The 57,671-nt window shown below is 48.4% G+C and carries 43 protein-coding genes (1 of these 43 running past the window's edge); 12 read left to right on the top strand and 31 right to left on the bottom strand.

Annotated elements, in window-relative coordinates; all coding sequences use genetic code 11:
* From menD to H8S65_RS16445, 8 genes are all read left to right on the top strand, one after another.
* Window positions 1-1,044, top strand: partial view of a 2-succinyl-5-enolpyruvyl-6-hydroxy-3-cyclohexene-1-carboxylic-acid synthase gene (gene menD / locus H8S65_RS16475; RefSeq protein ID WP_186930955.1) — the 3' portion only. It extends 621 nt beyond the left edge of the window; the window shows 1,044 of its 1,665 coding nt (coding positions 622-1,665); the start codon falls outside the window, past its left edge; it ends in the stop codon at window positions 1,042-1,044.
* Window positions 1,045-1,081: 37 nt separating this feature from the next.
* Window positions 1,082-1,906 carry a 1,4-dihydroxy-2-naphthoyl-CoA synthase gene (gene menB / locus H8S65_RS16470; RefSeq protein WP_186930954.1) on the top strand — a complete coding sequence of 275 codons (825 nt, stop codon included), beginning with the start codon at window positions 1,082-1,084 and terminating at the stop codon, window positions 1,904-1,906.
* 16 nt (window positions 1,907-1,922) lie between these two features.
* Complete coding sequence (locus tag H8S65_RS16465) at window positions 1,923-2,948, top strand: o-succinylbenzoate synthase (RefSeq protein WP_186930953.1); 1,026 nt, start codon at window positions 1,923-1,925, stop codon at window positions 2,946-2,948.
* Between the two features lie 19 nt (window positions 2,949-2,967).
* Window positions 2,968-4,041 (top strand): AMP-binding protein, encoded by a 1,074-nt coding sequence (locus H8S65_RS16460; RefSeq protein WP_186930952.1) that lies wholly within the window; start codon window positions 2,968-2,970, stop codon window positions 4,039-4,041.
* Window positions 4,042-4,092: 51 nt separating this feature from the next.
* A complete protein-coding gene (locus H8S65_RS16455) occupies window positions 4,093-6,060 on the top strand; it encodes a DUF3857 domain-containing transglutaminase family protein (RefSeq protein ID WP_186930951.1) in 1,968 nt (655 codons plus the stop codon).
* A 135-nt stretch (window positions 6,061-6,195) separates the two neighbouring features.
* Entirely contained in the window at window positions 6,196-7,893 is a 1,698-nt protein-coding gene (locus H8S65_RS16450; RefSeq protein ID WP_186930950.1) for a DUF3857 domain-containing protein, read from the top strand.
* Window positions 7,894-8,109: 216 nt separating this feature from the next.
* A complete protein-coding gene (locus H8S65_RS21140) occupies window positions 8,110-8,238 on the top strand; it encodes a hypothetical protein (protein WP_255489292.1) in 129 nt (42 codons plus the stop codon).
* 76 nt (window positions 8,239-8,314) lie between these two features.
* Window positions 8,315-10,816: a beta-N-acetylglucosaminidase domain-containing protein gene (locus H8S65_RS16445; RefSeq protein WP_186930949.1), complete on the top strand. Its 2,502-nt coding sequence runs from the start codon at window positions 8,315-8,317 to the stop codon at window positions 10,814-10,816.
* A gap of 152 nt (window positions 10,817-10,968) precedes the next feature.
* Here H8S65_RS16445 and H8S65_RS16440 read toward each other — a convergent pair whose 3' ends face one another.
* The 12 genes from H8S65_RS16440 to H8S65_RS16385 form a co-directional block, all read right to left on the bottom strand.
* On the bottom strand, window positions 10,969-11,949 hold the full coding sequence (locus tag H8S65_RS16440) for a Gfo/Idh/MocA family protein (protein ID WP_186930948.1): 981 nt from the start codon (window positions 11,947-11,949) through the stop codon (window positions 10,969-10,971).
* 828 nt (window positions 11,950-12,777) lie between these two features.
* On the bottom strand, window positions 12,778-14,016 hold the full coding sequence (locus H8S65_RS16435) for a DUF4934 domain-containing protein (RefSeq protein WP_186930947.1): 1,239 nt from the start codon (window positions 14,014-14,016) through the stop codon (window positions 12,778-12,780).
* A gap of 11 nt (window positions 14,017-14,027) precedes the next feature.
* Complete coding sequence (locus H8S65_RS16430; protein WP_186930946.1) at window positions 14,028-15,605, bottom strand: M56 family metallopeptidase; 1,578 nt, start codon at window positions 15,603-15,605, stop codon at window positions 14,028-14,030.
* A 48-nt stretch (window positions 15,606-15,653) separates the two neighbouring features.
* Complete coding sequence (locus H8S65_RS16425; protein WP_186930945.1) at window positions 15,654-16,028, bottom strand: BlaI/MecI/CopY family transcriptional regulator; 375 nt, start codon at window positions 16,026-16,028, stop codon at window positions 15,654-15,656.
* Between the two features lie 246 nt (window positions 16,029-16,274).
* Window positions 16,275-18,713, bottom strand: coding sequence for a S9 family peptidase (locus H8S65_RS16420; RefSeq protein WP_186930944.1), 2,439 nt, complete (start codon window positions 18,711-18,713; stop codon window positions 16,275-16,277).
* 153 nt (window positions 18,714-18,866) lie between these two features.
* The gene (locus H8S65_RS16415; RefSeq protein WP_005638767.1) at window positions 18,867-19,319 is read right to left on the bottom strand and encodes an ATP synthase subunit C-like protein; all 453 of its coding nucleotides are present in this window, start codon (window positions 19,317-19,319) and stop codon (window positions 18,867-18,869) included.
* Window positions 19,320-19,395: 76 nt separating this feature from the next.
* Window positions 19,396-21,216, bottom strand: coding sequence for a V-type ATP synthase subunit I (locus H8S65_RS16410; protein WP_186930943.1), 1,821 nt, complete (start codon window positions 21,214-21,216; stop codon window positions 19,396-19,398).
* Window positions 21,213-21,833, bottom strand: coding sequence for a V-type ATP synthase subunit D (locus H8S65_RS16405; RefSeq protein ID WP_186930942.1), 621 nt, complete (start codon window positions 21,831-21,833; stop codon window positions 21,213-21,215). The genes H8S65_RS16410 and H8S65_RS16405 overlap by 4 nt, the downstream gene beginning before the upstream one ends.
* 99 nt (window positions 21,834-21,932) lie before the next feature.
* Entirely contained in the window at window positions 21,933-23,264 is a 1,332-nt protein-coding gene (locus H8S65_RS16400) for a V-type ATP synthase subunit B (RefSeq protein WP_186930941.1), read from the bottom strand.
* 8 nt (window positions 23,265-23,272) lie between these two features.
* Complete coding sequence (locus tag H8S65_RS16395) at window positions 23,273-25,030, bottom strand: V-type ATP synthase subunit A (RefSeq protein WP_186930940.1); 1,758 nt, start codon at window positions 25,028-25,030, stop codon at window positions 23,273-23,275.
* Window positions 25,031-25,146: 116 nt separating this feature from the next.
* Window positions 25,147-26,019 carry a DUF2764 domain-containing protein gene (locus H8S65_RS16390; protein ID WP_186930939.1) on the bottom strand — a complete coding sequence of 291 codons (873 nt, stop codon included), beginning with the start codon at window positions 26,017-26,019 and terminating at the stop codon, window positions 25,147-25,149.
* A 1-nt stretch (window position 26,020) separates the two neighbouring features.
* Complete coding sequence (locus H8S65_RS16385; protein WP_186930938.1) at window positions 26,021-26,611, bottom strand: hypothetical protein; 591 nt, start codon at window positions 26,609-26,611, stop codon at window positions 26,021-26,023.
* 593 nt (window positions 26,612-27,204) lie between these two features.
* Here H8S65_RS16385 and H8S65_RS16380 point away from each other — a divergent pair.
* Window positions 27,205-27,708 carry a GNAT family N-acetyltransferase gene (locus tag H8S65_RS16380; protein WP_186930937.1) on the top strand — a complete coding sequence of 168 codons (504 nt, stop codon included), beginning with the start codon at window positions 27,205-27,207 and terminating at the stop codon, window positions 27,706-27,708.
* On the top strand, window positions 27,705-29,216 hold the full coding sequence (locus H8S65_RS16375; protein WP_186930936.1) for a cobyric acid synthase: 1,512 nt from the start codon (window positions 27,705-27,707) through the stop codon (window positions 29,214-29,216). The genes H8S65_RS16380 and H8S65_RS16375 overlap by 4 nt, the downstream gene beginning before the upstream one ends.
* Here the strand turns inward: H8S65_RS16375 and H8S65_RS16370 are convergent.
* Window positions 29,208-29,750, bottom strand: coding sequence for a UpxY family transcription antiterminator (locus tag H8S65_RS16370; protein ID WP_186930935.1), 543 nt, complete (start codon window positions 29,748-29,750; stop codon window positions 29,208-29,210). The genes H8S65_RS16375 and H8S65_RS16370 overlap by 9 nt on opposite strands.
* Before the next feature lie 135 nt (window positions 29,751-29,885).
* Between H8S65_RS16370 and H8S65_RS16365 the strand changes: the two genes are divergently transcribed.
* Window positions 29,886-31,634 (top strand): GAF domain-containing sensor histidine kinase, encoded by a 1,749-nt coding sequence (locus H8S65_RS16365; protein WP_186930934.1) that lies wholly within the window; start codon window positions 29,886-29,888, stop codon window positions 31,632-31,634.
* Between the two features lie 59 nt (window positions 31,635-31,693).
* On the opposite strand, the gene H8S65_RS16360 is transcribed toward H8S65_RS16365, so the two are convergent.
* From H8S65_RS16360 to H8S65_RS16280, 17 genes are all read right to left on the bottom strand, one after another.
* On the bottom strand, window positions 31,694-33,919 hold the full coding sequence (locus H8S65_RS16360) for a GH92 family glycosyl hydrolase (RefSeq protein ID WP_374046282.1): 2,226 nt from the start codon (window positions 33,917-33,919) through the stop codon (window positions 31,694-31,696).
* Between the two features lie 66 nt (window positions 33,920-33,985).
* The gene (locus tag H8S65_RS16355) at window positions 33,986-36,295 is read right to left on the bottom strand and encodes a GH92 family glycosyl hydrolase (protein WP_186930932.1); all 2,310 of its coding nucleotides are present in this window, start codon (window positions 36,293-36,295) and stop codon (window positions 33,986-33,988) included.
* 172 nt (window positions 36,296-36,467) lie between these two features.
* Window positions 36,468-38,054 carry a RagB/SusD family nutrient uptake outer membrane protein gene (locus H8S65_RS16350; protein ID WP_222616306.1) on the bottom strand — a complete coding sequence of 529 codons (1,587 nt, stop codon included), beginning with the start codon at window positions 38,052-38,054 and terminating at the stop codon, window positions 36,468-36,470.
* Between the two features lie 21 nt (window positions 38,055-38,075).
* On the bottom strand, window positions 38,076-41,372 hold the full coding sequence (locus H8S65_RS16345; RefSeq protein WP_436277884.1) for a TonB-dependent receptor: 3,297 nt from the start codon (window positions 41,370-41,372) through the stop codon (window positions 38,076-38,078).
* A gap of 199 nt (window positions 41,373-41,571) precedes the next feature.
* Window positions 41,572-42,549 carry a FecR family protein gene (locus H8S65_RS16340; RefSeq protein WP_186930929.1) on the bottom strand — a complete coding sequence of 326 codons (978 nt, stop codon included), beginning with the start codon at window positions 42,547-42,549 and terminating at the stop codon, window positions 41,572-41,574.
* Between the two features lie 69 nt (window positions 42,550-42,618).
* On the bottom strand, window positions 42,619-43,176 hold the full coding sequence (locus tag H8S65_RS16335; RefSeq protein ID WP_186930928.1) for an RNA polymerase sigma-70 factor: 558 nt from the start codon (window positions 43,174-43,176) through the stop codon (window positions 42,619-42,621).
* 238 nt (window positions 43,177-43,414) lie between these two features.
* Window positions 43,415-44,677: a porin family protein gene (locus tag H8S65_RS16330; RefSeq protein ID WP_186930927.1), complete on the bottom strand. Its 1,263-nt coding sequence runs from the start codon at window positions 44,675-44,677 to the stop codon at window positions 43,415-43,417.
* A 6-nt stretch (window positions 44,678-44,683) separates the two neighbouring features.
* Window positions 44,684-45,229 carry an RNA polymerase sigma factor gene (locus H8S65_RS16325; protein WP_186930957.1) on the bottom strand — a complete coding sequence of 182 codons (546 nt, stop codon included), beginning with the start codon at window positions 45,227-45,229 and terminating at the stop codon, window positions 44,684-44,686.
* Window positions 45,230-45,433: 204 nt separating this feature from the next.
* The gene (locus H8S65_RS16320) at window positions 45,434-46,615 is read right to left on the bottom strand and encodes a TolC family protein (protein ID WP_186930926.1); all 1,182 of its coding nucleotides are present in this window, start codon (window positions 46,613-46,615) and stop codon (window positions 45,434-45,436) included.
* The gene (locus H8S65_RS16315) at window positions 46,612-49,749 is read right to left on the bottom strand and encodes an efflux RND transporter permease subunit (protein WP_186930925.1); all 3,138 of its coding nucleotides are present in this window, start codon (window positions 49,747-49,749) and stop codon (window positions 46,612-46,614) included. Before H8S65_RS16315 ends, H8S65_RS16320 begins: the two co-directional genes overlap by 4 nt.
* Before the next feature lie 76 nt (window positions 49,750-49,825).
* A complete protein-coding gene (locus tag H8S65_RS16310; RefSeq protein WP_186930924.1) occupies window positions 49,826-51,064 on the bottom strand; it encodes an efflux RND transporter periplasmic adaptor subunit in 1,239 nt (412 codons plus the stop codon).
* Between the two features lie 104 nt (window positions 51,065-51,168).
* Entirely contained in the window at window positions 51,169-51,573 is a 405-nt protein-coding gene (locus H8S65_RS16305; protein ID WP_186930923.1) for a DUF6769 family protein, read from the bottom strand.
* Window positions 51,574-51,864: 291 nt separating this feature from the next.
* Entirely contained in the window at window positions 51,865-52,635 is a 771-nt protein-coding gene (locus H8S65_RS16300) for a sulfide-dependent adenosine diphosphate thiazole synthase (RefSeq protein ID WP_005644098.1), read from the bottom strand.
* Between the two features lie 172 nt (window positions 52,636-52,807).
* Window positions 52,808-53,449, bottom strand: coding sequence for a cytidylate kinase-like family protein (locus H8S65_RS16295; protein ID WP_186930922.1), 642 nt, complete (start codon window positions 53,447-53,449; stop codon window positions 52,808-52,810).
* A 23-nt stretch (window positions 53,450-53,472) separates the two neighbouring features.
* On the bottom strand, window positions 53,473-53,862 hold the full coding sequence (locus tag H8S65_RS16290; protein WP_186930921.1) for a HepT-like ribonuclease domain-containing protein: 390 nt from the start codon (window positions 53,860-53,862) through the stop codon (window positions 53,473-53,475).
* On the bottom strand, window positions 53,855-54,148 hold the full coding sequence (locus tag H8S65_RS16285; protein ID WP_186930920.1) for a nucleotidyltransferase family protein: 294 nt from the start codon (window positions 54,146-54,148) through the stop codon (window positions 53,855-53,857). Before H8S65_RS16285 ends, H8S65_RS16290 begins: the two co-directional genes overlap by 8 nt.
* A 41-nt stretch (window positions 54,149-54,189) precedes the next feature.
* Entirely contained in the window at window positions 54,190-55,536 is a 1,347-nt protein-coding gene (locus tag H8S65_RS16280; RefSeq protein WP_186930919.1) for an MATE family efflux transporter, read from the bottom strand.
* Between the two features lie 63 nt (window positions 55,537-55,599).
* Between H8S65_RS16280 and H8S65_RS16275 the strand changes: the two genes are divergently transcribed.
* Window positions 55,600-56,073: a GAF domain-containing protein gene (locus tag H8S65_RS16275; RefSeq protein ID WP_186930918.1), complete on the top strand. Its 474-nt coding sequence runs from the start codon at window positions 55,600-55,602 to the stop codon at window positions 56,071-56,073.
* Window positions 56,074-56,138: 65 nt separating this feature from the next.
* Here H8S65_RS16275 and H8S65_RS16270 read toward each other — a convergent pair whose 3' ends face one another.
* Window positions 56,139-56,936: a DUF6261 family protein gene (locus H8S65_RS16270; protein WP_186930917.1), complete on the bottom strand. Its 798-nt coding sequence runs from the start codon at window positions 56,934-56,936 to the stop codon at window positions 56,139-56,141.
* Between the last annotated feature and the right edge of the window lie 735 nt (window positions 56,937-57,671).

Raw genomic sequence — 57,671 nt, 5'->3', positions numbered from 1 at the left:
CTAAACAACTACAACCGTCGGATGGTCGTTGCCGGACAGATGAGTCTGATCTATCTTTTTGAAAAGAAATATTCCAAACTGCTATACAAACATTTCGTTTGGCTTACCGAGCATACGGGAAACAAGACCGTTCCCGGCATACCGGTAAAGAATTTCGATGCCGCCCTCTACGCCCTGCCGGAAGAGAAGTTAGAAAAGATGGCTCCCGACCTGCTGATCACGTACGGCGGACATATCGTGTCGAAACGCCTCAAACAATTCCTCCGCAAGCATCCGCCCCGCGAGCACTGGCATGTTTCGCTCGACGGAGAAGTAACGGACCTTTACGGCTCCCTGACAACCGTTATCGAGATGGACCCGTTCGAATTTCTCGAAAAGATCGCTTACCTGCTGGAAAACCGGACAACGGAGTTCCCACGCGTATGGGAGAACAATACCCGTGACTTGCCGCAACCGGAATTTGCCTATTCGGAAATGGCTGCCATCGGAGCATTGATCAAATCGCTTCCAACACCTGCGGCCTTGCATTTAGGCAACAGTTCGACCGTACGGTACGCCCAGTTATACACGCTTCCCGAAGAGGTCGAAGTCTGCTGCAACCGGGGGACGAGCGGGATAGAAGGATCGCTTTCGACCGCTATCGGTTACTCGGTTTGTTCGGACAAACTGAACTTCGTGGTGATCGGAGACCTGAGTTTCTTTTATGACATGAACGCACTTTGGAACACCAACTTCGGCTGTAACCTGCGCATCCTGCTGCTCAATAACGGAGGCGGGGAAATATTCCAGGCGCTCCCCGGTCTGAAAATGGAAGATAAGACGCATCGTTTCGTGACTGCGACACACAAAACTTCCGCCAAAGGATGGGCCGAAGAACGGGGATTCTCCTACCTTCCCGTCCATAACGACGGGGAACTGACGGATGCGATGGCAGTTTTCACCCAGTCCGCACCCCACAACCAGCCGATGCTGATGGAAGTATTCACGGATGCGGCTGAAGATGTACGGCTACTCAAAGAATATTACCACCAACTAAAGAAATAAGAACATAACTCATAATTTATAATTCTAAATTCATCTTATGGATACAAAAAGAGAATGGACAACCATCAAAGAATATGAAGAAATCCTGTTCGATTTCTACAACGGGATTGCCCGCATCACCATCAACCGCGAACGCTATCGCAACGCTTTCACTCCGACAACGACGACGGAGATGAGCGATGCACTCTATATCTGCCGCGAACGGCCTGATATCAATGTCGTCGTGCTGACCGGAGCCGGAGACACGGCCTTTTGTGCCGGAGGCGACATGCATGTGAAAGGACACGGCGGCTACATCGGTAAAGATGGCGTGGCACGGCTGAATGTGCTCGATGTGCAAAAACAGATCCGCTCGATTCCGAAGCCGGTGATCGCTGCCGTAAACGGTTTTGCGATCGGTGGCGGGCATGTGTTGCATGTGGTCTGCGACCTGACGATTGCTTCTGAAAACGCGATATTCGGACAGACGGGTCCTCGCGTGGGAAGTTTCGACGCCGGGTTCGGTTCATCCTATTTAGCCCGCATCGTCGGCCAGAAGAAAGCGCGTGAGATTTGGTTCCTTTGCCGTAAATACAATGCACAAGAGGCACTCGACATGGGCCTCGTGAACAAGGTTGTTCCTCTGGATAAGCTCGAAGACGAATATGTCGGATGGGCCGAGGAAATGATGTTGCTCAGTCCGCTCGCCCTCCGCATGATCAAGGCCGGCCTCAACGCCGAACTGGACGGCCAGGCCGGAATCCAGGAGTTGGCAGGCGATGCCACCATGCTCTACTATATGACCGACGAAGCCCAGGAAGGCGGCAAGGCTTTCCTCGAAAAACGCCGTCCTCGTTTCGAAGATTATCCGAAATTCCCTTAAATAAAACACATAATTTATGCACTACAAAATCGAAGTTTATCCCAGAGATCTGCATTTCAAGAAACCGGCAGGCACTTCACGCGGGACGTATACAGAACGGAAAAGCTGGTTTCTGGTTCTTTCTTCAAAAGATGATCCCGATCGCTGGGGAGTCGGCGAATGCGCTCCACTGCCAAATCTGAGTTGCGACGACGTTCCCGGATATGAGGAGATGCTGGCTAAGGCTTGCCAAAACTTCACCAACACAGGCAAGATCGATATAGACGGGCTGCGTGACTATCCTTCTATCCTGTTCGGCTTGGAGACTGCCCTCTTGCATTTCGAGGCCAATAGTTTTAATATGTGGGATACGCCTTTCTCGCGTGGCGAAGCTGGCATCCCGATCAACGGGCTGATCTGGATGGGCAGTTATGAGGATATGTCGAGACAGGTGGCAGACAAGATCGAGTCAGGCTTTCGTTGCATCAAGCTAAAGATCGGGGCGATTGACTTCGATAAAGAATTGGAAATCCTTCGCTTGATCCGCGAACAATTTTCCTCCGAAGAAATCGAACTGCGTGTCGATGCCAACGGCGCTTTCTCACCGAACGAAGCCATGACGAAGCTGAACCGCCTGGCAGAACTGGACCTGCACTCGATCGAACAGCCGATCCGCGCCGGACAATGGGAAGATATGGCCCTGTTAGCAGCTTCCTCCCCGGTTCCCATCGCCCTCGACGAAGAACTGATCGGTTGCAACACGCCGGAGAAGAAGAAAGAATTGCTTTCTTTCATCAATCCGCAATATATCATCCTGAAACCGTCCCTTCACGGAGGTCTGTACGGCTGTAGCGAATGGATCAAGGAAGCCCAGGAACGGCAGATCGGCTGGTGGATCACTTCAGCTTTAGAATCGAATGTCGGCCTGAACGCCATCGCCCAATGGTGCGCGACTTTCGACAATCCGCTTCCGCAAGGGTTGGGAACAGGAGGCCTTTTCACCAACAACATCGACATACCGTTGGTAGTAAAGGGGGATCGCCTTTGGTCGAACCCGAAATAGTTTACAGATTCTTAGATTTATGGCAATATCAAAGATATCAGAAGATTTACAAGCTTTCTTAGACGACTGGAAGTCTGCCTCTCCTTACTTGGAAGTGCAGACTTCCGGTTCGACCGGTACACCCAAACGAATCACGGTCCGCAAGGAGCAGATGGTAAACAGCGCCCGTCTCACCTGCGATTATTTAGGGTTGCAGCAAAGGGATAAAGCCCTCCTTTGCATGCCGCTCCGGTATATCGCCGGGAAGATGATGGTCGTCCGGTCACTTGTGGCAGGATTAGACTTGGTCTTGCGTGAACCTTCCGGACATCCGATGGCTGACATCGACATGCCGCTCCGGTTCGCCGCCATGATCCCGTTGCAAGTGTACAACACACTGCAAGTACCGGAAGAACGGGAACGCCTCTGCCAAACCGATATCCTGATCATCGGCGGCGGCTCCATCGACCGTGAACTGGAAGCCCGGATACAAGAATTGCCCATCCGCGTCTACTCCACCTACGGAATGACGGAAACACTTTCGCATATCGCCCTCCGGCGGTTGAACGGACCGGATGCATCTCCCTATTACACGCCTTTCCCGTCTGTCAAGCTATCTCTCTCGACTGACAATACACTGGTGATAGACGCCCCGCTTGTCGCCGACGAAACATTCGTCACGAACGATGTCGCCGAACTGCTCCCGGACGGCCGTTTCCGCATCTTGGGAAGGAAAGACAACATCATCAACAGCGGAGGCATAAAAATACAAACGGAGCTTGTGGAGGAAGCCTTGCGTCCCGTTATTCCGGCCAACTTTGCCATAACATCCGTTCCAGACCCGAAGTTCGGAGAGGTGATGGTTTTATTGGTCACCGCAGGAAACGACCGCTTCCCTGGTAAAGAGACTGCCTCTTCCCTTATTGAAGAACTGCCTCTTCCCTTACCGGAGAACAGCCTCTTTTCCGAATTGAAAGAAAAGATATCTGAAACATTACCCAAATACCAGCGTCCGAAGCACATCCTCCAAGTCGAAACAATCCCCTTCACCGGCAGCGGAAAAATCGACCGGGCGGCATGCCGGAAACTGGCAACCGAAAGATATACAGGATAAATTATTTCAGGTATCGATTATTCAAAATAAACATATAAAACACTATATTTTATGAAGTACTTATCAATCCTCGCCTCCGCCCTTCTCGCCACGGCGCCCGTCTACGGACAAAGTGGAGAAAGTTGCCGGACAGCACCCGACCCGACTCTACAAAAGCCGGAATTATACGCAGGTTACGACTGTGTCAACCTGCTCGACAGTACCGCAGTGACCGTGCAGCCTACCGGCTCCGGCTCTTTCGCAGTCTGCAAGATCGTCAAAGTCATGAACACACGCGGAGCGGTCGCCAATCGCATCCTTAAATACGATTACGACCCGCTGACGGCACATGCCGAGTTCCACCGCGTCACCATCTACAAAGCCAACGGCGACGTGATCAACCTCGACATCACCCAACAGCAAGACTACGCCGCTCCCGCCCGTGCCATCTACTGGGGAGCACGGCAGATCATGATGGAAGTAGGACGCCTCGATCCGGGCGATATCATCGACTACCAGATCGACAAGAAAGGTTTCACCTACGCCCTGCTGGCTGCCGGTACAGGCGACGACGAGTCCCGTTTCATCCCCCCCATGCGCGGACAATTCTATGATATCGTTCCTTTCTGGGCGACCGAGCCGACTGTCCGCAAAGTATATAAGGTAAATATCCCGATGGAGAAAGAGATGCAGTTCCAGTTCTATCAAGGCGAATGCACCTCTTCCATGCGCTACGAGGACGGACGGAAAGCCTATACATTCGTCAGCACGGACATCATGCCGACCAAACGCGAACCGAACATGGTCGACCTGTTCGACGCCGCACCGAAGCTGATGATGTCGTCCACACCACGCTGGCAGGACAAATCCCTTTGGTTCAACAAAGTAAACGAAGACTACGGCAGTTTCGACGCCATACCCGAAGCCCAAAAGAAAGTGGACGAATTGATCCGGGGCAAAAAGACAGAAATGGAAAAGATCGCCGTCCTCACCCACTGGGTTGCCGACAACATCCGCTACTCCGGCATTTCGATGGGCAAAGGCGAAGGCTACACGCTGCACAACCTGAAAATGAACTACACGGACCGGGCCGGTGTCTGCAAGGACATTGCCGGTACGCTGATCGCTTTCCTGCGTATGGCAGGCTTCGAAGCCTATCCGGCTATGACGATGGCAGGCAGTCGTGTGGAAAGCATCCCGGCCGACCACTTCAACCACTGTGTCGCCGTCGTGAAACTTTCCAGCGGGACCTATATGCCGCTCGATCCGACCTGGGTTCCCTTCTGCCGCGAATTATGGAGCAGCGCCGAACAACAGCAGAACTACCTGCCGGGTGTTCCCGAAGGTTCCGACCTTTGCCTCACGCCGGTTTCTGCACCTGAGAATCATTACATCCGCATCAAGGCCGACAACCGGCTGGATGCCAAAGGCACGCTGACCGGACAGTTCACGATCACAGCCGAAGGGCAGTCGGACAGCAATATCCGCCGTATCTTCACCACCGGCTGGCAGTCTCAATGGCAGGCCGCATTGGAAAGCCAACTCCTTGCCGTTTCGCCTAAAGCACGCCTTATCAGCGTGGACTATGGCAAAGATCCGAAAAACTACCAGGCTGCACCGATCAAAATGACATTCCGCTATGAAATACCCGGTTATGCCCTTCCCGGAGAAGGAGAAATGTTGTTCAAGCCGATGGTGATGAATAATCTTTACAACCAGGTAAAAAGCTACCTGCGCATCAACACCGACCTCGAAGAACGCCGGTATGGTTTCAAGGATGCCTGCTCGCGCCTGGTCGAACTGGACGAAACGATCCAACTCCCCGCAGGCTATCAGTTAGCAGGTGACGGAAAAGAAGACAGTGCGCAAAGTTCTGCCGCCGACTTCGAAGGTTCTCTCCGCCAGGACGGCAACAAAGTGGTGTTGCATCAGAAGTTAGCACTGAAGAAACGCGTGTACGAGGCAGGCGACTGGGACGGGTTCCGGAGTGCCGTGAACGCACATAAGTCGTTCGGGGATTATATCGTCATAAAAAGATGACACCCCATCCCGCCTAATAGATGGTATCCCATTCCTTAGAATAGATGATACCCTATCTATTAGAGGAGATGATACCCTATCTATTAGAACAGATAGTACCCTATCTAAAATCACAAATTATAAATCATAAATCAAATGATACAAAACAAACATAAACTCGCCTTCCTCCTTTGCCTGCTGCTAATGGCTACGACAGCCTTCGGAGCATCGGAAGCCGAATATAAAAAACTGGCAAAGACCTGGACGCTTAATACCGACGGCAGCCAGGAGTTCCGCTATAACATGGAACTGACGCTCTTCACCCACACGGCCATGAACAGCACGTACGGGGAAAGTTTCATCGTGTACAATCCGCAATACCAGGAACTGAAGATCAACTCGTCTTACACCCGACAGAAAGACGGCACGATCATCAAGACGCCGGACAACGCTTTCGTGGAGGTTCTTCCCCGCAATGCGGCTGATGCACCGGCTTACAACCACCTGAAAGAAATGGTCGTCGTCCACACGGGCCTGGAATTGGGAGCGACTATCTATCTCGACTACACGGTCACTTCCAAACCGGGCTATCTGCCGGAGGTAGACATTTTCGAAGAGCTGCTCCAATCCTCTCCCGTCAAGGAATACACCCTGACGATCGTGACGCCCGAAGCCAAAGAACTTGCCTATACGTTGGCAAACAATCCGGCAAAAGCATCCGTCAAACAATCCGGCGGAACCCGTACGACAACCTGGACATTGCGTAACCTGCCGGCTTCTTCCCGCGCCCCGTTCGTCTCTGTCCGGAATGGCGACGTTCCTTTTCTCGCCGCCACGACTTACGCATCCGAAGGGGAAGCATTGGCCATCCTGTTCAAACAGTTCAATCCGTCCGGTGATCCACAACTTGCGACTTTGGCAGAGAGCCTGGTCGAGGAAAAAGACAAGGACGAGGACAAGCTGCAAGCGATCCTCGAATACACGACCAACCATATTGCCAACAACAGGCTGACACTGGACCAGACCGGCTATCGCCTCCGCCCTGCCGATGCAGCCATTAGCACTGCTTACGGAACTGAAGCCGAAAAAGCCAACCTGCTCGCAGGCCTGCTGAATGGAGCCGGTTTCAAGGCCGAACCGATGGCAACCTACCAAGCCCATGCCGAAAAAGGGTTGGCACTGAAAGCGGTTGACCAGTTGCTTGTCTCCTGTATGGTGAACGGTGAATTGTATCTGTTCTCTCCCTCTTCCACCCGCCGTCCGCAAACGGTGAACTTCGACCGGACTCCGCTTTTCAGCCTGCAAACAGGAAAACCCGTAGCCGTCGCCGTTCCTACTCTTGAAGATTACCAGATTAAGAATGACATCACGCTGACATTCAAGAAAGATGGTAATTTGACAACTATGACCAAAGAATCCGTAGGGAAAGAGCTATTGCCTTATTTCAAGACTGGCAACATGGGAACCCCGGCTTCCTTAAACAAACAAAACGGATATGCAACGATCACATTGCCAGACGATGCTTCCGGCTTCTCCCATCTGCCTTATGGCTACCTGAACAGCCAGCGGAAAGAGAACTTGTTGCTTCCACGCCCTGTCAGCGAAGTCTATACATACACGATCGAATGTCCCGATAACATGGAACTGCGTACACCGGAAACCGACAAGACGATCCGCAATGCCGCCGGCAGCCTGACCATCGCCGTCAAGAAAAACGGACGTACGGTAACTGCCATCCGCAGCCTGGAACTGAATAAGCAACTCTATACACCTGCCGAATACAAGGAATTGCGCCAGCTTCTGACAGAATGGAGCGACGTGAACGGGAGGACGTTGTTGTTTTCGGTACGGTAAAGGATGATTACTTTTGGCTTGACCCAAAAGTAACCAAAAAGTCAAGGCTTAACCTGGCTCGCTACTCCGTTCCCTCCGGGCGCTCACTACGGTCTCTGGCTTAACGCTCGCCAGCTTAGGCCGGAAATAGGGCCTGAACAGCTCTCTTAGAATTGCCGATACTGCCTGCCATATAGGTATCGGTATCGGCAATCCCAAGAGAAAGCGGAGCTTTCTATGAAAGGCCTAAGCGGACAGGCGTCAAGCGGAGGGCAAAGGCGAAGCGGCCGGAGCCTGCGCTGTTTGAGCGAAGCGAGTTTCGCAGGCGACAGCGGAGCCTTTGCCCGGAGTAGCCTGGACGGTTAAGCCTTGATCTTTTGGTTACTTTTGGATCAAGCCAAAAGTAACGGATAAATTTATTAATCATCTAAATAACTCAAATATGAAACTACTAAATCTAACTGCCGCCCTCCTTTTAGGAGGTGTCCTGCAAGCACAAAATCCCTTGCCGGCCATCCATCCGCAGCCGCAAGAGATCACCCTGTCGACCAACCGGTTGAATTTGCCTCACGGCATCGCTCTCACCGGGCTGGAGAACCCGGATGCGGATGCCATACGATTGATACGGCAAACCTTGTCGATACCCAACATTCCGGAAGCGCTTCCGCTTAGAATCACCCTGATGAAAGACCAGGCATCCGAACTGAAACGTTCAGGAGCCTATCGCTTAGTCATCAAGCCGGAAGGGATCGACATCGACATCTCCGACAACCGTGGCCTTTTCTACGCCGCTCAGACGTTGCGCCAGCTGGTCGAAACCAACGGACGAGGAATCAAAAGCCTTCCGCTCGGCACTATCACCGACTATCCCGACGTCGCCTTCCGCGGAACCGTCGAAGGCTTTTACGGCGATCCCTGGAGTCATGCCGACCGCATCGAACAACTCCGTTTCTATGGCAAGATGAAGATGAATACTTATATCTACGGGCCGAAGGACGATCCCTACCACAGTTCCCCGAACTGGCGCAAGCCTTATCCGGAAAAGGAAGCGGCACAGATCAAGGATCTGGCGAAGGAAGCTGCAGCGAACAAGGTGGACTTCGTCTGGGCGATCCATCCGGGACTGGACATCAAATGGACAGATGAAGACCGGATGAATGTGCTGAACAAGTTCGGAATGATGTACGATTTGGGAGTCCGCTCCTTCGCAGTCTTCTTCGACGATATTTCCGGTGAAGGGGCCAAGGCTGATAAACAAGCCGACCTGCTCAACTTCTTGCAAAAGGAGTTTATCGAGAAGAAAGAAGGCGTTAGCCCGCTGATCATGTGTCCGACCGAATACAACCGTGCTTGGGCGGGAAGCGACTACCTGGATGTGCTGGGCAGAACGCTCGACCCGGCGATCCATGTGATGTGGACCGGCAACAGCGTGATCCACGATATCACACTCGAAGGGCAGGAATGGGTGAACAAACGCATCCAACGTCCGTCATACGTCTGGTGGAATTTCCCTGTAAGCGACTACTGCCGCGACCACCTGCTGATGGGACCGTCTTACGGGCTCGATCCGAATGCGGCGCATGCCATGTCCGGTTTCGTCGCCAACCCGATGGAACGGGCGGAAGCCTCCAAAGTAGCCCTCTACGGAGTTGCCGATTATGCCTGGAACATGAAAGCCTACGATCCCGGAAGCGACTTCATCGAAGCCTGCCGTTACGTTTTGCCGGAAGCGCCGGAAGCATTCCGGACATTCTGTGAGAACAACTGCGATCCGGGACCAAACGGCCACCGCTACCGCCGCGACGAATCCGTCCGCAATGCCGGTTATGCCGAAGCATTCCTCAATGACTTCCGCAAACACAACTATAATGCAGATGCAGCCGACCAGATGAACCGATTGTTCGCCGAGATCACAGCCGCCCCGGCTGCCATCGAGACAAGCCGCAATAAAGCACTGATAGACGAAATCAAACCGTGGCTGATGCAATTCCACCTGTTAGGAAAGGCCGGACAAGCCGCCATCCGTACTGCCGAAGCCGGACAAAGCCAAAACCGTGCCGCCACCTGGCAATCGTATCTGTCGCTCACATCGTTGCTCGACAGCATGCGCACGATCGATCAGACATACAATCAGAATCCGTACCAGAAAGGTGTGAAAGTCGGCTCGCGTATCCTGACTCCGTTCGTACAGGAGATACATTCAGGGGTCGAAAGCAACCTGTTGTTCGCAGACCAGGCAGATGCCGCCACCACCCGGATGAGCAAGGCTTCTATCCTGACGGATATCGAACAATTGAAATATCAGCCGTTGAAGGAAAGCAAGGACCAGATCGGATATAACCGCCTGAACGAGGTGCTGCGCATCGAGCCGGGACAGTCCTTCGGCCTCGCCTGGGAATTACAGAAAGAGGCTACCTCTTTTAACTTCAGCCTGCCGAAAAGCGAAAACAGCGGACGGGTATTCGAATGGTCCGCCGACGGCAAACAATGGACGGCTATTGCCGACATCCCCGCCGACCAGGCCCGCTTCAAGTTGGAAAAGGTCGCTCCCGAAGTCCGTTATATCCGCATGCGAAATGCTACGGACAAGCAGATGCAAATTTATCTGTACGAATTTGCCGTGACAACGAAGGAAGATACCTCCATCGACCCGGTCCGCCTGATGTACGACAAGAACTTAGAGTCAGCCAATACGCTGGTTGCCGGTTCACATATCGCGGTCGACAGGGAAAAGAAGGACGGTTCGCTCGAACTGTACCTGTCCGGCTCCCCTTTCAGCCAAGTCGTAGTGGAAGGCACACCCTTGAAAGGGAAAGCGAAACAGGTGCTTTATTCCGGCCCGGCAAATTATATCGAGTTGAAAAAGGAGGCATTAGAAAATGTAAAGGCTCTGGAACTGCATAACGCAGGGCAAACAGAAATCCGCATCCACGAAATCTTATAAAATTGCTCCGAAACTAATAACCGGACGCAAATAACATAGAACACGCAGAATAACGCAGATTTATTTTATTGATAATAATAAAACGTCTGCGTTTCTCTGCGTGTTCTGCGTTATCTGCATTCTGTAAATACAGATTTTGTTCCTCTTTTCCTTTACTTGTCCATCGGGAAGCGCACACCCCATTCAGACCGGAGATCATCCAGCATCTGCATGATATGCAAAGTTTCCATATGCGGCATATAAGGCGTTTCGATCTTTCCCTCGCGGATCGCATCGATGGATGCCTGCACCTGATATTCGAAACCCGTTATCTGCGGCGGACAGGTATAACGAGCCACTTCTTCATGATTGATCGAATAGACGATTGCCTGCTGAGGGTTGTTGATATTGTCGACGATTATATATCCTTTATCTCCCGAAATAACTCCCTGCCGGTCGTTCGCACAGAAAGCGGTCATTTGCAAAACGGCCATGCGGTGGTTTCGATATACAAAAGTAATACTGCCCTGCAAATCCACCCCCGTCTCCCCTTTCACGCAGGCAGAAGTAATTCCTGTAATCTCCGAACCGAAAAGCATCCTTGCAAAGTTGATCGGATAAACGCCGATATCCAGCAAAGCTCCGCCACAAAGTTCGGGCTTGGCGATACGTTCCTTCTCGGCAATCGGATAGCCGATATTGGCTGTCAGCATCATCACGCGCCCGATCGTCCCGCCGTCGACCAATTCGCGGAGCGTCCGGGAGAAAGGCATATAACGTGTCCAGATCGCTTCAGTCAAGAAAACCTGTTTCTCTTTCGACAGGCGTATCAACGCTTCCGCCTGCTCTGCATTGGCGGTAAATGCTTTTTCACATAAGACCGGCTTGCCTTTTCCGAGGCACATCTGCGCCTGCTCAAAATGATGCGAATGCGGGGTGGCAATATAAATCAACTGCACTTCGGGATCATCCGCCAATTCCTCGTATGATCCGTAAGCTCGTGTAACCCCCCATTCACGGGCAAACCCTTCGGCATTTTCCAGGTTACGTGAAGCGACCGCATACGGTTCGACCCCTTCCATATCGCGCAACGTATGCGCCATCTTGCGGGCGATATGCCCGGCTCCTATAATTCCGACTTTAAAACGTTCCATATAATTGTCATTTTTTTATCGGGTAAATATACAATAAAAATTCCATGCCCATGAAACTTTTATTTTGTAAGCATGGCAACCGCACCCAAATATTTCCTTGTATAAATGATTCACTTCCAAGATTTGAATCGTTAAATGATGATTTACAGGTTCAAATATTCTTGATTATCCTCTAAATACCCCCTGGTTATTTTATTTAATTAGGGTTCACACTGTCCGGGGGACTCTGTAGATCAGCATGTTGCTGTGAACCCTGTGAATGCAAGATAAAAAAAGGCGGGATCGATCGATAGGATTGGATGATCGTAAACCGGTTTCACAGCCTTCACAGCCTTCACAACAAATCGCTGGCCATTAGCCTTTTACCGCTGTGAACCCTGTTTTTTAGTTTTGTCATATAAGGGATCTGATTGGTTCCTGTCCCATAAAATACAGGTTATAGGCTAAAAAATACAGCCTTTAGCCTGTCCGGGAAAAGCCTATAGGGTAGCAGGAAAAAGGTAGGCATCTATCCGGCAACCGATGCCGACCTTTTCGGGAAGCGACAGGCATCTATAGGAACAACTTCACATACGAGGTTTGAGTCTGATAGACGCAGATTAAAATAAATAAACAGGATTTTTTGACGCGGATTTAGCGGATAACCGCGGATTAAATTACCTGATACATATTTTCTTATCCGTGTTATTCGCGAAATCCGCGTCAAAATTATATTTGCGTCTATCAGACTCATATTCTGGCAGAAGTGAATCATTTATGCAAGGAAAGATTTTGGTGCGGTTACCCTGTTTATAAGCATGGAATTCAAAAGCGATCGGCAACACTTTCCTACTCCATAATTGCTACCACCGGATTATCCTCCTCACCGACCTTCTTCAAAGCAGCTACTTCGGCAGGGATATCCGTTTTACCGGCGTTATCCTCGAACCAGGCGACGACCTCTTCCGAGGGGAGAATGGCGGCAAATTCGCCGGAGGCGGAGACAGATACGGGCTGTAAGGGAAGGAAGCTGTTCGTATCGTCGGTTATCATGTCATCGAGAGGGCAGACTTTGACGGTTCCGTCCGCTTTCCGGTAGAGAGCATTATAGGTCTTCTGTTTGTCATTATAGACATTCGTCATAAAACGGAAAAGGATCACATCTTCATTTTCCATGAACTTTGTCGGATAGATGGCATCTTTCTTATCCTCGAAACGCTCATTGTAGGGCCAGCCGTGGACACCTAAATCCAGCACGCGCACAGGTTGCAACTCTTTCACGACCGACACTTGATAGATCGTGTCATTGTAAGACTGGCGGAAATAAAGGTCTTTGCCCGCATGCCAGAAACAACTGTTGCCAAGCGAATAGGCGGCAGACTTATTGTCCTTATATTTTATAATCATCATACCGTCTCCCCCATCTTTCAGAACCGAGATGGAAGCGATGTCGTCCGGAGTGATCGCCCCGTCCCCTTCTTGCTCCGCCGGCAATGCTTCGACACGGACAATCTCATCTCCACGGAACAAGGCGATACGGGCAGGCAGGCTGTCGGTAGCCGAATAATAGCCGGCGATAAGATCCGCGTCCAAATAATCGAATGCCGCCATTGCCGGGAACTGTCCGGCAGGAATCGAAGGAGCCCAGATATGATCGAATTTACCGTCTGCTCCATAAACGACGATTTTGTTTTTCCAGCCGGGAAAACTCAGTTTGCCGGTGTACGGGTTCTGCCATCCCCCGCGAACATTCGAATAACCTTCGGGATCTTCGCCCACATGCCCTATCGAACGGATAAAACGGCCCGTCTTTTTGTCGAACAACTGGCAACGATCCCGCCCTGATATTACTACAATCCAATCATTCAGGACGGTTGCATGCGCCCCCTGTCCCACCAGGCAACTATCAGTCGTTTCCAATGCGACATAGCGTATTTTCTTGAAACAGTCGGAAGTCTTCAACTTCGTCTGATTGTCGAAAGCTGCTCCCAAAGGGATCACTTCGAGTTTTGCAACCTTCGTCTCGCCTCCGCCACCGCAAGCAGCAAGAAAAAGACATGCCATTACCGCAAACACATGATTTTTCATACGATTTTATTTTACTTTAAAAGATGCTTTTTCGTTGTGATCAGGATCACGCCTCCGACCGCTTTTTTTCCATACATTTCGATGGCGCTCTTATCTTTCATTATTGATATCGATTCGATTTCGTCAGGATTGACCTTGTCCAGTCCACCCGCATATTCGACACCGTCAATCATGACAAGCGGATCCGGTTTGGCATACCGGACACCTCCGGCAGGACGCATATTCGATTCAAATTCCAGAGGACGCAAGAGAGGCTTGTCTTTTTTTATGATATCAAAAACCTTTCCATCCTGTTGCTTTATCGAGCCGTAGCCGATAACGACGACATCCTCGCGAGGTTCCTGGTTGACCGTCATCTCGATTTGCGGTTTATCTTTGTGAGCTTGTTTTTTATCTTCGCGGACTTTCTCACTGGCCTTGACGGCATCCTGACGGACTTGCCGGGCGGCTTCTCCGGCTTCAAGAGCATCCGCTTTCATATCAAGGGCGTTTTGCTTCGCCTCCTCTTTCATCGCTTTTGCCTCTTGCTTCACCTTCTTGGAGTCTTGTTTCATTTGTACGGATTCCCGTTTCATTTCTTTGACCTCATGTTTCATTTCTTTGACCTCCTGTCCCATTTTTTTGACAGCCTCTTTTTTCTCTGCTTGCGACATCTTTTTGTCCTGTCGGGACGTGAGGACTTCGGCAAACTCCACATCGGAGATATTTTCCAACCGGCGGGAGATTTCAGGGCGGGCGAATGCAGCAACGGTAATGGCTGCAAGCGGAAGTACATAAAGATACTTCAGGCGGGCCCAGGGATTTGATTTTTGTTTTAACATCATGGTAATTCGCTTTTTAAGTTTACTGTGATTGAAGCTGTTGGCCATAGAGGTGAAACGCTGTGCGCCGACCGCCTTCTTTATTAGTAATAATTGATAATGCTTTGCATCCACGCCATGTGCAATCACACTCTCGTCCGCCTCGTACTCGTGCACGTTCTGCAACTCCTGTTTCAGCAACCAAGCGGCGGGATTGAACCAATGCAGAACGGCACAGCATCCGGCAAGCCACATATCCAGCGAATGGCAAGCCCTGATATGCGCCTGTTCGTGCGCCAGGATTTCGGCCCCGCTCTCCTCCATATCGATGCGGGAGATGACAATATATTTCATCCAACTGAACGGTGGGATCGTCCGGTCGGTCACGACAAACCGCGTCCCGTCCTCCAGCAGGGTCACCTCGCCCGAACGGATCAGGCGGACGATCTGCCAGATGGAATAGAGGAACCGCCCTGCAAAAAAGAGACACCCGCCGGCATAGGCCGTAAACAGAGCCGCCAGCCAGAACGGAAAACCACTCTCTTCCTCCACAGGAGTCCCGGCCATTTGCAATAACCGTTCGATGTCCGGTACCGCAGGTTGCACGACGGCTGGTTCATCCGTCACAAACCGTATAAAAGGAATTGCAATAGAAAAGGCTATCACGCTGAGAAGCGCCATCCGGTTGAAACGGTGGAACGTGTCCCGGCTCAAAAGCAGGCGATAGAACAGATAGAACACCGCCAGACAGCAGGTGGATTTCATTATGAAGACTAAAAATGTTCCCACGGCGAGAGAATTAAAAATTAATAATGAAGAATTAAAAAATGCCCTCTCTTAATTGTCAATTGTCAATTGTCCATTGTCAATTGATTCAATCAACTCCTTCAGTTCCTCCACCGAAACCTCCTCCTCCTTCACCAGCGAAGAGATCACGCCGAGGTAGGAATTGTTGAAATACTTGGCAATGACGTTCTTCAACGTGCCCCGGCTATAGTCGGTTTCCGTCACGGCGGCATAATATTGGTAGGTATTGCCAAACGTGTTATGTGCCAGAAAACCTTTCTCCTCCAACCCGCGTACGATCGTGGAAAGAGTATTGAAATGCGGCTTCGGCTCGTCGTAAAATTCGAGTAGTTGCTTGACGAACAAAGGGCCTTTCGTCCAGAAATAACCCATGATTTCTTCTTCTCTTACAGTTAGTCGTTTCATGATATTTTATTTGTTCGGGACAAATATAACTAAAAAAATTAGTTCTCAAACTATTTGAATTAGTTTATAAACTATTTTTTTTAGTGGGACAAGAGGAGCAAAGGGTAAAAAGTCCCGTCCGAACTGAATGTGAGACACGCACCCGCACATCAGTAAAATTTAAGGCTGGTAAAATCCTGATTCAAAAATTGAATAACGGGGAATAAAATATAAAGAGTGCGCCGAATCCGGCGCACTCTTTATATTTTATCGTTTCGGGATATCTACCGATGTTTCCTGTTCGCCCAGCAAGTTGCGGGAGAAATAGTCGACCATACGCCAGTAGAAATATTCGTCCATGTCACCAAAGCCATGTCGTTGTTGCGGCAAAAGCAACATATCGAAGCGTTTGCCGGCCCGGATCAGGGCGTCTGCCACACGTAGCGTATTACCCGGATGGACGTTGTTGTCGATGTCGCCATGTACGAGCATCAAGTGGCCTTTCAGCCTGCCTGCGATCTCTTCGTTCGTCTTGATGTTGTAGACAAAAGTCGTATCGCCCTTTTCGCTGACCACTTCCTTCACGCCATGATGCGTTTCGCTCCACCAACGGTTATAGATGCGGTTGTCATGGTTCCCGGCACATGAAACGGCGGCCTTGAAGAAGTCAGGATATTGCAGGATAGCAGCCGTAGACATGAATCCGCCACCCGAATGGCCGTGGATACCGACACGGTTGATGTCGATGAATGAATAGCGGTTGGCCAATTGCTCGATAGCCGCCTTCTGATCCGCCAGTCCGTAATCGCGCAGGTTGCCATAGCCGAAGTTATGATACCATTTCGAACGGCTCGGATGTCCGCCCCGGTTCCCGACCGTGATCACGACGAAACCGGCTTGTGCCAGACGGTCCGTGCGCACGCTCATCCGGCTGAACGGGTAAACGGTAGCTTCGACCTGCGGACCCGGATATACATAATCGATAATCGGATAAACGGCCGTCGAATCGAAATTGAACGGTTTATACATCACACCGTAGAGATCGGTCACACCATCTGCCGCCTTCACCTTGAAAGGTTCGGGGAACTGGTAACCGGCGGCCAGCAACCCGGAGAAGTCGCTCTCTTCGAGCGTCATCAACTTGCGGCCGTTGCTATCCATCAAATCCGTACGCGGGATGGTGTTCACACGCGAATAGTTGTTGACCACGAAGGCCGCGTTGTCATCCATGCTGACCATATGGAAATAGTCGCCCGGAGTGACCTGTTGCAAACCGTTTCCATCGAGACCCGCGCGATACAGGTGTTCGTAGTAGGGATTTTCATCTTTATCTTTCCCGTTAGCCAGGAAGTAAACGACACGTTTGGCTTCGTCCACCTTCACGATCTGGTCCACATGCCAGGGGCCGCGGGTGATGCGGTTCTTCAGGTTACCTTCGCCATCATAGAGGTAGAGGTGCGCCCAACCGTCGCGTTCGCTCCATTGGATCAACTCTTTGCCGTCTCCTATGGATGCCAGCGGACGGACTTCCTGATAGGTATTCATGCGTTCCTCGATAATCGGGCGGATCGAATCCTGTCCGACCGTATAGGAACAGATATCGATGCGGTGCAGGTCACGACTCGAACGGGTGACGAAGAAGCGATTATTATCGCCCAACCAAACACTCGCCACCTCTTTCCGGTCACGGTCTTTTTGCCTCCACGGCCGGCGTGCCAGGCGCAACGTCTGGTCCTTGAATGCGGAGGTGCGGATTTCCTTATAGCTATTGTCGTTCATATCGAACAGGAACAGGTGTTGGACGGGCGCTTCCTTCTCGCCGGGCATCTGGTATTTGTAGGTTTCCAGCGTCGGACGGGGAGAAGCCATGGAGTTGATCACCCAGAGGTCTTTCACGGCACGCTCGTCTTCGACCGTCACGGCAAAATAACGGGAATCGGGCGACCAGACGATACCCCAGACACCTTTCCGCTTGCCGTTGCAAAGCGTGTCGGTATTCAGCAGGCTATAAGGTTGGCCGAAACCGAAATCCTTCACGCCGAAAGTCGTGAGTTGTATGTCCGTGACCGTGCTATCCTTATCGTCTTTTTTCAACTTCTCGTAATCCTCGCGGGACATCCGGTAGAGGTTCAGGTCTTTTGCATACACGACCGTTTTACCATCGGGCGAGAAAGAGGCCCAATCGGGATATTCCGTTTCTTTCTTCTTGTCTTCGAGCCAGGTCAGCTTGCGCGTGGGATAGTCGTAGGAGAAAAAGAAAATCTCCTTCTTCGGACCTTTGCCCTTGTCGGTACTGTCTTTTTTAGCATCCTGCGAAGAGGTGATCTGGAAAGTGAAAGTACGTCCGTCCTCCCCTGCTTCGAGCTTCTGGATGGGTAGTTGCTGGGCGGTAAACGGGTCTTTGACGATCTCGGTTATCTGTGCGGCAATATCGTCGAGGTCGAAAAGCGGGCGCTTCGTCTTTGCCACCGGATCGACGACATACCAGGCTTTGCCATTGCTGGTCTTATATTCGTACCAGAAATTATCACCCTTCCGGAACCAATGCGGATCGACAGATGTGGAGAAAAGCATCGTGTTCAGCTTCTCTTTCGTGAAACGTTCCGCCTGAACATATCCGGATAACCGCTCCGTCTCCTGCCCTTGAGCTTCCGTACCGCAGAACATCCCGGCACAAAGCATCACCAATAGTAGTTGTTTTTTCATTAACGTTGTTTTTATATAAATAAAAAGAAGGTGTGTCAAAAGAAAATCCTGCTTACAATAGACATAATTCAGGCACGGATTACGCGGAAATCCGTGCCTAAAAGATCGTGATAAAGGAGTTTTGACACACCTCCTCCTTCGTTTATTTTATGATTATACCGGAAGAGTACCGCCGATCAGGATAACAACCAACAAAGCCAAGATTGCATACAATTCGGGGAATACGGCCATCACCATAGTAGCACCGAACACATTGTGGCCGGCTCCTACGCCTGCGATACCATTCGCGCAAACTTCCGCCTGGCGGATGGAAGAGAACAAACCGGCAAAACCTAATACCAGGCCTGCACCGAAAATAGCGGTCGCATTCAGCATCGTAATGCTATCGACCAGGAACTTCTGCATCATGAAATAGCCCACGAATCCATACAATCCCTGAGAAGAAGGCAATGCGCTCAATGCGATATAAGTACCTAATGCATCGGGATTCTTCTTCATTGCCCCGACAACGGCGTTACCCGCAATCGTCACCCCATAACTACTACCGATGAAAGTCAGACCTGTCATCAACGCAATACCCAGATAAGCTAATAAAATTGGTTCCATAATGATAATTGTTTTAATTTATTTTTTTGTTATTGTTTAATTTACTTTTTAATAATGGACAAACATACTTGTTTGCCTATGCTTTCTTAAAAGGTTGGTATTCCTTGCCTCCCCCTTCAAATTCGGCATTTTTATAATATTCGACAAAGATAAGACGTAGCGGATGGACAAGCGAACTGATCGTACAAAGCCCGATGTTGATCGCATGCCCGACGAGCAGGATCAGCAACATGCACACCGCACGCATCACGATATTCATGCCTTCCGTCATATCTACCGCCAACTGGTTGAATACGCCCCCTAAAATCGCACCTGTCAAACCGATTGCAAACAAACGGATATACGACAACGTGTCGCCCAGCAACCCGGAAGCCATGTTATAGGTATTCCAAAGCCCCGTACCGAAATTCAGGAAGACATTCTTTCCCGGCGAGTTATAGAGGTAAGCGACAACCAAGCCGACAACCGCAATGCCGATAAAGACCGTCTTGACGGTTTCGGGCAATTGCAAGTCCAGCATCGGAAGCCCGAATGCCAGCGCCAAAGCCGTAATGACAAAAACCCAGGCAAAAGGAGCGATACTATATTTGACACCCTTCTGTGCTTTCATCTTAAAAGCGGCAACCGTCTTGCCGAAGATAATCTGGACCAGACCGATCACGATCGAGAAGGTCATCAAATTGTCGCTACTCACAAAGTAGTCTTTCACTTTCGAGAATGCCGGGACATCGGCCAATGCGATACCGAAGAAAGAACCCGTACACGTACCGACGATTATCGCCGCCAAGCCCAAATACTGGAACAAGGTCAGGTAAGGCTTGAAGTCCGGATTGACTTTCCGCTTGAGGAACGTGCAAACCAATAACACCAACAAGCCGTATCCCCCGTCTCCGAAACATAGCCCGAAGAAAAGCATGAAGAAGGGGGCAAAAAGAGGCGTCGGGTCGAACTCGGCGTAGTTCGGCAAGGAGAACATCTTGGTGATCGGTTCGTATAACCGGCTGAATTTGTTATTTTTCAGCTTGATCGGAACCCGGTCTCCATCCTGTATATCCAACTCCTGGAAATAGTAGCCGTCTTTTTCAAGGGCGGCCTCCATAGCCGGAGCTTCTTCCGCCGGGACGAAGCCTTCCAACAACATCAGTTTATCGCCGGCTTCGCGATCCGTCTGCACCAACGTATTGGAGAGGTTGAATTCGTTTTGGATATTCTTTTCCAACTCGACCAATGTATTGTATTGCCCAGCCGCATATTCCTTCAACCGATTGTCCAATGCCTTGATATTGTCCAGCAATTGTTCCATCGCGAGATGAAGTTTCGCCAAGCCCCGGTCCGGCATTTTCGGACGTTCGGCATCAATGTCGATCGGCGTCCCCGTCTTGGTGACCGTCACGAAATAGGTGACCGACTGGAAATTATTGACCAGAAAAGCATTGTACTCTTCTCCCCATTTGGGTTCGTATTTGGAAGTCGGGCAACTAAAGAACGTCACGTCGAAGCCCGCCTTTTTCAACCGTCTGATATTTGCATAGCTGAACTCTCCCCAGATATCCATATAAGCGATATCTTTTTCCAGCGAAGCTTTTGCCGCCTGCAACTGGACCTGCTTTTCTTGCATTTCTTCCAGCTTGCCTACCAGCTTCAACCCTTCGGCCTTCGCCAGCTCACGTGCCGGAGCGAGGGTCACCTCTTTCGTCTGGGAGTTCAGGCTCTTGCAATAGCGGATTGCCGTGCCCACCTGTTTCCGTTCGGCCAGCAAAGCCTGTAGTTCCGCATTATCCAGGATCGAGTTCGTTTCCTTCACATGCACAACACCCAATTCGCGGAGAGTCGTGAGGAATGCGTCATATTCTCTATGATATACCATAAAGGCATATTTGCTCATCTTTACTATCATACTTCAGCCTCCTCTTTTTCTTCTTTCGCTTTACGCTTTTCCTGATTAGCCCGCATGATCTTCTGTGATGACTTGGAGAGACTTTCCTCGTCTTCCATGAATCGTTTCACCTTGCGGATCGCATCTTTATAACCCGGGATCTGCACCTTCTCAAAAAGGTTCACTTTCTGAGTGGTTTTCTTCCGCGCATGCTCTAACAACTCCAGCTTCATACCCGAAAACTCGGCTTCGATACCAGTACGCGCCAACTTCTTCAAGAGCTCGATACCGTCGGTAAACCAGGCAGGGGCATTGAACAGGCTGTAACGGCCGATCTCGAATTCGATCTCGTCCAACACAGGGACAACCACGCCGGCTATCTTTTTGGTGGAAAGAGAAACATCCCGCACCGCAATCAGTCCGGGATTGAACTCGTTCCACAAAGCCACCATGTTTTCATAACTCTGTATTTCCTGTTCAAGCTGAAGTTCCAATCTCGTCACTTCGTCTTTGGTCCGCTTCACTTCGATACGCAGGGCGCTTTCCTTGCTCTTGATCGTCGGCAGGGAACGCTCACGCATCTTCAGTTGCTTTTCCAATTGCTGAAGAGAGGTTTTATTATATTGAAACTTTATCATACGAAATTTATAATTAATAATTAAAGAATTAAAGGGATTTTATTGAGGTATTGATAATGCAAACCAGCATTTTCTTTAATTCTTTAATTCTTTCATTTTTTAATTTGCCCCGTCACTCTTCCAGTATTTGTCGACCAACGCCTGTTTGATATTCACTTCGGCAGGTTCGAAATACTCGCCGAACAAGCCCCATGCCACATCGAGCATTTCGGTCGTGTCGAGGTTGACGTCGATAGCCAATAGCTTTTCGGAATAATCCTTCGCGAAAGCCAACGTACGGTTGTCGTAGTCCGTCAGGTCGAAACCGTTCTCCATCTTTGTCTTCGCATTGGCGGCATCGGCATACAGACGGACGGCGGCGTTCATCACCTGCGGATGGTCTTCGCGTGTCTTCTTTCCGGTCACCAATTGTTTCAGACGTGAGAGGCTTCGGAACGGGTCGACGATTACCTTGCCGACATCGCTATCCTTACGGAGATACAACTGCCCTTCGGTGATGTAACCCGTATTGTCAGGCACGGCATGCGTGATGTCGCCACCGGACAGAGTCGTCACGGCAATAATCGTGATCGAACCGCCGGCAGGGAACTGGACAGCTTTCTCGTAAATCTTAGCCAAATCGGAATACAGGGAGCCCGGCATGGAGTCCTTCGACGGGATCTGGTCCATACGGTTGGACACGATTGCCAAAGCATCCGCATAGTTGGTCATGTCGGTGAGCAGCACCAGCACTTTTTCGTTCTTCTGCACGGCAAAATATTCAGCCGCGCACAAGGCCATATCGGGGATCAGGATACGCTCCACGGACGGGTCTTCCGTCGTATTGATAAAGCTGACGATGCGATCCAGCGCACCGGCATTGCTAAACGTATTCTTAAAGAACAGGTAGTCGTCGTTCGTCATACCCATGCCGCCCAGGATAATCTTATCGGATTGGGCACGCAAGGCTACCATCGCCATTACCTGGTTGAACGGTTGGTCGGGGTCGGCGAAGAACGGGATCTTCTGTCCGGTTACCAGCGTATTGTTCAGGTCGATACCGGCAATACCCGTAGCGATCAACTCGGAGGGTTGCTGGCGGCGTACCGGGTTCACGGACGGGCCGCCGATTTCGACATCCTTGCCCTCGGGAACGGGACCGCCATCGATCGGGTCGCCATACGCATTGAAGAAACGGCCGGCCAATTGGTCGCCGACCTTCAACGAAGGAGCCTTTCCCATGAATACGACTTCGGCATTCGTACGGATGCCTTCCGTTCCGGAGAAGACCTGCAAGGTCACTTCGTCGCCGATGATCTTTACCACCTGAGCCAGCTTGCCGTCGACAGAGGCCAACTCGTCATACCCTACTCCCGTTGCTTTCAGCGAACAGGTAGCTTTTGTAATCTGGGTAATCTTTGTATATATCTTTTGAAATGCTTTTGTTGCCATACGCTCTATTATTTATCTTCGCGCTCTGCAAGCAGTGCGTCAAGTTGGTCGTTAAACTTCTTGAACTGTTCGCTCTCATATTCGGAATAGTTCATTTGCTTGAAGATGTTGATCATCTTCTTAAAGTATTCCATTACTTCGAGGAAGGTGGCGAACTTGAACTCGGTATGGCAAATTTTCACCACCTTGTCCAGCATGAACTCCTGGCGCGCGAGCGGGGTTACCGCATCGATCGCATCGAACGCATCCTGTTGCAGGATCACGAAGTCGATCAGTTCCGATTTCCAGAAAATCACGTGATATTCCACCGGTACGCCGTCGTCACCGAGGATGTTGATCTGTTCGGAAATTTCCTTACCGCGCAACATGCGGGTCTTGATCTCGTTCACCTTGTCGATCCAGGCCGGAGAGATATGCCCCGCAATATATTCCTGGAATTCGGGATATTCCAGATATTTGGAATAACTATCGATCGGGTTCACGGCCGGATAACGTTTACGGTCGGCACGTTCCTGCTCCAAGGCGTAGAAACAACGGGCGACCTTCTTCGTATTTTCCGTCACGGGCTCTTTCAGGTTACCGCCGGCAGGCGATACCGTACCGATGAAGGTCACGGAACCCGTTTCACCATTATTCAAATGTACATATCCGGCACGTGCATAGAAGTTAGCCACGATTGCGGACAAGTCCATCGGGAAAGCATCCGGTCCGGGAAGTTCCTCCAGGCGGTTGGACATCTCACGCAAGGCCTGTGCCCAACGGGAAGTCGAGTCGGCCATCAAAAGCACCTTCAACCCCATGCTACGGTAATACTCGGCGATTGTCATGGCCGTGTACACGGATGCCTCACGGGCAGCCACGGGCATGTTTGACGTATTGGCGATAATGATGGTACGCTCCATCAACTTGCGGCCCGTATGCGGGTCGACCAGTTCCGGGAACTCGGTAAAGATTTCCACCACCTCGTTCGCACGTTCACCACAGGCGGCAATGATCACGATATCGGCCTCCGCCTGTTTGGAGATGGCGTGCTGGAGCACGGTCTTTCCGGTTCCGAACGGCCCGGGGATAAATCCCGTACCGCCTTCCACGATCGGGTTCACCGTATCGATCGTACGGACACCCGTTTCGAGCAGCTTGTAAGGACGCGGTTTCTCTTTGTAACAGGTGATGGCACGTTTTACCGGCCAGCGTTGCATCATCGTCACCTCCACATCTTTACCGGCTTCGTCCGTCAGGACGGCTATCACTTCGCTTATGGTATATTGTCCTGCTTCTTTCAGGCTCTTCACCGTATATTCGCCCTTGAAGGTAAAAGGGACCATGATCTTATGGGGCTGGAAGTTTTCGTCCACTTCGCCCAGCCAGTCACCGGCCGCCACCTTGTCGCCCACCCGGGCAAGAGGCTTGAAATCCCACAACTTATCATTGTCCAACGGGAACGTATATTCTCCACGTCTGAGGAAAACGCCTTCCATCTTGTCGAGGTCGTTCTGCAAACCATCGTAGTTGCGTGACAACATACCCGGTCCCAACGTAACCTCCAACATGTGTCCTTCAAACTCGGCTTCGTCGCCCACCCGCATACCGCGGGTGCTCTCAAATACCTGTACAAAAGCATTCTTGCCTATTACCTTAATAACTTCCGCCATCAGCTTCACGCCTCCTACGGAAATGTAACAGATCTCATTTTGGGAAACCGGTCCATCCACCTCTACGGTAACAAGGTTGGAGACGATTCCTTTTACAATTCCTTTCGTAGCCATAACGTTTAATTAATTAAGAATTAAGAATTAAAAATTAAAAAATCAAGATTGTGCGTCGAACTCAATCCTTGAAAATTCCTTACTCCTTTATCCTTAACTCTTTTATTTTTTAATTTTTAATTCTTCATTTTTAATTTTCCAAATTCTTCCAGGGCATGCTCGCTCCCTTTCTTCATCGCTCCGACGATCTTACGGAAAGTCTTTTCGCCGGTCGCCTTATCGAGCGTTACCCAGCGCTCGATCATTTCCAACTTGAGCAGATAAGCGAATACGCTCTCTATGTCGAAAGGCTTGAAGAATGTATGCTCTTCGAGCCATTCCCACTTCAAGAGGTCCACCTTCTTCTCGCGTGCCATCAAATCCGTTTCTTCAGCAATACGCCCGAGGTCGGGCAAATAATCCACCGTGTCTCCCAACCCGAAATCACGGGCGTTGGATGTGCGGAGCGCCTGGGCGACTTCATTATCCCCGACGATATACCCGGATTTGTCGAGGCCATGTTTACGGCAAGTGATAGCCGTCAGCATATTGTTGATATTCAAGTTCAACTCGAACCAATCGCTGACGAACTTATTCGGATTTTTCATGGCATACGCATAATAGAGGGCTGCCAGGCGGTCTTCCCACGGGATTTCCGTTTTGCCTTCTTTTCTTTGCGCTTCGAGGTAGGCTTCGAAAAACTCCTTGAAATAAGGGGGCATCCGGTCATTCTTGGGTGGCTTTTCTTCTTCCTTCAACGCTTTGTAGAGGGCGTTGAACTCGTCATACGTTATGTATCCCCGCGGGTCCGGATCGCGATCCGGTTGTTCGGCATGGGCGATCAGGTTCTTATTGTCGAATTTGAGGAAGAACAGATCGATCAGCTTCTTATCGGCTTTCGTCAATATGCCGTCCAGTTCCTGTCTGAATCCACAGATGGAATAGGCCAGTTTGCTATCGTCGAGCGCGATATTGGGGAGTCCTGCGATTAAGCAATAATACTTACCCATATCAGAACAGCATTTCTACCAACCCGGGACGAAGGAATTCTTTGAAGAAAGCGACAAACTCGTCTTCTCCGAAACTTACTTTATACGAACCGTCGGCCGGAACGATCGTGAAAGAGGCATCGTGTCCGCTTACTTTTTCGATCTTCACGCCACCATCCAGGAGGCTTTTGGCATTGGCTTCAAAATATTTGGTAAGGGCATCGGCATCGGCCGTCCGGATCGTAATCGCTTCCTTCACCACCCACTCCTTTGCCATTTCTAAAATCACTTTCTGCATAAATGCAGTATCAGAAACGATCGCTTTCACATTGGAGGAGGTGATTTTCCCGGTAATGAGGTTTACCACTTCGCTCTTCAGCGCTTCGACAGATTGGGCGGCAAACAATTTCAACTCGGCTTCCGTATTCTTTTTCAACTCGGCGGCCTGCTTTTCTGCCTGGGCCACAATACGCTTCGCCTCCGCTTCTGCTTCAGCCAAAACGGCCTGTTTCCGAGCATTTGCATCGGCAATGATCCGCCCTGCTTCTTCGTTGCCTTTCTCTACTCCTTCTTTGTAGATCTTGTCGGTCAGTTCCTGAATCTTTGTATCCATTTCTATATATTTTTTTAAGTTGTCCCATGTAAGTATTAAACGCCTACAAAGTTATTCTTTTCTTTGAATAAACAACAATGCTCCGCCGTTTTCTTTTCATATCGCAAATATACGCCATCCTGTCTCCGAACTCCAAAAAAAGGGGGGGCTTAAGGCGCAAAAATTTGTTAATATTAGTGTTAACATATCGGTGGGCATAAATCCCGGCCGGTAAAAGCGTTACAATGTGACAATATGACAATATGACAATATGACAATAACAAAAACCGTCACATACGTCCAAAAAGACCTAATAAAGAATTTTATTATATATATAATAACTATCTTATAGGTCTTCTTTCAACCCAAATAGCTAATTGTCATATCGTCATATTGTCACATGTCACACCGGACATGCCGGAAGGGGATCCCAGGGGGGAGGAGAGGCGAAACACGGCTCTGCATCCCGCAAAACTATGCTTTACGCCGGGAGAAACAGTGTTTTCCGCTTTTATGCCCTATTTTAACAAATTTTCACGCCCTAATCCCCTCCCCTTTTTGGAAAACGGCGGCATGCGCCTTATCTTTGCCTCAAAAGAAAAATTCATAAAATCATGTTCTCCATCATAAAAGCAACCCCCGCAGACTGCCCCCTGATCCGTGGCTTGGCTTCCCGAATCTGGGAGCCGACCTATGGTTCCATCCTTTCCAGCAAACAACTGGATTACATGTTCGAAATGATGTACAGCCCCGAGAGCCTCCAAAGGCAGATGGACGAGCTTCACCACCAGTTCTTCATCGCCTATGCCGACGGCGTCCCTTCGGGCTACCTGTCCATCGAAACCGTAGAAAAGGATTTGTATGAATTCCAGAAAATCTATTCTTTGCCTTCCTTGCACGGGAAGGGGATCGGGCGTTTCATCATCGAACAGGGGGTCGCTTACCTGAAAACGGTCCATCCGGGCCCTTTCACGATCGAGCTGAACGTAAACCGCCACAACCCCGCCGTAGGTTTCTACAAGCACATGGGGTTCCACGAACATGCAACCCGTGATTTCCATATCGGGAACGGCTACTACATGAACGATTATGTCATGAGGATGGAGGTACGGGGATGAACAAGCGCCTGAAACCGATCATGTTTGTCGGGACTTGTTCCGATGCAGGCAAAAGCGTCATCAACGCGGCTTTCTGCCGTATATTCAAACAAGACGGATATCATCCGGCGCCGTTCAAGGCGCAAAACATGTCGCTCAACTCCTACTCCACTCCCGAAGGCGGAGAAATGGGACGTGCGCAGGTGGTACAGGCCGAAGCCTGCGGGATCGCTCCGCACACGGATATGAACCCGGTGTTGCTGAAACCGACGAACGACAAAAGCTCCCAGGTCGTCTTGAACGGCCGGCCGGTCGGGAACATGTCGGCACGGGACTATTTCGGCATGCAGAACAGGAAAGAGGAGTTGTTCAAAGAAGCGGTCGAAGCCTTCCGCCGCCTGGAAAGCCGCTATAGCCCGATCGTGCTGGAAGGGGCGGGCAGCATTTCCGAACTGAACCTGCGTGAGCGCGACATCACCAACATGCGGATGGCCGGGCAGGCCGGAGCGGCGACCTTCTTGGTTGCCGACATAGACCGGGGCGGCGTTTTCGGGTCTGTCTACGGGACAATCGCCCTTCTGAAGCCGGAAGAAAGAGCTTTGATGAAAGGAATCATTATCAACAAATTCAGGGGAGACGCCTCTCTTTTTGACGACGGCAGGAAGATCCTCGAGGACTTGACCGGTGTGCCGGTAGTAGGTGTGGTCCCCTGGTTCCGCGACATCAAGATCGAAGAAGAGGACTCGGTCGCCCTCGATATGAAACACAACACTTACCGGGACGGAAAGATCAATGTGGCGATCATCTTGCTGAAACGGATGTCTAATTTCACCGACTTCGACGTGCTGGATATGGACCCCCGTTTCAATGCCTATTATACGAACAACATCGACGAGATAGAAAAAGCGGATATCATCCTGATCCCCGGTTCCAAGAACACGCTTTCAGACCTTCAAAGCCTGCGGGCGGGCGGCATCGCCGAAGCGATTATCCGCGCCCACAAAAACGGAAAAAAGGTCATCGGCATCTGCGGAGGGTATCAGATGATGGGGGCACGGCTCGAAGATCCGGACGCTATCGAGGGTAACCTGCCCGCCGTCCCCGGACTGGGCCTGTTGCCGCAATGCACGATCATCGAACCGGAGAAAGTAACCCGCCAAAGCACCTTCGCCTTTCTGCCCGCACAACGCGTTGTCGAGACGCACGGCCGTGCGTCTCGACATTGCCACGGCTACGAGATACACATGGGGCGGACGACCCTGCTTGGCGACGCTCCCGAAAGCCCGGTAGCCATCCTCGACGACGGGCGGACGGACGGTTATTACCTGGATAACACGTGCTGGGGCAGCTATATGCACGGAATACTGGACAACCCGGAAGTCCTGGACAACCTGGCCGCCGGGTTTGATAAAGAAACGGAAAGCGCCTCCTTCGACTATGCCGCATTCAAAGAAGAACAATACGACAAGTTGGCGGCTTTGGTCAGGGAACATGTCGACCTGGATTATATCTACCGGCAACTACTTTAACCGGTCCACCCTGGCGACGTCGTCCAGCTTGACACAGACGGTAGCCCCCAATTGTTCGAGGTAAAGGACCAGGTGGTTCTTTTTGATCTTCTTCACTTTACCGGAAACATGCTTCATGGCCCCGCAAAGGATTTCGACCTCTTCGCCGGGGCATAAAGCATGTTCGGACGCCCGGTCGAGAAATTCCCGGATGGCGTCGATCTCTTTCTGGCGGACAACGGCCGGTTTTCCATTATAATAGACGATACGGGCCACGCCATACACCCGGACCAGGTCTCTTAACTCCGGGTCGGTACACCGCACAAACAGATAAGAGTTGAATAATGGCAACTCCACGATCTTGACACGGTCAGACCAAACCCTGGGTGCACGATGAAGCGGAAGCCAGCACTCGATTCCAAGCGCATCGATCCGGTCCCTCACCTGTTTTTCCGCCCTGGGAGCGGTATACAGCACATACCAGCTTGTCTTATCGGCGTTTATCTTAAGTTCTTTTTTCTCCATAACGTACACAAATATACGACTATTTTCCATACATGGAATGGCCGGTATTCAATAAACCTTTGCCCATCCCCGAACGGGCCGGATTAATATTTTTATTTTCCCTGAATATCAATAATTATCTTTACATTTGCAAAACGAAATTTTGCACCTCATATTATTTTACTTATGGATAAATATGCACACTATTCAAGGGAAGACCTGATATCTGAAATTGAACGGCTGAAAATGGTACAGGCCGAGAATGATTCCATCTCCAGCCCGAACAAAATGATGGTCAATATGATTGTTTTACGCAAAACGATATCGGATGTCCTTTCCCTTTTACTCAGCACCAATGATGAAGCCGTCATAGACAAAGCATTGTTGCATATCCTGCATTTCTTCGATGTAGACCGTGTGTATATCGGAATCTTCGACGAGCAAAGTTCTATTGTCGATTTTACCCACGAAGTGACCTCCGAAGGCATTATTTCGATGCGTGAAGATCTGTTAAGGCAGTTATCGAAAGACGATATCCCCTGGTGGATAGAGCAGATCAAGGCCGGGAAAGACATTATCATCTATGACACGGCTAAAATGCCTCCGGTTGCGGCGGCCGAACAACATCTGCTGGAACTTCAAGACGTCCTCTCGCTTCTGGTCCTTCCGGTTTCGAGCGAAGGAAAGGTGTACGGTTTTATCGGCCTGGACTCTGTCAAGAAATATTCGAACTGGAACGCCCTCGATATCGAAAACCTGCGGGTATTGGCCGATATCGTATCCATAGCGATCGAGCGGGAACATGCCCAGCATATCATGGAGCATTCGGCAAACCTGATGCTTAAAAGCGAAGCCAAATTCCGTATTATCTTCGAAAAGCTTTCCTTAGGAGTCGAGCTATATGACATCGACGGAAACCTGCTCGACCTGAACGACGCCGATCTGGAAATATTCGGTACGACACGCGAAAGTGCGGTCGGCGTCAATATGTTCCAAAATCCGAATATACCGGAATGGGTCAATCATAAACTGAGAAACGGAGAAGATGTCACTTTCACATTAGACTATGATTTCCATTCCGTCAAAGACACCCAATACTATGCATCCGCTATCAAAGATGGCGAAAAGCACCTGCAGGTTAAGGGCATTACATTAAAAGATTTGCAAAACAAGCTATTCGGTTATCTGTATATTGTTTTAGACGATACGGAGAATTACCGGAAGGCGAAAGAAAAACAGGAAAGGGACAACGAACTGATCCGTATAAAGGAAGCAGACAAACTGAAGTCCGCTTTCCTGGCAAACATGAGCCACGAAATCCGTACGCCTTTAAACGCAATCGTCGGTTTCTCCGATATAGTGGCCGAAACTCCGGACGAAGACGAAAAAAGGGAATACCTGGAAATCATCCACAAAAATAATGAATTATTGCTCCATCTGATAGACGATATCCTGGACTTCTCGAAAATAGAAGCCGGCACGCTCGATTATCACATTACCGAAACGGATATCAAAGAGATTTGCGGAGAAGTATTCTTGGCAAACTCGCTCAAGATGAAACCGGATGTAAAGTTGTTATTCGATAAAGAGCAACCTTCCATCCGGTTGAAAACAGATCCTCAACGCGTCATGCAGGTCGTATCAAACTTCGTAAATAACGCAATCAAATTCACGGAGAAAGGGAGCATCAGGATCTCCTACAAACGGGAAGGAAATAACTTGCGTGTGAGCGTGCAGGACACAGGGATCGGCATTTCCGAAAATGACCGTAAACGTATATTCGAACGCTTCATCAAGATAAACGAGTTTAAGCAGGGAACCGGTTTGGGACTGACGATCAGCAGGACCATCATCGAGAGCTTGAACGGGACAATCGGGGTCGACTCTGTAAAAGGTTCCGGTTCTACATTCTGGTTCACACTACCGCTCGAATAAAAAAGAAGGTGTGCCAAAGTATGACACACCTCCCCATAAGATTTTTTAATTCTTAATTCTTAATTCTCCGACGGCGGCGGACTCCCGGCCCCCCACCCCTTATCGGCTTTCGGCCCCATCTTCAGAGACAGGACACCACCAGCGGTAATCCGGCTATGGTCGAACCAGGGCTGGTTCAACTCTTCGCCATTCAAGGTTGCCGATTGCACATATTTATTATCAGAGGAAGCGCCTTCAGAGACGATCTCGAACACGTTACCATCGCCGAGGTCGATCTTCACGTCTGAAAAGACCGGACTACCGATATTGTAAGTCGGAGATCCTGGTGTCACCGGATAAAATCCCATCATGCTAAACACCACGAAGGCAGACATGCCGCCGCCGTCTTCATCACCGGGGACTCCCATCAGGTCGTTACGGAACCATTGGTCAAGCAGGGCGCGGATGCGTTTCTGCGTCTTCCAGGGCTGTCCGGCATAATTATACAGATACGGGATATGCAGGCTCGGTTCATTTGCCATCGAGAACATGCCGACATTGCCGGTGTGGTCAGGCAGGAATGAATAGAATTGCCACTTGGACATCCCCAAAGGAGTGTCGAACATCGAATCGAGGGCGGCCGTAAAGGCCTCGTTTCCTCCGATGAGCGAAATCAGGTCGCCGATGTTGTGTTGCACATCCCAACGATAAACATAGCCGTTGTTCTCGTCATAATAATCACGGGCGCCCAACCCGCCGGAATACCGGTAATCCACTCCTTCGATAAACCGGCCGTCCTTATCCTTCGGATGGAAGAAACGGGTTTCCGGATTAAAGAGGTTCCGGTAGTTGTAAGACCGGGCAAGGAAATATTCCGCATCCTCTTTCTTTCCCAGTTCGGCCGCAATCTGTGAAAGACACCATTCGTCATAAGCCGTTCCTAAGGTAACGGCGACGGGCTGGCGTTTTTCCCACGGAGAGACGTTAGCCACCGTTTCTTTTTCACCCGGTTTCAAAGCCGGGATATAGCCATGTTCCTTATAAAATTCATCCAGCCATCCGGAAGGAGCCGCCGACCAGGGGATCAGTGTTTTCTCCTCGATACCCTTGCGGGCCGCTTCGTAGGCTTTTTCAAGATCGAAACCGCGAACGCCTTTCCGCCATGCATCGATAACGGTGGCAACGGCATGGTTGGAGTTCATACGGCGGGAATCGCCGGTCACTTCGGGGAATGTCGGCATCCAGTTCGTTCCCATTTGCCGGGCCATCAAGAGATATGAATTGATAATATCGGTCTCACGCTCTTTATCGATCAGGATACGGAGCGGATGGGTGGCACGGTAAGTATCCCAAATCCAGTCGTCGGTATAGAACGGATGGCCGCCGTCTTCATGTATCTTGCCGTCGAAAGCGCTATAATATCTGCCGTCTTCGCTCAGGTTCACCGGACGTTCATAACAACGGTACAAGGAAGTATAGAAAACGGTCTTGTCGTTTTCGCTCCCTCCGCTTACCTGGATCTTGCCTAAAGCGTCGTTCCATTCGTTTCGTCCGATCCGGGCGATTGCATTTACATCGTATGAGTTGATTTCACGCTCCAGGTTCTTCCGGGCTTGCTCCGTACTGATAAAAGAGATTCCATAACGGACGCCGATCTTTTTCTGACCACCGAAAGCCAGTGCCAGAGCGGCATCCTTGCCTTCTACGGACGATTGGCCGTACTTCACGGTTCCACCGGACAGGACACCGGATTGCTCCGGCGCCTTGTCTGTCTCGGCATATAAATAGACCTTCGTTTTCTTATCCACATATTGGAAACCGCTGACCGTATTTCCATCACATTTCAACTCTCCATTCCGGCTATTGAACACTAAGTAAGCCGGCCCGTCCTTTTCGAACGTCAGGCTATAAACCGCACTCTGGTGGGAAGGAGCATAATCGACCTCGATATTCGCATCGTCCAAATATACCTGATATCGGTACGGGACGATCTTTTCCCGGTCGTAACTATACGGGATGACCGGTTTCAGCCCCGCCTCATCGCCCTGGTAAGGACTCAGGTTGAAAGCCGAACTACCCCGATGGCTTGTCACGATGAGAGGCAAGCCTCCCAATCGGTCTCCCGTGAAATCCCCACGTTCGGGATAGACACGCAACATGCTGTTTGGCAGATGGACGGTCGGATAGGTCGGGACCAACAGATGGCTGATGTTACCCATATAGGGATTGACATATTCGACCGGTTCTTTCGGCAGGTTATCGGCTACCAGCCGTTTGCCTTTGACGTAATACCTGTCGACAAACATCATGATGGCAACTCCGATCACGACGCCCAATAAAAATTTTCCTATTTTCTTTAGTAGCTCCATCGTTTATTTCTTTTGTTTCTCATTTACTGAAAATGAATACGGGAAATCTTCCGGATTCACGCCTCTGTCCATATTCGGCTTATCTCCCATCTTGATGTCCAGGACACCGCCTTTCAATAATTCGAAATGTTCCAGGTAGTTTTTGGTGTACTCCTTCCCGTTGAATGACATCGACTCGATATAGATATTCTTGTCGTTGTTCTCCGGTGCATTGATAACCAGATTCTTGCCGTTCTCGAAATGCAGGGTGGCTTTCTTAAACAAGGGTGCGCCCAATACATATTGCGTTGTTCCGGGAGCAACCGGATAGAAGCCGAGAGCGGAGAATACATACCAGGCGGAAGTCTGTCCGTTATCTTCGTCACCACAATAACCGTCCGGTGTCGGGGTGTACATGCGGTTCATCACCTGACGTAGCCAGTATTGGGCTTTCCAAGGCTCACCGGCATAGTTATAAAGATAAATCATATGCTGGATCGGCTGGTTGCCATGCGCATAGTTTCCCATATTCATGATCTGCATTTCACGGATCTCATGGATAACCTGTCCATAATAGCTATCGTCGAACACGGGAGGAACGGCAAATACGGAATCCAGCATGGTGACGAATTCTTTTCTTCCACCCATCAAATCGATCAATCCCTGCGGATCGTGGAAAACAGACCATGTATAATGCCAACTATTCCCTTCCGTGAAAGCATCTCCCCATTTCAACGGCGAGAAAGGAGCCATGAACTTGCCGTCTTTATTCTTTCCACGCATCAGCTTGGTTTCCTTATCAAACAGGTTTTTATAGTTCATCGCACGTTTGGCATACAGGTCAAGTTCTTTTTTAGGACGTCCCAGGTCTTTTGCGATCTGGTAGATGCACCAGTCGTTATAGGCATATTCCAACGTACGGGCGGCATTCTCGTTGATCTTCACATCATAAGGCACATAGCCCAATTTGTTGTAATATTCATGTCCGAGGCGACCGGTAGAAGAAACCGTCGGATGTACATTCTCCGTTCCGTGGATCAAACCTTTGTACAAAGTTTCGAGATCATCCACCTTTATACCCTTGACGTAAGCATCCACTAAAACCGATGCAGAGTTGTTGCCCACCATACAACCACGATGTCCGGGGCTTGCCCATTCGGGGAAGAACCCGCTTTCCTTATAGGTGTTGATCAGACCTTCCTGCATTTCTTTCGACATTGTCGGGTACATCAGGTTCAGGAATGGGAACAGGCTACGGAACGTATCCCAGAAACCGGTATCCGTAAACATATAGCCCGGCAATACTTCTCCGTTGTAAGGACTATAATGCACGACTTTCCCTGCCGCGTCTATTTCATAAAACTTACGGGGAAACAGAAGCGAACGGTACATACAGGAATAGAATGTCCGGTACTGGTCCAACGTGCCGCCTTCCACTTCGATCTTGCCCAGCTCCTTGTTCCATACATCTTTGCCTTTTTGCACCAATGTGTCGAAATTGTCGGAACCCAACTCTTTCATATTGAGGGTTGCCTGTTCGAAACTGATAAACGAAGAGGCGACCTTCGCATGCACGACCTCGCCTTTTGCCGTCTTGAAACCAATAACGGCGCCGACATGGTCGGATTCCTGCTCACGCGCACCTTCCTTCAATGTTGCATCGGCAAAAGTCGCTTCATAAGTGAAAGGTTTGTCAAATTCGATCACGAAATAGTTCTTGAAATTTTCCGGTACACCGCCGCTATTCTTGGTCGTATAGCCGATAATCTTATTTTCTCCGGGGATCACCTTGATGTAGGAACCTTTGTCAAACGCATCCACTACGACATAAGAATGTTCGTTTTCCGGGAAAGTGAAACGAAACATGGCGGCACGATCCGTCGGTGTCAACTCGGTCTTCACGTCATGTTCCGCCAGATAGACTTCGTAGTAATACGGTTTTGCGATCTCACTCTTGTGGGAGAACCAACTGGCGCGTTTGTCCTGATCGAATTCAGGAGCGCCGACAACCGGCATGATCGCAAACTGCCCGTAATCATTGATCCAAGGGCTTGGCTGGTGGGTTTGTTTAAAACCGCGTATCTTATTGGCGGTATAGGTATATCCCCATCCGTCACCCATCTTACCGGTTTGCGGTGTCCAGAAATTCATACCCCAAGGACGTGCTATGGCCGGATAGGTATTACCGGTCGATAGCTCGAACGACGATTGTGTCCCCATTAAAGGATTAACATACTCTACCGGATCAAAAGCACCGTTTGACGCGACGGCAGGCCTCCCCAGGCTGGTTAGCATAGCAATAAGGGCAAAAGCCCATATACTTTTTTTCTTCATATTTATTTATACGATTAATATTCTACTTACAAAGATAAGTCAAACAACCCCTTAAGTAAAAGCAAGTAATGTGGATTTTTCTCAAAAATCAATAAAAAGGGAGGTTGCCCGTGACGAACAACCTCCCCATACTCAAGGGTATGTCCACCCTTTTTTATCTGGGTACAAGCCTTTATTCAAAACCTGGATTTTGTTTCAAAGAAGGATTTCGTTGCATTTCATTATCAGAAATAGGCCACAATAAGTCTTTTTCCTGATAAACGGCTCCCCACGGATTCTTAGCTCCAATCACATTTACAAAAGATACTTTTCCTTTAGCATCTTTTGATGTAACCGGATACATACGAGTACGCTGAATATCAGACCAAGTACGCATCTCAAATACAAGTTCACGCATACGTTCCACCCAAACTTCCTGAATAAAAGCTTCTTTAGACAGACTGCTTAATGAACTAACTATATCTGAACGATCTGTTGTTGTATAAGCACGTGCACGTACATCAGCCAGATAACCAATAGCTTCCGTTGTTACTCCTTCACTCTGTGCTATCGCTTCCGCCGCAATCAACAATACTTCTGCGTAACGATACAGAGCCAGATCCTTGCTACTCTTAGCTGACTTTGTCATTGCCTCTTCGTTATACCAGATATAAGGGCAAGTAACGAATTTGTATTCTCTTAAGTTACCACTCTTGTCTGTCAACATTTCGCTTGTATGGAAAAATTGTTTTTCCTGAATACGCAAATCCTTTTCAGGATCATATACATTCAGATATTCCTCTATAGGACGATAGGCATCGTTTGTCAAAGAATAAGCCAATTGATTATCTTGTGCACCAGAGACCGGCAAACAAATCTGTACCTTCGGATTGGAAGCGATGCTTGCTTCATATTCATACGAATACAGATATTCTTTTGTATTATCCTCCGTACGAATTACATTATAAGCACTTGTTTCAGGAGAATTCCCATTCTGAATCAAAGCATATTTTCCGCTATTAATAATACTTCTCGCCACCTTAGCCGCTTCAGCATATTTGTTATTTAGCAAAGGATAACCGCTCATCTGCAGATAAACATCTGCTAATACAACCTCAGCTGTACCTTTGGCTACACGAAAACCATTCTCCGTAAATGCGACATCATTCAAATGATCTACCGCAAACGTCAAATCTTCAACAATCTGATTATATACCTCTGCAGATGCAGTTCTGGATACATACAAATTTTCCAATGATTCATACGGTTCTGTAATTAAAGGTACATCCCCAAAGAATTTCACCAGATAGAAGTAATTGAAGGCTCGGAAAAATTTAGCCTGAGCCAACAAATTATTTCTTTCGGTTTCTTGTAATCCCGGAGTAGACGGGATATACTTGATAGCTGTATTTGCACGGGAAATCGCTTCGTAACAATCATCCCAAACACCATCCATTGAACCGGCAATGTTTTTGGCCGTATGAGTCAGCGTTTGGCTATAAGAAGCAATTACTTCCTGTCCTTTATAGCCATTATCAAACAAGCCTGAAATATACCCTCCCATCGTACTGCTTGACGGCATATATACACCACCATTTCCATACAGATCAGGAGCACCGTTCCGATACAATACATTTACGGCCGTACGCGCATGATTAGGTGTTGAAAAGTTTTGTCCCAAATCCAATTCACTCTTCGTTTTTTCTTCCAAAAAGTCGCTACAGGAAGTTGAACCTCCCAATAAACCGACACAAATGATTCCTAATAATATCTTTTTCATTTTCATTAAATTCTGAAGTTATTAAAATGTAAGATTAGCACCCAGAGTAAATGTTCTCGGCTTCGGATATTGGAAGAAGAACATATTCTGTCCCCACTGGTTAGATCCCTGTGAAGTACCTTCAGGATCATATCCCTTGAAATCTTTCGAATGAATAAGGAATGCATTATTTACGTTGAAATAAGCACGCAAAGAACCCAGTCTCAAAGCTTTCAATACTTTTGAATCGAATGTATAACCTAATTGGATCAGATTTGCGCGCAAATAAGAGCCATTACAAACCCAATGTGAATCCAATTCCGTACTCTGTTTTGCATTGTTAGGAGACGATGCATTACGGATAGCCTGAACGAATGTATTCGGATTTTCAGGAGACCATGCATCATACAAAATAGAAGACAAACCACTCGTCAAACCAAAACGGTCTTCTGTCGAATGCATAAATTGTTGTAAGACATCTACCCCCATAACAAATTGCAAATCCAGCGTCAGATCAAAGTTTTTATAACGAAATGTATTAATGAAACTACCTGTCCAGTCAGGAATACCTTTACCTAATACTTTCTTATCTTTAGAACGTTTCGCCTTACCGACAGCACTACCAGCGGCAGCAGCTTCTTCAGCTTCATCCACTCCATAAATACCCAATCTTTCATATCCCCAGAAAGAACTCAAAGATTCACCAACACGCAGAATAGTTTGAGAACCTGAGACCCAATCAGGGCCTGGCAATATATCTTCATTATTTTCACCCAGTTTCTCAATCTTATTCTTATTATAGTTCATATTCAAAGTCGTAGACCAGGTAAAATCAGGATTATCAATATTAACTGTATTTACCATCAAATCCAAACCCTGGTTAGAAACTTCACCGATATTATCAATTACAGAGTCAAAGCCGGTTGAATGAGGAACCGGGCGATCCAACAATAAATCCGTGGTTAACTTGTAGTAATAAGAAACATCGAAATTCAAACGATTACGGAACAAATTCAAATTGAAACCAATATCAAACTGATTTGTTTTCTCCCATTTCAAATCAGGATTAGCCAAACGGGAAATATAAGAGTTATTAACACGGACAGAGTTCAATAATGTAGTTCCAGAGGCTACTGTTGCCAAAGATTTGTAAGTACCGATTTCAGAGTTACCTGTCACACCGAAACTTGTATGCAACTTCAACTGATCGATGAAGGATATGTCCTTCATGAAATCTTCATTTGAAATTAACCAGCCTAAACCGACAGAAGGGAAGAATGCGTATTTATTATTCTTACCAAATTTAGAAGAACCATCGATACGGGCAGTTACTGTAGCCATATAACGATCATTATAAGTATAAGAGCCTCTTAAGAAATAAGAGTTCATAGCCCACTGAGCGTAAGAAGACGTAGGAGCCTGAGGGTTCGAGCCAGCACCGATATTATCAAAGCCAAAGAAATCGTCGGCAAACCCCTGTACCTTCGTTTCGTTATCACGAACAGTACGCTGCTGCCAAGAAAGACCTGCCATAGCGTTCAATCTATGTTTGCCCCAATTATTCATATATGTCAGGTAAGTTTCTTCCTGCCAATACAAAATATCTTTATCATACAAACGGGCTTCGCCCTGTTGGTCATAACCCAGATTCAATAGTGTTGAAGGTGTATAATCACGATCTCTATTAATATGAGCATCCACCCCAAACTGAGTTTTCAAATCTAATCCTTTAGCCAAATGAAAAGTCAAAGCAGCATTTCCAAACACCTGTGTTTTATAACGATTACGCTGTTGTGTCAACAATGTTTGTACAGGATTTGACATCGCTTCCAAAGAGAAATCAGAGGTAGAATTTGAATTCGCATAACTACCGTCCGGCATATAAATCGGGAATATAGATGGAAATTCGATCATTGTACGACGAGCATCCTGATTACCACCTTCTTCTTGTGCCTCATTTGCCCACGTATGGTTCACCAATACATTGACAGAGGTAGACAACCAACTCAGCGGATCAGCATCATAAGCCACCTTTGCATTCAAACGTTTCATATAAGTATTCAACATCACACCTTGCTGGTCCGTATAGTTCAAAAAAGCTCCTACGGAAGATTTCTTTCCACCCTGCTGAATACTCAACTGATGATTATGTGACCAGGCCGTACGGGTAGCTTCACGCTGCCAATCCGTATTATATTTAGGAGTCCCGTCAGCATTAAACAAATTTGGATCAGAAGGATTGAACACATAATCTTGACCATCATACAAACGTCCATTTTCATAGGCAATATTCATCGCCTGCATGAACTCATTAGCATCCAATACATCCATGTATTTAGCTACCTTTCCCATGCTCACAGAACCACTATAGCTAACAGAGACACCTTCACCATCTTTACCGCGTTTTGTTGTTACCATGATCACACCATTTGCACCACGAGCACCATAGATAGCAGCAGAAGATGCATCCTTCAAAACTTCGATACGTTCGATATCATTCGGATTCAGGTATTTGAAATCTTCCATTACCACGCCATCAACTACATACAATGGATCTGAAGATGAGTTGATAGTACCGATACCACGAATCATCACACGGCTTGAACCACCCGGCTGACCAGAGTTAGAAAAAATATTAACACCGGATGCTTTACCTTTCAATCCGTCCAAAGCACTAAAAGATTGCTGCTTCAACATCTCATCTGCTTTTGTTACAGAGATGGAGCCTGTTACGTCGGATTTACGTTGCACACCATAACCAACGACTACAACTTCTTCCAATGCTTGCGAATCTTCCGTCAGCATAACGGTAAATGTAGTCTGGTTTCCAACCGGAAGTTCTTTTGTCAGATAACCGATAAAAGATACCTGTAGGATTGCTCCTTCCGGAACGTTGGTAATCGTAAAGTTACCGTCCATATCTGTCATTGTACCGTTCGTAGTACCTTTAATAATGACATTGGCACCGGCAACCGGACCAAATTCATCGTTAACAACCCCGGAGATTGTTTTACCCTCCTGGGCTACTACCGGATTTGCATTCTTTGTCAAAACGATATAATCGTTTTCAAAAGCATACTTTACATTCGAATCACCGAATGCTTCACTTAAATACTGAGCGACCGTTTTATTTCCCGACTTAACGGAAACGGCATCGTTCGTATTCACTTCATTTTTACTATAGACAAACAGATAATCCGTTTGTTTCTCTACCTGATCGATAAACTCACCGATCGTTAAATTCTTTCCACTGATATTGACTCTTGCATTTTGCGAACTTGTTTTGGCTGCAAATGAAGAGAATACGCAAAGGAAAAGAAGGAAGGCTGAAATTCTCATGACATTTAGAAATTTCGGTTCTTTTTTCATAACTTTGCTTCGTTTACTTGTTAATACTTAATTTGTTGGAATTTTGTGTTAGCTTAGGGCCGATAGGTGCGGGAACATCTATCGGTCTTTTTATATTTTCTTCTCTCTAAATCATAGGCGACGGCATTAAATTAAAGATTAAACATGTTTTTCTTACATCCATGTCCGTTTAGCGAATAGTGATACAATTGTTTTCCTCATCCTTCACAAACGAGAAATAATACACTTTCTGCAAGGTTTGAAGCACGCTCTCCACCCCATCACGCTGACGGAACTTACCACTGAATCTATACTGATCCAGTTTCTTGTTCTTTTGTATGATTGTTATATCATAGTATAGCTCAAGTTTCTTAATGATATAGCTGAAAGGCACATCGTCAAAAGCGTAAATGCCTTCTTTCCACAACAGGAAATCAGAATTATCGAAATAGCTTTTTACCAGTTTACCATCTGACAGGAAAACACATTCGTGCGGCGTAATATTCAGAGCATCCGCATCACTTTCACCCTGGTAGACTTTCACCGCACCTTCGACCAAAGATGTATTGAATTCCTCATGTCCCTTATAAGCAAAGACATTGAACTTCGTACCCAGCACCTTGATGTTTGCTTTTTCCGTTGAGATGACAAAAGGAGCTTTTTCATTCCGTTTCACTTCAAAGAAAGCCTCTCCATCCAGTTCCACTTTCCGTTCATTCTTTCCGAAATGATTGGGATAACGTAAAGTCGAACGGGCATTCAGCCAAACGGTTGTCCCATCGTGCAACTTCAAAAGCGCACGTTGTCCGGAAGGGGTGGAAAATTCTTCATATGCGATTGCCGGTTCTTCAACTACAGGTTGCTCTGTCCGGCTGGTAATCATCCAGGTAGAAAAAACAGCGATGCAAACGGTTGCCGCATATCCCAAGATATGCTTATATGGGATTGCAAATGCTTTCTCTCTGCGGGCTTGCTTAAATTCGAGAAGCTTGCCCACAGCAACAGATTCATCCTCTTCTGTCGGGATCCACGAGGTCAAAGCACGAAGATTCTGAACAGATAAGAACTCTTTTTTCAGTTCTGCATCTGTTTCTATGGCGGCAAATAACTGCTTTTTCTCTTTAGCAGTTATTTCCCCGTAAAAATATTTTGTTATCAGTTCATACATTTCTCATGCTTTTATAGGGAAGAGCGATTATCTTTTCATTTACCACTAAAAGACAATCGTAAATAAATATTATTTAACACTAATAAGGAATAGCAACAGGGGCAAGTAGTCCTTCAATTCAATACGAAGTTTCTTTAAGGCTATGGACATCTGGTTCTCCACCGTATTCATCGAGATATCTAATTCATCGGCGATTTCCCGATATTTCATTCCTTCTATACGGCTCTTTAAAAATATTTCACGACAACGTTCGGGCAGTTTATCGATAGCGTTGGCTACCACTTTCTCGATATCTTCTTCAGATGTTAAAGTATAGTTCAATTGTTCAAGAGCCAATAACTTAAAGGTCAGTTCCTGCTTGTATTCCTCTGCCACCACTTTATGACGAAGATAATCAAGGCTCCGGTTTTTCACAAGCGAAAAAAGATAGGAAACCAGGCTGACCTGTATATCCAACACTTCCCGCTTCTCCCATAAAAGAAGGAACACATCCTGGACAACATTCTCGGCATCCTCCTCAAACAATACATATTCCCTGGCAAAACGGAGCATACGGGAATAGTATGTGACATATATCCTGTCAAAATTATTCCGTATGCTACCTTCGATAGAAATAGGTTTGCTCATTCACTTATATATCTTACTTTACACTCTCTTTAAATAACTGAGTTCTGTAAGAACTTCAGAATTTCATCGCACAACAAAGATATAAAAGATTTATTCATGATACGAAATTTTCAAACAAATAATCCATTTATCAACGTTTCGATCGTAATATACTACAAAACAAATTATTAATATGATTACGATTAGTAACTTGCAACTGCGTCTTCTTTCGCTACAACCATCTACCGGAACAGCTAACTTAATAAGTGAACCGGATTCCGACCTGCAAGGTGAAGGTGAACGGGTGGACAGTACGCATACTTTCGAAACGAAGACTGCTATTACGATATTGCGGGTTCATATTATAATAATAGCTCACACCCGGCTCGACGAACAACGAGAGCGGCTTACGGAGTTCGGCCTGCATGCCGACAGCCGCATTCCAGGAGGGTTGCCAGCGGTTGATTCGTAAATCCGCATCTGTCTTCTTTGCCGATACGCAATATTCGATCATGCCCCCTGCCGAAGCATAGAGCGAAAGATTTTTCCATTTATAGAACGTCCAGCTTAGCTTAAGCGGAATACCTATGTAATGCAATTTCTGTGAACCGTTCTGCGTCTTCCCTTCTTCCAGGATTTCCGAATACAAATAGGTATAAGACAAACCTGTTTCCAGAGCGATCCGGGGTGTGATAAACATACGAGCTGACAATCCAAAAGTGATTGGAATATGATGGCGATAATAATAGTCCGTCTTCCAGTTTTCCGAACTTCCTCCGCCTCCACCCGTAGCGGCTTTTGTCTGAAGTTTTTCCGATGGATTGTCATCCGGCCGTTCAGGTTTCTCTTCCGGTCTCGGATGATCCGGTTGGCTAACCCATTCTTCACGATGCTCGAAACCGCCTCCCATGTTCGTTACATGATTGCTACCGGTCTGGATACCGAAAGCAAAGCGGTTAAAATCAAATATCTTCTTCTTTTCCTCAACAGGACGATAAGGCAAGCTGTTTCGCTTATCCGGTTGCGGCCCGGAATCCCGGTGTTTCGGCATGGCTGGTTCCGTTACCTCGATATCATCAGAGCTATTTCCGGCAATCATGACCTCTTTTGGTAAATCCACGGGATAAAGTTGCGGTATCAGGCTGTCGATTACCTGAATATAAGGGAAAAAGCGTGCATATGCCGGTTTCTCCGGAATTTCTTCTGGCGGCAACGCTGGCGTAACGGATTCTTTCTTTTCGGGAGACAAGACTACAGGATGTTCCGCCACCACTTCTTTCGGTTCCTCACGGCGGGAAACGACAACCGATATCATCAGACACAATAAAGCAACGGCAGCTATAAACACCCAACGATACAACTTGTAGCGGACCGGTTTCGCCCGCAAGCCAGGCAATTCCGGTTCAGGCATGAGCGCAGAAAGATCCGCATCCAGCTTTTCCCAGCCGCCCTTCCGGAGAGGGAGACGGAACTCGTCTTCCCGGTCTCGGAGCATTTGCAGTATGTCGTTCTTTTCGTTCATGTCTGTTTATTCTGTTTTCTTTAATTGTTCCTTGATGCGGGTAATCAGCAGGCGGCGGGCACGGTTCAGTTGGGATGCCGACGATGCTTCATTGATATGCAGGCTATGTGCAATCTCTTTATGACTCCAACGCTCAAACACATATAAGTTGAACACGGTACGATAGCCGGGCGGCAGTTCCGCCACAAACTTCATCAGAACATCCATCGACAGCACACTTGCATCCGGCTCCGGTTCATCCGGCAAGTCCGACACATCATCCAACGACATCCCGTCACGAAGCAAGTCCCGGTGGCGGAGGTATTCCAGGGAAACGTTGGTAAACACCCGGCTCAGCCAGGCCCGAAGGCTTCCTTCGCCTCTATAAGTGAAAGAAGACATGGACGAGTAGACTTTCAAGAAACCGTCATGCAGAAGATCGTGAGCCGTCTCTTCATCACCGGCATAACGGTAGCATAGACATAGCATCCTTTCCGCAAAGCGCTCATACAGCTCCTTGCGGGCAAGATTGTCTCCGGTCTTGCATCTATCGGTCAACTCCGTTTCTGTCATCAATTCTTATAGTGCTTTTAATAGTAAATGCAGGGATGTATAAAACCTTGCATGCAGGGAAGAAAAAAATTTCATCCCGATGAGAAAAAAGTTTCTCCGGGATGAAACAAAAGTTTCCTGCCGGTGAAACAAAAGTTTCATAGGCATGAAAATAACTGAAACAAAAAGGGGAGCCGTTCGATAGAATAGGACTCCCCTCCACTTTTATAACTTGAATTTATACAACTGCGCCATCACCTTCTGGTATTCGTTCTGCAACTGCATATGATTCTGCATGCTCTGATAGAGCGTGGTGACATCCACAAAATATTCGATCATCGAGATTTGTCCCGCCTGGATCGCCTTGTTCAACAACGCTAAGTTGTTCTGGCTTTTCAGCACTTTGCTATACTCGTCGATGGAAGTCTTCAGGGCTACCGACTGGTTATAGAGTTGGAGCAATTCGTTCTCTACCGCCGTCGTCGCGCTTTCCAACTGCAAATCGGTGTAAAGGCTCTGTGCTTTCGCCTGTTTCACATTGTTGCGATTGGAGAAAAGAGGAATGCTGATACCGACCAAAAAGCCATTGAAACGTTCGCCACCCGAAGAAGGGTTCATACGGTAGCCTAACTCGAACGAAGGCAATCCCATCGTCTTATTGACACTGATTTGCCTTGATGATACGGCCTTTGCACTTTGCAAAGACAGCAGTCGTCGATCAGTACCCAAGATTTCCTGACGCAGGTCGGCAAATGAGAGCGGAAGTTCTACTGCCTCGTAAGCCGTATCGGTCAGTTGAACGGCAATTCCTCCGTTCAGCATTTCCAATTCCCGTTGTTTATTCACACGGGCCGCTTCGTTCATGCGCGCCTCGTTGCGGACGTTCAGGAGTTCGAGTTCGATCTTGTTCGTTTCCAAAATATTGGCATCGCCCTGTTCCAAGCGTTGCTGATAGAGTGCGGCAAGCTGTTCGGCACTTTTCCGGCGGATATCCAACAGGTTCTTTTGCTGGTTCAGAAAGATCAAGTCCAAGCAGGCTTCTTTGGCCTGCAACAAAATTTGCTGGCGTACTTCTTCGCCCTGCCGATCGTAGCTTTCGCCCTTCTGCTTGGAAAGTTTGTTCCGCTGCATATATAAAGACGGAAAGTCGAATGATTGCGAAGCGACTAACTCACCGGTGAATCCCATCCCCTCTTTGTTCCCATACAAATGCGAATAGGTGACGGTAGGATCAGGCAGGTTGTTGTCCAGTTTGGCTTCCAACTTCTGTGCCGTCACCATCTGACGGTTTGCTTGCAATTCCTTGTTATTGGTTTCTATGCTCCGAAGCACTTCTTCGATGGAAGTTTGTGCTCCGGCTACCATTGCGGAAGAAACCAATGCTATTGTCAATATGAATCGTTTCATTCTTTATCTTCTTTATTTATTAATAAATAAACAATCGGGATGATGAAGCCGTTCAGGAAAGTGGATGTTAACAGACCTCCTAAGATAACGGTAGCCATCGGGCTTTGTATCTCGTTGCCGGGCAAATCGCCGTTCAGCGCAAGCGGGATCAACGCGAGAGCCGAACTGAGCGCCGTCATCAGGATCGGATTCAAACGGTCCATAGAACCTTGCAGGACAGCTTGCTTCAAAGGCACATTCTCTACAGTCCGGAGATGCGTGTAGTGGCTGATCAGCAACATCCCGTTACGGGTAGCAATACCGAACAGGGAGATAAAACCGATAATAGCCGGAATACTCACCTCACCGGAAGTCAGCTTCAGGATAAACACGCCCCCGATCAATGCCAACGGCAAGTTCAACAAAATAACCCCGCTCTCCTTCGCATTCTTAAACTCATTATAGAGCAATAGGAAGATCACCAACAGAGACATCAACGAAGTAAGCAGCAACGTACGGCTGGCAGCCTGTTCACTCTCGAACTGTCCGCCATATTCGATATGATAGCCTTCGGGCAACCGGATGGAAGCATCCACCTTCTGCTGTATCTCACCCACGACGCTGCGGAGGTCGCGCTCGGAAACATTACCGCTGATCACGATCTTACGCTGCACATTCTCGCGGTTGATAGTGTTCGGGCCTGTCACGGAACGGATTTCGGCGACATAGCTCAACGGGACTTTCTTGCCGCCCGCGTCGATCATCAGGTTACGGATATCCTCCATCGTGGCGCGGCTTTCGTCCGAAGTCTTTACCGTCAGGTCGAATGTCTTGCCGTCGTCATACACCTGGCTGACCGCTTCGCCGCCTAACATGACATTGACATACTCCTCAAACTCCGGCAACGAGATGCCATATTGCGCCATCAACTCGCGCTTCGGCGTGATGGTAAGCTGCGGACGCTCGATCTGCTGTTCCACTTTCAAGTCCACCAGGCCGGGGATTCCCTGGATGGCTTCCTTGATCTGGTTACCTACCGTAAACATCAGGTTCAGGTCCGTACCGAACAGTTTGATTGCGATATTCGCCTCCGTTCCGGAGAGCATGGCGTCGATACGGTGAGAGATTGGCTGTCCGATTTCGATATTGGCGCCGCTGATGGTAGACAATTTCTTGCGGACATCATTCATAACGGCTTCGCGGCTACGGTCTTTCAGGACAAACGGGGCTTCGATTTCCGACACGTTCACCCCTAAAGCATGCTCGTCAAGCTCGGCACGTCCGGTCTTGCGGGCAACTGTCTGGATTTCGGGAACCTGCATCAGCAATTCTTCCGCCCGTCGTCCCATCTCGTCCGATTCTTCGAGGGAGATACCCGGAAGAGAGCTCACGTTGATCGTAAACGAACCTTCGTTGAACGGCGGCAGGAAGCTGCGCCCTAACGTAAAGAATGTCCCCAATGCAACAAGGAACAGGCCGATCGTGCATCCCAACACCATCTTCTTATGTGCCAATGCCCCATTCAAGGCTTTGCCATACAATTCTTTCAGCTTGCGGGCCACCCAAGCCTCTTTCTCCACTTTCTTGTCCGTAGACTTCCGGTTCAGCAGATAGCTGCACAATACCGGAGTCAATGTCAACGCCACGACCGTAGAGGCAAACAGCGCGACAATAAAGGCGATCCCTAACGGTACTAACATGCGCCCTTCCATCCCGTGCAGGAAGAAAAGGGGCACGAAGCTGACCACGATAATCAGCGTCGAATTCAGGATCGGCATACGCACTTCGCGGGAAGCATCGAACACGACTTCCAAAATGGAACGTTGCTGGTCGGTCGGCAACAAACGATTCTCCCTGATCCGTTTATACACATTCTCCACATCGACAATCGCATCATCGACCAGCGAGCCGATCGCAATCGCCATACCACCCAAGCTCATGGTATTGATGGTCAATCCCATATAATGCAACGCCAGTATGGAAACCAACAGCGAAAGAGGCAAGGCAACCAACGAAATCACCGTCGTGCGGATATTCATCAGGAACAGGAACAGGACGATGACAACGAAGAAACTGCCTTCGAACAAACTGTTCTTTACATTATTAATAGAGCTGTCGATAAAGCGGCTCTGACGGAATATATCAGTCGAAACATGCACATCGGCAGGCAGGTTCTTCTGCAAGTCCGCCATGATCGCATCCAACTTTTCCGTCAGATCGATCGTGCTGGTGTTGGGTTGCTTGGTGACTGTGATCAGCACGGCAGGTTTCGCCCGTTCGGAAGCCGTTCCGAGCTTCGGGCTCTTGCCGCCGATCTTGACCGTTGCGATATTTTCCAACAGGATGGGGAAATCTCCGACAGTCTTGACGACTCCCTTTCCGATCTCCCCGGCATTTGCAGTAGAAAGGACGCCCCTGATGATGTATTCGTTATCATATTCATAAAGGACACCGCCATTGGCATTCCGGTTCATGTTACGCGTAACGGTCAGCACTTCGCCCAAGCTGACACCGTAGTGTTTCATGCGGGCGGGATCGAGCAATATCTGGTACTCCTTGATATCGCCCCCGATGACGGCAACCTGTGCCACCCCTCCTGTCGAGAGCAATCGCGGGCGGATGGTCCAGTCGGCAATCGTGCGCAAGTCCATTTGGGTTGTTGCCACCGTAGAGACGTCTGTCCGTCCGTCTTTACCAGCACCAGTCGAATCATCGACCGTCAGCCCGATAATCATCATTTCTCCCAAGATGGAAGACTGCGGGCCTAACGTCGGCTTCCCGACATTCTCCGGCAAGCTCTCGTTGACAACCGCCAACTTTTCGGAAACGATCTGGCGGGCCCGGTAAATATCCGTCCCCCAATCGAACTCAACCCACACGACAGAAAACCCCGTCGTAGAAGACGAACGGACACGGCGCACATCCATCGCACCGTTCACAGCCGTTTCCACCGGAAAAGTCACCAGGCGTTCCACCTCCTCAGGCGCCATACCATTCGCCTCCGTCATAATGACAACGGTCGGCGCGTTCAAATCCGGGAACACATCCACATCCGTATGGAAAGCGGTGTACGTTCCGGCAATCATCAGCAGCAGGGAACAGATCAACACAACCAACCTGTTATGCAGCGAGTAATATATTATCTTATTCAGCATAATCTTAGTTAATTAATAATGAGAAAGAGAAACACCCATTGCCCATCATTAATTATTAATTTTAAATTCTTAATTATCAATGGTTATGTGTATGTGCAGGAATTGCATTAGAAGCAGAAGCCAACTTGATCTGGTAAGCGCCGACCGTCACGACTTCGTCGCCGGCTTTCAGGCCGCTCAGGATCTGCACTTCGGAACCGTTGTCAGCCCCTAACGTCACAGGAACCTTCTTATAGGCTTCTTCATGCTCGCGGACAAAGACAGAGTAGACGCCCTGCTCCTCGATAAGGGCGGAAACAGGAACACTGATCACATTCTGCATCGGAGCGGTAAGCAGATAGATCTCGACAAACGAGCCGGGGATAATAGCCCCCTTGTTGTCAAATTCGAATGTAACCGGAATATAAAACGAGTTGGCATCAGAAGCCTTTCCATAAGAAAGCAGACGTCCACGCAGATCAGACAGCTTATAAGTCACGTTATCGTACGGCGTACGGAAATTAGCGGACCGGACGGAAGGCAAATAGTTGTAATATTTCTCTGAAACCTCCGCACGCAACACCAGGCGGCTATTCTGCGAGATCGTTGCCAACGGTTGGCCGACCGTTACATAATCGCCCTCTTTCACTTGCAGGTTCTTCAGATATCCGTTCATTGGCGAAACGACAGAGACGCCGTTAGCCGTCTGTTTCCCGGCCACAGCTTCCCAGGCAACCTTGGCATTCTCGTAATTCAAACGTGCCTGTTCGAAATCTTTGGCAGAAACGATCTTATCCCCTACCAAGGCTTCCATACGTTCATATTCTTTCTTTGCATTCTCGTATGCATATTTGGCTTTTGCCGCCACATTGCCGTCTGACAAACTGCTCGAAGCAAGGCTCAAAATGGCCTGCCCTTTGCGGACAGCCGTTCCGTCGACAAACGACAGGTTGCCGAACGTCACCACGCCGGGAACTGTAGCCACCACCGTCGACTCCTCTCCTTGCGCAGCCATCACACGACCGCTTGTCTTGATTACATCGGTAAAAGCTCCCGGCTCTACCTTAGACGTCTGCAATCCGATAGCTTCCGCCAATGCTTTTTTGAAAGAAATCTCACCGGCATGTTCTTCTCCGGTTTTTTCGTGTTCGTGATCATGTCCTTCATGTTCATGGTCGTGCCCTTCGTGATTATGGTCGTGCCCTTCGTGGCTATGATCGTGTCCTTCCTTGTGTTCGTGGGCTTCATGTTCATGCTCCCCATGTGTTGCAGTATTGCCGCTGCAACCTGTTAGGATGTAGGCGAAAACCACCCACATTAAATATATCTTTTTCATTATGATAAATTCGTTTATTGTATATTCGATAATAAATAAAAGGGATAGGAAATCACATCAAAGGCAATAACCAATATGCCCGATATGACCTCTGCAATCATCAATCATACATAAAACGGAGGCGCACGAAGCCCTGACGCAGAAGCGATCCACGTATCATGCAGGGACTCGATGTAGTAGGTCCGGTCATTCTCGAACAAGAGCTTGTAAAAGACCGGTACAGGAGGATTTATATAATCAAACAGTACAAGCAAAGGGAAAAGAAACTGGTTCACGTTTCCATCCGTCACATGCGAGAAAATGGAAGTGTAGAGCGCGATGTTATGCCCGTTGCATCCGCAATCATGCGATTCGGGACTTCCATGCCCGCCATGGGCGGCTTCGGCAGAAAGCGATTTATAGCACGGCAACCCGTTACTATGGTGATGGTGCGGTATGACTACCGACATAAGCATCACGATACTAACAAGCAGCATCACATACTGGTATATTTTCTTTTTCGCTTTCATCTTTATCGACTACAAAAATAAGAAGTTTTTACTTACCAAGTAGTCATTTATATATTAAATAATGATTTGTTCGCTACTTTTCAGGGCAATCGCAGAAAGAGGCTTTGCCTCCAGGTCTTTTAAAGGGTGTGTGTCAAAACTGCTTTGTTTCCGCGCGGGGCGCGTGGATAAGTACATTTTGACACACCGCTCAAAAGAGAGCCTGTGGCACGAGGCAAGCCTTGTTTGTCAGTCCATAGATAAATCGCCATTCAATCATGAACGGTACTTATGCAACCAACCGGTGTATTCTTATTTGTCCAGCTTGGCACAAATCAGTTCAGCAGCTTTCTTGCCGCTCATCAACATGCCGCCGAAGATCGGTCCCATGCGGAAACTACCGCTCACGCCGTTGGCAGCCATGCCGGAAACGAACAGTCCCGGATAGATTTCCTTCGTATTTTCTACGGTTGTAGACTCACCCAACTCGACATTCAGCGAACGTTCGCCAATCACGCCTCCGGTCGGAGTATTCAGCTTGATATCGTTCTTGCGAGCCACCACGCGGGCGATTTCGCAGTCATGGCCGGTTCCTTCCAGTACAGCCTTGGACATGATCGTCAGCGGGTCCACATGCATGCCTTCGCGGATAACCGGAGCCCAGTTCACCACCACGCCGGCAACGGCATCGTTATGGAACACCACGTCTTCTACGGAATAGCAGTTGAAAATAGTCGCACCGGCTTTCGTCGCGCTATAGATCAAAGCCGAGGTTGTGTGTACGGAATCCATGATATACGTACCGTTGCCTGCATCCTTATAGCTTACACCCAACTCGCGCACGATCGGCATAGCCTCTTCCTGAACCACGATATCGTTGAACATCATGGCGCCGCCCCACATACCTCCACCGGGAGCTAACTTACGGTCGAACAAAGCCACCTTTTTCCCGGCCTTAGCCAGATAATAAGCGGCGACGATACCCGAAGGGCCACCACCGACAATAGCGACATCAATAGACAAATTGCTCTTTAACTTCGCAAAGTAAGAGTCGATAATTCCAGTTGAAACGATCTGTTCCATTACAAAATAATAATTAGAGTTTAAACATCGGGAAGCACATAGAGGTAACGCTTCCCTTTATTTAGCAATTCTACCTTTTCCCTTCACGGCGTTATCCGGCAGGTTCAATGGGTATAATCTCAGCCTGTATAGTAAGGCACCCCTATGATAAGTCGGTTGCAAAGATAATAAATTATCCGAAATGCGGCGGACGCTTGTTCATTTTCCGTTCCACAAAACTTTTTATGAATGCGACTGTTTCGTCTACCCCCAACACGGAGACGTCGATCGAGAAGTTGTAGGTGGACGCGACGCCCCATTCCTTATTCGTATAATAGTTATAGTAGGCAGCACGCGATTTGTCGGTCTTCAGCATCAATTCCTCCGCCTGCTCGACTGTCAGGCCTTGGCTTTCGATGATCCGTTGGATGCGGTTCTCTTTGTTGTTGTGGATAAAGAAACTCAGGCAGTCGGGATCGTCGCGCAGGATATAGTCGGCACACCGTCCGACAATCACGCAAGAGCCTTTTTCCGCCAAGTTACGGATCGTATCGCTCTGATACAGGAATAAACGGTCGTTAGACAGCACATCGGCATACGGCGGGAACAGCCCCATATACGAATAGCCCATTGTAAAAGCATAAGCCAAACCGCTGGAAGCCCTCTCGTCCGCTTTCTCGAAAAACTCTTCGCTCAATCCGCTTTCTTTTGCGGCAAGCGCCATCAGTTGCTTGTCATAATAGCCGATGCCCAACTCTTTTGCCAGCTTCTGCCCGATCTCGCGACCACCGCTGCCGAACTGCCGGCCGATGGTCAGTATTATTTTATTATCCATAATAACTACTAATTCTATTTTTATTAGATGTCTTCCAATGCTTCTTTCTTCAATTCAATAATAATTTGTTCTATTACTTTTTGTAACTGAGGAACATTAATCTTTACGATACGAAGAATTATTTCTGCATCCACGTTAAAATATTGATGAGCAATAATATCACGCAATCCCATAACATTTCGCCAATTAATTGCAGGATATTTTGGTAAAAGAGATTTATGTGTATACTTATCAATGTTTTTGATTGCCTCGCCGATAGTGACCAGCAGCATGCAAATACTATCCAGCCGCATCATACCATCTGGGGAATGAGTAAAATCGTCTGCCGTATTTACAGGTATGGCACGAGTTATAATCGTGTCTAATGAATCCTGAATCTGCTCGAATAGTAATAGAACTTCTTCCTTACACATAAATTCCGTCCCTTTCTATATTTCTTTTTAATAAAGCATTCATATTATCACGTAGGCGGACAATATCTATTTTACAATTCAACAATTCTTCCAGTTCGTATTTGATATTCAAAAGCACAAAACCATCCGGTTCTTTCATTTCCACACAAACATCCAGGTCGCTGTTTCTTTCATGTTCATTACGGGAAACAGAGCCGAATATTCCTAAACGAATAATACCATATTGCTCTGCCATTTGTTGTTTATAGCAGCGAAGTAATTCGAGATATTCTGCTTTTGTCTTCATTTTCCATTCATATTATGTTACAAGACAAAGGTAAACAAAATTTATTTAGCATGAAACTTCCTGAACTGGTTTATTAGGACGATGGCTGTAACGATTGTGGCGGTCGTGTCGGCGATCGGGATGCTGATCCATACGCCAAGCGTACCGAGCCATGACGGGAGGATCAGCAGGCAAGGGACGAGGAATAGCATCTGGCGGGTGAGCGAGAGGAAGATCGCCTTCTTAGACATCCCGATGGAAAGGAAAAAGTTTGTCGCCACCATCTGGAAACCGACAATCGGAAAGACGGCAAAGACGATATGCAAACCGTACACCGCCGCCTCGATCAGTTCCGGGTCATTCGTAAACATGCGGACGATCATCGACGGAAAGAGCTGGCAAAGCAGGAACCCGGCCGTCGCCACCCCGATCGCCCACTTCATCGTCAGCTTCGTCACCTCCGTCACACGCGGGTAATGCCGGGCGCCGAAGTTATAGCCTGCAATCGGCTGCATCCCCTGGTTGAAGCCCATTATGATCATGATGAAGAGGAATATGATCCGGTTCACAATCCCGTATGCGCCGATCGCCATGTCGCCCCCATGCTCTTTCAAGCCCCGGTTGATCAGGATCACGATCAGGCAGGCGCAGAGGTTCATCAGGAAAGGTGACATCCCGATATAGAGGATTCCCTTTACGATCTCGCTCCTCAGCCGGTAAATGCCTTTCTTAAAATGCAGCAATTGCGTAGATCGGGAGAAATGCACCAACTGGCCGGTCAATGAAATGACCTGCGAAATGACCGTCGCCCACGCCGACCCTTTGATCCCCCAGCCGAAACCGAAGATAAAAAGCGGGTTCAGCATGCAGTTGATCATGACCGAAGACAACGTTGCATACATGGCCAACTTCGGGAAACCCGAAGAGCGCAGCACGGCATTCAGCCCTAAATACATGTGGGTGACCACATTTCCCATCAGGATCACATTCATATAATCGCGGGCATACGAAATCGTGTTCTCGCTCGCCCCGAAAAAATAGAGGATCGGATCGATCAGCATCATGAAGACAAGCGTAAAGGTTAGCCCCAAGATGATATTCAGCACCAGCACATTCCCTAATACTTTGTTCGCCCCTTCATAGTCTTTCTGCCCCAATTTCACGGAAACCAGCGTCGAAGCCCCCACCCCGACAAGCGATCCGAAAGCGGCGGCTAAGTTCATAAGCGGGAACGTCAATGCGAGGCCGGAGATAGCCAACGGCCCCACTCCCTGTCCGATGAATATACTGTCGGCCATATTGTAAAGCGAAGAGGCCGTCATAGCGATAATAGCCGGTATAGCGTACTGTGTCAATAACTTGCTGATGCTCTCGGTTCCGAGCACTAAAGGAGAATTTTCTTTACTCATGCGGCAAAGGTACGGAGATTTCGAAAAAAAGGTTACTTTTGTTTCCTTATAAAGTACAAAAAAATGGCAGAAAATCTAATAATCAACGGTGGGAACAAGCAGGAACTATATGAGACGCTGCTCCCTCAATTACAATCGCTGACAGCGGGAGAAACGGATATGGTCGCCAACATGGCGAATGTCGCCGCCGCCCTGAAACAGACTTTCGGTTTCTTCTGGGTAGGCTTCTATGTGGTGAAAGAGGAGATGCTCGTGCTCGCCCCGTTCCAAGGGCCTCTTGCTTGCACGCGCATCCGCTACGGAAAAGGCGTATGCGGGACGGCCTGGAAGGAAGCCCGGACAATGGTCGTGCCGGATGTGGAACAGTTTCCCGGCCATATCGCCTGCAGCTCGGATTCGCGGTCGGAGATCGTCGTGCCGGTGGTCAGGGATGGTAAAGTTGTCGCTGTCTTGGATATCGACAGCGACAACCTGAATGCATTCGACGGGACAGATGCGAAGTACTTGGAACAGCTCTGTGCTTTTTTACCGATGTGATTCCTGCTTTGCATCGGAATATCCGCCTCGTCCAATATGATCGTTTCTTAAATTGTCAACACATCCTATAATTCTCCCGGACGTTCATCCTGCTTGTTCCCGCCGGAGTTGGGATCGTGCTTGCTGCTGCTGCCGTTGTCGGTCTTGCCGCCTTTGCCCTTGCCGCTGCGCAGGCTGATGCTGATGCGGTAGCTGTCGATCAGTTCGTTCCACCATGAGAACAGGCGGATATAATCCTCGTCCCCGTTTATTTCTGCCAAAGAGTTAAGGCGTATGACCAAGGCGTCATAAGCTCTGTTGAAAGCAGCCCGGCTCACCGGAGTCTTGACCGGCTGGTTGCGCAGGCTCTGTTCTTCTTTGCGTTTGGAAAAGGCTTCGGCACATTCGTTGTTGACTGTTTTGATATCGGCAAACCATTTCGTCAGTTTCAATTTTTCGACATGCGGCTTGAAGGTGTCCGATTCGACTTCCGATATCAACTTCGTAGTATGCCCTGTCTGATCGTTAAAGGTCTTTTTGTAAACATATTTATAACGGTCTATCAAAGGGAGCAGTGCGACAGCCGGTTCTTTGATTTCTTCATCCGTACAGTTAGCCAAAGAACGTATGTTTGAAAAAGCATTGCTTCGCAATTTCGTACGTTTCGTCTTGAGTTCTTTCATTACGGAGGTCCAGTTACTTTTTGTGAGCTTCAAGAGGCTGCTGTCAAAGACGGCAAGAGCGGATTGATACTCGTCAAATTGTGATTTAAATTCTGTCACATCGGTATTGGCCGACAGGATTTGGTTTTCGATAGCGTGACCGACTGCTTGAAGTTCTGCTAACTTCAGCTTAGATTTAGGAAATGTTTGGACTCTTGCCATGATCTTGTTTTTAAGGTAAATTATTAATTATTATTACACGGAGGCAGTTCGATGCGCTCCATTTTATTTTAATACCGTCTCCGACAGCTACGAGTCCATTTAAAACCGTTTTTTTGCGATCTCGGATATGTTCGGGATGATTGCATTTCATTTTTTTTCTGTCCCGTATGCGTCCGAGGCCATTTCAAAACGCTTTTTAGCTGTTCTGTATGCCTACGAGGTTATTTTTGTCCGAACTGTACCGGCAAAATAGCCGTAGGATCGGACAAAAAATGACTAATTAAAACATCTTTTTTCAGTCATTTGCAAAGGTATAATATAAGTTGTGAAAACCAAGTGTTTTCGAAAATAAAATATTTTGAAATTCAATCTCTTGAGTCGATTTTTCCAAATGTGGGGGATGCAATCTTCTTTTGCTGTCTGCTGGAGCAGGCGGATAGATGGTCATTCCGGCTTTCCGGTTCCCTTGTGGGTTTTAATCTCTTTAAAAGAATATCTGAAAGGGGTTAAAATCCATAGGGGAAGAGGCAAAATCTTTAAATCCTTTGAAGGGGCTGTCCAAAAAGTGTGACAGCCCCTTTTGCTATTGTTTATTTCGGTAAAAAGTAGTATCTTACCGTTGCAAAAAAACAAACATTATAGCAATGGCTAAGATAGTATTTAAAGAGTTAACATCCAACCAAAATGTACTTTTTCCGGTTAGTTTATCGGAAAAGATAGCTCCCAATCATCCCG

This window comes from Parabacteroides hominis (assembly GCF_014287585.1).
Taxonomy (GTDB): domain Bacteria; phylum Bacteroidota; class Bacteroidia; order Bacteroidales; family Tannerellaceae; genus Parabacteroides; species Parabacteroides hominis.
This window is presented reverse-complemented; position numbering and strand designations above follow the sequence as displayed.

What these genes read in the sequence shown, in the direction of transcription:
- menB (WP_186930954.1), top strand. Translation starts at nt 1,082, where the DNA reads ATGGATACAAAAAGAGAATGGACAACCATCAAAGAATATGAAGAAATC.
- H8S65_RS16465 (WP_186930953.1), top strand. Translation starts at nt 1,923, where the DNA reads ATGCACTACAAAATCGAAGTTTATCCCAGAGATCTGCATTTCAAGAAA.
- H8S65_RS16460 (WP_186930952.1), top strand. Translation starts at nt 2,968, where the DNA reads ATGGCAATATCAAAGATATCAGAAGATTTACAAGCTTTCTTAGACGAC.
- H8S65_RS16455 (WP_186930951.1), top strand. Translation starts at nt 4,093, where the DNA reads ATGAAGTACTTATCAATCCTCGCCTCCGCCCTTCTCGCCACGGCGCCC.
- H8S65_RS16450 (WP_186930950.1), top strand. Translation starts at nt 6,196, where the DNA reads ATGATACAAAACAAACATAAACTCGCCTTCCTCCTTTGCCTGCTGCTA.
- H8S65_RS21140 (WP_255489292.1), top strand. Translation starts at nt 8,110, where the DNA reads ATGAAAGGCCTAAGCGGACAGGCGTCAAGCGGAGGGCAAAGGCGAAGC.
- H8S65_RS16445 (WP_186930949.1), top strand. Translation starts at nt 8,315, where the DNA reads ATGAAACTACTAAATCTAACTGCCGCCCTCCTTTTAGGAGGTGTCCTG.
- H8S65_RS16440 (WP_186930948.1), bottom strand. Translation starts at nt 11,949, where the DNA reads ATGGAACGTTTTAAAGTCGGAATTATAGGAGCCGGGCATATCGCCCGC.
- H8S65_RS16435 (WP_186930947.1), bottom strand. Translation starts at nt 14,016, where the DNA reads ATGAAAAATCATGTGTTTGCGGTAATGGCATGTCTTTTTCTTGCTGCT.
- H8S65_RS16425 (WP_186930945.1), bottom strand. Translation starts at nt 16,028, where the DNA reads ATGAAACGACTAACTGTAAGAGAAGAAGAAATCATGGGTTATTTCTGG.
- H8S65_RS16420 (WP_186930944.1), bottom strand. Translation starts at nt 18,713, where the DNA reads ATGAAAAAACAACTACTATTGGTGATGCTTTGTGCCGGGATGTTCTGC.
- H8S65_RS16415 (WP_005638767.1), bottom strand. Translation starts at nt 19,319, where the DNA reads ATGGAACCAATTTTATTAGCTTATCTGGGTATTGCGTTGATGACAGGT.
- H8S65_RS16410 (WP_186930943.1), bottom strand. Translation starts at nt 21,216, where the DNA reads ATGATAGTAAAGATGAGCAAATATGCCTTTATGGTATATCATAGAGAA.
- H8S65_RS16405 (WP_186930942.1), bottom strand. Translation starts at nt 21,833, where the DNA reads ATGATAAAGTTTCAATATAATAAAACCTCTCTTCAGCAATTGGAAAAG.
- H8S65_RS16400 (WP_186930941.1), bottom strand. Translation starts at nt 23,264, where the DNA reads ATGGCAACAAAAGCATTTCAAAAGATATATACAAAGATTACCCAGATT.
- H8S65_RS16395 (WP_186930940.1), bottom strand. Translation starts at nt 25,030, where the DNA reads ATGGCTACGAAAGGAATTGTAAAAGGAATCGTCTCCAACCTTGTTACC.
- H8S65_RS16390 (WP_186930939.1), bottom strand. Translation starts at nt 26,019, where the DNA reads ATGGGTAAGTATTATTGCTTAATCGCAGGACTCCCCAATATCGCGCTC.
- H8S65_RS16385 (WP_186930938.1), bottom strand. Translation starts at nt 26,611, where the DNA reads ATGGATACAAAGATTCAGGAACTGACCGACAAGATCTACAAAGAAGGA.
- H8S65_RS16380 (WP_186930937.1), top strand. Translation starts at nt 27,205, where the DNA reads ATGTTCTCCATCATAAAAGCAACCCCCGCAGACTGCCCCCTGATCCGT.
- H8S65_RS16375 (WP_186930936.1), top strand. Translation starts at nt 27,705, where the DNA reads ATGAACAAGCGCCTGAAACCGATCATGTTTGTCGGGACTTGTTCCGAT.
- H8S65_RS16370 (WP_186930935.1), bottom strand. Translation starts at nt 29,750, where the DNA reads ATGGAAAATAGTCGTATATTTGTGTACGTTATGGAGAAAAAAGAACTT.
- H8S65_RS16365 (WP_186930934.1), top strand. Translation starts at nt 29,886, where the DNA reads ATGGATAAATATGCACACTATTCAAGGGAAGACCTGATATCTGAAATT.
- H8S65_RS16360 (WP_374046282.1), bottom strand. Translation starts at nt 33,919, where the DNA reads ATGTTTGTCGACAGGTATTACGTCAAAGGCAAACGGCTGGTAGCCGAT.
- H8S65_RS16355 (WP_186930932.1), bottom strand. Translation starts at nt 36,295, where the DNA reads ATGAAGAAAAAAAGTATATGGGCTTTTGCCCTTATTGCTATGCTAACC.
- H8S65_RS16350 (WP_222616306.1), bottom strand. Translation starts at nt 38,054, where the DNA reads ATGAAAAAGATATTATTAGGAATCATTTGTGTCGGTTTATTGGGAGGT.
- H8S65_RS16345 (WP_436277884.1), bottom strand. Translation starts at nt 41,372, where the DNA reads ATGAGAATTTCAGCCTTCCTTCTTTTCCTTTGCGTATTCTCTTCATTT.
- H8S65_RS16340 (WP_186930929.1), bottom strand. Translation starts at nt 42,549, where the DNA reads ATGTATGAACTGATAACAAAATATTTTTACGGGGAAATAACTGCTAAA.
- H8S65_RS16335 (WP_186930928.1), bottom strand. Translation starts at nt 43,176, where the DNA reads ATGAGCAAACCTATTTCTATCGAAGGTAGCATACGGAATAATTTTGAC.
- H8S65_RS16330 (WP_186930927.1), bottom strand. Translation starts at nt 44,677, where the DNA reads ATGAACGAAAAGAACGACATACTGCAAATGCTCCGAGACCGGGAAGAC.
- H8S65_RS16325 (WP_186930957.1), bottom strand. Translation starts at nt 45,229, where the DNA reads ATGACAGAAACGGAGTTGACCGATAGATGCAAGACCGGAGACAATCTT.
- H8S65_RS16320 (WP_186930926.1), bottom strand. Translation starts at nt 46,615, where the DNA reads ATGAAACGATTCATATTGACAATAGCATTGGTTTCTTCCGCAATGGTA.
- H8S65_RS16315 (WP_186930925.1), bottom strand. Translation starts at nt 49,749, where the DNA reads ATGCTGAATAAGATAATATATTACTCGCTGCATAACAGGTTGGTTGTG.
- H8S65_RS16310 (WP_186930924.1), bottom strand. Translation starts at nt 51,064, where the DNA reads ATGAAAAAGATATATTTAATGTGGGTGGTTTTCGCCTACATCCTAACA.
- H8S65_RS16305 (WP_186930923.1), bottom strand. Translation starts at nt 51,573, where the DNA reads ATGAAAGCGAAAAAGAAAATATACCAGTATGTGATGCTGCTTGTTAGT.
- H8S65_RS16300 (WP_005644098.1), bottom strand. Translation starts at nt 52,635, where the DNA reads ATGGAACAGATCGTTTCAACTGGAATTATCGACTCTTACTTTGCGAAG.
- H8S65_RS16295 (WP_186930922.1), bottom strand. Translation starts at nt 53,449, where the DNA reads ATGGATAATAAAATAATACTGACCATCGGCCGGCAGTTCGGCAGCGGT.
- H8S65_RS16290 (WP_186930921.1), bottom strand. Translation starts at nt 53,862, where the DNA reads ATGTGTAAGGAAGAAGTTCTATTACTATTCGAGCAGATTCAGGATTCA.
- H8S65_RS16285 (WP_186930920.1), bottom strand. Translation starts at nt 54,148, where the DNA reads ATGAAGACAAAAGCAGAATATCTCGAATTACTTCGCTGCTATAAACAA.
- H8S65_RS16280 (WP_186930919.1), bottom strand. Translation starts at nt 55,536, where the DNA reads ATGAGTAAAGAAAATTCTCCTTTAGTGCTCGGAACCGAGAGCATCAGC.
- H8S65_RS16275 (WP_186930918.1), top strand. Translation starts at nt 55,600, where the DNA reads ATGGCAGAAAATCTAATAATCAACGGTGGGAACAAGCAGGAACTATAT.
- H8S65_RS16270 (WP_186930917.1), bottom strand. Translation starts at nt 56,936, where the DNA reads ATGGCAAGAGTCCAAACATTTCCTAAATCTAAGCTGAAGTTAGCAGAA.